Consider the following 57,671-nt stretch of genomic DNA (forward strand, 5'->3'; position numbering starts at 1 on the left):
ATTTAATACCTGTCATCATCTCTATAGCTTCTTCCGGAGTTTCGGCTATAGCTGGTATCGTCGCGTTCGATAGAAGAAAGGTTGTCTGAGGAGCCATAACCTCCATAATTACCAGGTGCGGAACCATAGTTCCGGTTTCGGAACGAATCGCCACGTTGTCTATCTGCATAGTCTGAGTCACTGCTATAGCTTCGGCTACCATAGTTGCTGCCCACAGAACCATAATCGTCTTCAAAGCTGCTGTTACTATAGTTCGGAATGCCACGGTCGGAATGTATGCCTGACTCTCCCATAGCTCCACTGAAACGGGAACCACGGTCTTGGTCGCGCGAACCAGAGTTATAAGAACGGTCGTTACTTCTGCCGCTGCTGTACTGGTTACTGTTCAGGGTATTGTATCGGTCAGATGTACCTTCGTAGTCAGATACACCATAGCCTTCCCGAATGTTGCCGCGCAGGTTCCGGTTGTCGTCCATGGTGTCGTTTCGGTCCATGCCGCGATAGTTGTTGTAGTTGCTACGGTAGTTGCTCAGCCTGTCGCGGTCGTTGTTCCAGTTCTGGTCGTTCTGGCGGTAATCTGAATTGCCTCTATAGTTGTTTTCTGACTGCTGACGTCTTTCATAGGCATCGCCCATGTTGCCTTCGTGGTACGAGTGCACCCTGTCGTACTGGCTGCGGTCATCGTATTGCTGGCCCATTTCATGGCGGTAGTGCCGCTCAAATTCATCTGTTAAATTTTGCGCGCTATGATAGTTTGCATCGTTGCGATAGTCATCATAGCTTCCGTAATCGTAGCGGTCTCTTTCTTGTCTGTTCATAGTTATTATATAGGTTTGTTTCCTTTTTTAAACGACTGAACAGGCTTGTGGTTATATTTCCGGTCTTTACAATAGTGTTATAGTTACCTGAAGATGCTTATCTTGTCACGTTCATTTTTACCTCAATACCTTGCGCTACTTCTTCCATATCGGTTACAACGGCACCAACTATAATGGCTGGCAACGACACCCGTATGGGCTGGGTGTGCAGCAAGTGGTGGAAGGCTGTCTTTCAACTATACTTAAAAGGCCTGTAGCTATAGTTGGCTGCGGCCGCACCGATGCCGGTGTGCATGCCAGCCAGTTCTTCTTTCATGTAGATGTGGATCAGCCGTGGGAGTTTGACATGCTGTTCCGGTTAAACAAGGTGTTGCCTGATGCTATTGCCGTATTTGATATCATACCGATGGATGGCCTGCAACACGCACGGTTCGATGCCACCCAAAGAAGCTATGATTACTTTATCCATACCTACAAAGACCCTTTTCTGAGTAACGGAAGTTCGCTTTACCTGCTGCCCGACCTGAACCTGGAAGCCATGAAAGCAGCTACCGCCCTGCTTCCGCATTTCAATGACTACCGGAAACTTTGCCTCACGCCTGCCGATCAGGACAATACTATTTGTTATGTAACCGAAGCCCGGTGGTTCATCAGCGAAAGTGGCGACAGGATGCGATTTCATATCTCGGCGAACAGGTACCTGAGCCGGATGATCCGCATTATAGTGGGCCAGTTGCTGAAAATAGGCACAGGTGCATTAGCTGTAGCTGAATTTGAGAGCTATCTCCGCTGCGAAACTGCCCCCAAACATTTAGCGCCTGCTTACCCGCAGGGCCTGTACCTTTCTAAAGTTACCTATCCTTTCCTGAACCTGCCTGCACGCAGTTCGTTCGCAACTATAGCGCAAGGCCAAAACCAGTGGCTGAACCTATAGGCAGGAACTTCTGTAGGTTTATAGTTTTTGAGACATCCCTTGTTGGTTGCATATTAAAACTCTTCAGGACTTCCAGGTCTGAAAGTACGCTGCCGGAGGCTTATCGACTCAAGATATAACTGTTTATCCCGATACTATAAAAATACAATTATCCGTAGCTTAAATCAAATTTAAAATGTAGTCTAAAATCAGTTGCTAAAATTTTAACACTGCACCTACAAACCAATAACACACTACAAATAAGCTAATTACAAAAATTACTTTTCTAATTCCACGCTTCCTCGAAATTTTCTATAGCTGTAACACACATTTTTCGGTAACCCGTTAAACTAAATTCCGTTATACCTATATCTGAATTAAAACAGTATGAACATTAACTGAACATGTACGCAATTTTGAAACCATAGCCGGGTCGAAGCGTAGCTTTAAGAGAATTGATACTTTACGCTATCACAGCTCTTTCAAATATCCTCTACGGTCAATTCGTGCATGAAATCAGTTAAACCTATCATCCTTATCAATTAAAAATATTATGAAAAAGCTATTGCTACTGCCTTTACTCGCACTTTTATCTTTAAGCTCTTGCAACGACGACGAAGGTGAGCCAACTCCTCCACCACCGGTATCAGAAGTTGATGCTGATATGAGAGGCGACTGGACCAACACTTTCCAGAAAAGAGTTTATTATAGCATAAATGATACGATCATGTATCAGGACTCTATGAATGTGGAGGCTTACTTCAAATTCGATGGAACAAAAATGACTGTTACCCTACCGGGCAGCAATGTGAAAGACGTCTGGAACTATACTTTCCCGGATAAAGATAACCCGAACTACATACAGCTTACACAGGGCAGCGTTACAACTGACTGGCTGGTAAAAGAGATGTCGGATTCGGTTATGATCTGGGAAGATGAAGAAGACTGGGCTGGTTTCCCGCACAATGTGCCTGACAGTGAAAAAACGACCTCTAAAAAAGGAGTATACACTTACAAATTCGTAAGGGACTAATAATAACCCCAAACGTAATTAAGGTTAAAACTTAGCAGGTGCGGACGTATAGTTCGCACCTGTTCTGTTATAAGGCGATTCCTATGTTAGTGCTCCTGCTGTAACCCTGACAATAGCTTTTTATAGTTCTGGATCTTTTCGCGAACTTGCTACTCAACTGCACGCAAACTACCTATTACCTATGAACCGTTTTCTGCCCAAAGATAAAGCAGCCGACTTACTCCGAACCATACAGCAATCAGGCATCAGAACGGAGTACGACCCTGAGAAGCACCGGCTTACTTTACTGGATGAGCATGGAGACGAACAGCTCTATTTCCGGTTGCCAATTACCTTACCAGCCCCAATAAAAGAACAAACTATAGCTAAGACACGGATAAACTATGTGATTTTGCTGATACAATCGGGTAACTGTGCGTTGGGGTATTTTGAGGATGGCGTAAACCGGAATCACAAGGTTTTCAGGTCGTATATGGTGCGGAAAAAGCAAGGAAAAAGCCAGATAAAATACCTGAAAACAAAAGGTAAATCAAGGGCCGGATCAAGGGTGCGGTTAGGCGAAACGTTAGAGTTTTTTGAGAATATAAACGGCAGGCTGCAGGAGTACTTTGAAGCTCACGATGTGAACCGCATTGCCATAAGTTGTTCTAAAACACTTATACCCTACCTGTTCAGCTCTAAAGTTGAGACACCCTTCGCTAAAAATGACCCGCGACTATACAAGATACCCAAACACATACATACCCCTATTTACGAAGTGCTGCTGGATGCCAACAGGTTCCTGCTACGCGGCGAACTGATATACGAACCAGCACAGCAAACTATAGTTGACAGCCTGTTGCAGAAGGCCGGAATAACCGGGGTTGAAGAAGCGGACGAAGAGGAGTTTACTTTTGAGAAGCCCGATGATTTTGAAGGGGAGGATTTCGAGGAAGAGGAAGATGAAGAGGACGAAATGGAATGGTGATTTACAGAGACGCTAAAATTAAAAAGGCAACTATAAAACTATAGTTGCCTTCTGGTTAGTTGTCAGTTTTGTAAAACTAATCGCGGTTGTTGCTACGTACCAGTAATACTACGGCAGCCGTAATTCCAGCTACAATAGCTACCCTTGCCAGCAGCCCGGATTTATTGTGGTTCCAGTCGGCTATGTAGCCTTTTTCTGCAAATATGTTCGGTATTTTACCGTGCTTAAAGTCATCAATAATACCTTCTACCATATCTACACGGTCGGCCAGGATGAGCGGTAACCAGTGGCTGTACTCGTTTTCGCTACGTTTAAAAGCCATTCTCCTGATCGCTCCACTTAGCCCTCTAAGCGGTGCGGCAGTACCAAAAACAGCTGTCACGTTCGGGCGCTCCGTAGAATGGAGTATCTCCATGCTAATAGGTTGCTGCGCTGGACGATCCCAGGTATAGCCTTTATGTTCCTCGTTGGTCCGCTTTTTCATCGGATAAGTAGGATCATTTTTCGGATCCGCATCTATGCCCCAGCCTTTAATATGTGAGTGGTCGGCAGGGCCTCTGTTATTTTCGAAAGGTATATTTTCTTCCAAAGGTCTGTTATCTTCCATAATAGTTTCTTTAAATTTTGGCTGATGGTGGAATAAGAACCGGCTTAATGCAGTTGTCCAGTTTATTAGCGAACATGCGGTATCCTTCGGCAACTTCTTCCAGTGGTAAACGATGAGTGATCAAAGCTTTCGGGTTGATTATGCCATTCTGCACATGCTCGATAAGCCGTGGCAGCAGGCGTTTTACCGAAGCCTGGTTTGCACGTATCGTAAGCCCTTTGTTCAGCACGTTTCCAATTGGCACCAGGTTATCAGTCGGGCCATACACCCCAACTATAGATACGATACCGCCTTTCTTAACACAATTTATAGCCCAGTGCAAGGCAGTAGCCGAGCCTGCCTGTAACAGCAATTTTCTACCGGTTATAGTCTGCATGGCGTTACCGGCAGCTTCGGCACCAACGGCATCTATACATACATCAGCCCCAAGCGAGTCTGTGGTTTTCTTGGCAAATACGGCCATGTCGCCTATCTCCTCAAAGTTGTAAGCTTCGCATTGAGCGTAGTTGCGTGCAAACTCCAGGCGGTATTCTTCTTTGTCGATAATGATCACGCGACCGGCACCAAACAACCACGAACATTTTGCTGCCATAATACCAATCGGACCGGCACCAAACACCATCACGGTATCTCCTTTTTGTATGCCGCCCATCTCGGCAGCCTGGTAACCGGTTGGCACCACGTCTGTCAGTAGCACGGCATCATCCAGGTCCATGCCCGGCGGAATGACAGTTGGGCCCACGTTGGCATAAGGCACGCGCACATATTCGGCCTGCCCGCCATGGTAACCACCAGCGGTGTGCGAGTAACCATAAATAGCACCTACGGCTGTTGCCTCAGGATTAGCCTCGTGGCAGTTACCATACAGTTCCTGTTTACAGAAAGCGCAGCGGCCGCAGGAAATGTTAAAAGGCACCAGCACATTATCGCCTACTTTTACCTTTGTAACTTCAGAGCCAACTTCTACTATTTCGCCTACAAATTCGTGCCCGAAGGTAGTACCTACGCGGGTATCAGGTACGTTGCCGTTATATAAGTGCAGGTCAGACCCACAGATGCAGGAGCGTAATACCCTAACTATAGCATCTTCGGGATGCAAAATTTCGGGCATTGGTTTTTGTTCAATTCGGACCCTTTTCGGGCCCCGGTAGTTCATTGCCAGCATAAGTTTGTTTTCAGTTTATATGGGACGTATACATTATTTTAAATGCCACAAAAGCCCAGCACCAGGTAAATGTTGGACAGGTAAGCATGCAAATTATGTTTAGGTAGATACTAATCTAAAGTATCAAAGTTGCATAAATTGTATTTTTATAATATAATCCTATATTTATATACTGGTATTTAAGCGTCAGACTATAGTTTAATTGCACTTAACTATGTAACCTAATCTATAACCATAAAGGCCTCTGCAGCATTATGCTACAGAGGCCTTGTTGTATTCTGATAATCTGAGCTGTTACTTCTCTGATTGCCTGATGTTGTTAAGCTCCTGCAAGTCCTCTTCAGAGAGTGTAATGGAGGCGGTTTTATAGTTCTCTTCGAGGTGTTTTACTTTTGAGGTGCCCGGTATCAGCAGGATGTTCGGGGAGTGGTGCAGCAGCCAGCTTAAGGCTATCTGGTGTGCCGAGGCATCGTACTTTTTCCCGATCTTCGTCAGCTTATCAATCGCTCCTACATTGCCTGCATTTATCGGGTTCCAGGGAATAAACGCCATATCCTGTGCCTCACAGTATTGCAGTTCTTCTTCCCATTTCGTCCGGAAATCGACGCTGTATTTGTTCTGTACCGACACTACTTTAAAGTACTCCTGCGCTTTTTTGATCTGGTCTATAGTAACCTCCGATAAACCGATGTGCTTTACCAGTCCTTCTTCCTGCACTCGCTGCAGAAACTCCAGGGTTTTCTCGTAAGGTACTTGCGGGTCTACGCGGTGCAGTTGGTACAGGTCTATGCGGTCTTGTTTCAATCGTTCCAGACTTCCTTCCAAAGCTCTCTGCAGATAATCGGGGTCTGCGTTAATAGGCCATACATTCGGGCCGGTGCGTGTAAGGCCGCCTTTTGTAGCGATGACCAGGTCCTTAGGGTAAGGATAAAGTGCTTCCGCGATTAGTTCTTCCGACACGTTGGGACCGTAACTATCGGCGGTATCTATAAAATTTATGCCTAATTCTACTGTTCGTTGCAGTACGCGAATAGCTTCGCCCTTGTCTTTTGGTGGTCCCCAGATGCCCTCGCCGGTAATGCGCATGGCACCAAAGCCCATCCGATTAACTGTGAGGTCGTTGCCTATTGTAAATGTTTTGTTGAATGATGTGTTAACTGCCATAAGTATAGTTTGCTGTGATTCCAAAAATGATAAAATAGATGTACGAACCGGGATAGCTGCCAATTAAAAGCAACTGTACTGGTTCGTACACAAACTATACTATACGCGAAAAGTTTTAAAGGTCTGTATCAGGCATGGTGCCGATGCACATCTGCATCCGTTACCGTGCTCCGGTGCCGGGCAGCATCTATGCTCCAGATTCCGGAGCCACGCGCGGCCATATACAAAAACAGGAAACAGTAAAGTACCGCCAGTTCGCCACCGTTCAGAATTGGCCAGGTGTTCTGAGCAGCGTGCATCATAAAGTAAGCAACAGCCATCTCGCCACTGGCTATAAAGGCAGCCCAACTGGTAAATAACCCGATAGCGATCATCAGGCCACCTACAAACTCAATGATACCGGCAAGTCCCATAAGCGAGGCAATCTCTGCGGTGTCGCCGCCACCTGGCCAGCCAAATAACTTTTGCGTGCCGTGCATGGCAAACAGGAGCCCTGCCACAATGCGAAGTACCGCATAAAGGTGCGGACTGTAGTTTCCTAAAATTCTGTCCATGAGTGTTTAGTTGTATAGGTTTAACATATAAGCCGATTTATAATACATTCATATACTGAAGTTTACATTAGACCATAAACGTATGACTATATATAAAGTTGACGTTGATACAGAACTGGATAAACAACCCGACAACTATAACCAGGAAATATAACTTCAAATAAAAAACCCGCCAGCTGTTTTGGCCGGCGGGTTTAAGCTTAAACTATAAGATACTGTTACTTGTAAGTGTACTGCTCTCTGAAAGGCTGGGCATACGGGAAAGCCTGCAGCGTAGTAGTGCGTTTCGCCGGCATTCCAGACTCGTGGTACTCATAACTATAGTACTCTTTGCCCAGACCGGCATCGCGGTAGCCCGGGTTGTTTGTAGACAGCTTTACATTTGGCAGGTAGTAATTACCGTAAGCCAAAGGCACCGGGTTTGGATTTGAGTCGTAGGCACCAAAGGTGATAACGGAAGGGTTGGTCAGATCTTCAGGCTTATTGCTTGTAGACCATCTTACCGATATTTCTGTCAGGTTGCCGTTTGCATCATACTTATAGTTGCTAATGCCCAGCTGCCCTACATCTGACCTGGCATAGCTCATGGTTGTTTCTTTCACCATTCTGTCTCCTTCATATTCAAAGTCGTAGTGGTAGTTAACCAGGTTTTCGCCGTAATATGATGTTGCCTCTACTACTTTGTCGCCTTCGTATCTGTAGATCACCCAGCCTCCGGTTTTATAGTTTAATCTTACAGGTTTGTTGCCCTCATATACTATCGTATAGCCCAGGTACATCTGGTCTGAGTAACCAACTTCAATTAACCTGCCCTGGGTATCATACTTTAATATGCGCGTTCCCATTTCTGTTAACAGGCTGCTGGTAGTAACAGGCGGTGGCGTGTTATTGGGTGGTGTGTTATTAGGCGGTGTTGTGGTTGGTGGTGGCGTTGTAGGCGCAGGGGTTGTTGGCTGCGACACAGGTGGCTGGTCAGGCCGGGTTACAGGCGCAATGTGTTCTTTTTCGCAGGATGTTAAAGTAGCGGTTAAGCTGAGGCCTGCCAGGATTAATAGATGGGTAATTTTCATAGTTTTATTTGGTTAGCTTTTGCAGGTAAGACAGGGGCTGAAAGCAAACCGTTGCCCGGCAGTTAAAATTTTCATCATTTTTTTTAAAAGAAAAACCCCGACCAAAGCCGGGGTTCACTTTACTCAATTTCATCACAACTGTTAGTTAGCAAATCGTCGTTTTAGCTGAACACTAACCCCGAGTGTATAAGGCTTTAACCCAAATGGCTCGCGCTTGCTAAAAGTTGACCCCAAAAAGTAGTTAAGGCTTGGCATAAGCGTCAGTTCGTATTTGTTCCGGATGGTCAGGTTATAGCCGGCTCCTATCAGCAGGTTATAGTTTGTCTGCTCCAGCACATTCTCTTCTGACGGGAACGAGCTCGTTTCTTTCAATTCGCCATTCAGGTACTCGCGGGTACGGCCTTTCAGCAGCAGGTTGGCGCCACCGGCAAACGTAAGATTATATCGGCTCCTGCTACTCTCCAGGAAATAATAGTTTAGCCCAACCCGAAGCCCTCCGTAAGTGAACGTGCTTTCCAGTTGCCTGCTGCCTTCAATATAAACCGGAATGGCCTGGTACGACCCGTCTTTTGTCCGGCTTTTCAGGAGCGTATCTACTTTGCCGTTTGTGAATGCGTACGAAACATTCTCCTGTAACTGCATCAACGAGAGGGCACTTTCCAGGTATAGTTTCGGGCTTATCTTTTTACCCACATTCAGTCCAAATTCATAGCCCATCCGTTTCGGGTCCAGCTTTTTATAGTTGTTCAGCTTTGTAATGTAAACGTCATCAGCGGCGGTGGGCGTAAAGCTTCTGAAAGCGTAACGCGGTGCAAATGTTACTCCTATATACCATTCCTTACTCTCCTGCACCTTGCCTGTATCAGCAACAGTCACTGCTTTTACTACAGAGTCAGGCAGCAAGGCTACATGCATGGAGTCGGGTAACATAAACCCATTGATTTGCAGTAACACAGGCATTCTTGCGTTTAAAAAGTCCTCGGTATTACTCTCATTGTCAGCAACTATAGTTTCGGGTTGATGTTCAGGATTAGCCGGAACTATAGTTATAGATGGCTCGGCTGCTGCTTTCCCACTTTCCTGGTTAACCGTTTTTCGGTTGTATTTATTTTTTGGTTTCTCAGCACCTACAACTATAGGAATGATTGGTTTTCTGGTTTGAACCGGGTTTGCCGGGCCAGTAACTTTTTCCCTGGATGAACCTCTCTCCTGTTCCGTTAACTTCTCATTATCAGCCTGATCAGAATTTTTGTAACTATAGTTCTCCGTTTCACTTTGCTTCGTTTCTGCATTTTTGGATGCCTCTGGCTTAGTCCCATGTTTTGTAGCAGAATTTGAATTCCCAGTTTCAAGGTCAGCAACTATAGGTTCGGGCTTGTTCTCTTCCTGCTTAGCTTCCAGGTTTTCAGAAGTAACTATAGCTGGCCGGTTGTTTTTGTCCAGTAGTTTATAGATACCCAATGAGCCCAGGAGCAAGAGCAGGGCAGCACCTGCCAGCCACCAAAATGGGCGGGGCTTACGTGGCGGTTTTATTTCTGCGGCTATTTTGTTCCAGCCATTTACAGGCGGCTCTTCTTCCAGGGCCAGCAACTTGCGCCGTATTTCTTCTTTTTCCTTATCAGTCAGCATTTTCTGAGATCGAATAGTTATGGAGCAATTTCTTTAGTTGATTTTTTGCTTTTGCCAGCTGCGATTTGGAGGTGCCTTCTGCAATGTTCAGCATCTCTCCTATTTCGCGGTGGTTGTAGCCCTCAACTACATACAGGTTAAAAACAAGCTTATAACCTTCCGGTAGTTGATTCACAATATTCATGAGTTCCTGCCCCGAAATAAGGCTTATAATGTCCTCGTCGGTTGGGGTCGTTTCTTCCACGGTACTATAGTCCAGTTGTTCGAGCAGCCGGCGGTTTTTGTGGTAGTGGTTAATGGCTGTGTTCACAAAAATACGCCTGACCCAACCTTCAAAAGATCCGCCGTTATAGGTGTCGATATGTTTAAATACTTTTACAAATGCCTCGTGAAAGATGTCTTCTGCCTCAAACCTTGACCCGGTGTAGCGCAGGCACACCGCCATCATCCGCCTGGAGTAAAGCGCGTACAGCTTCTCCTGGAAAGATGCTTTTCCCTTTTTGCAGCCTGCTATTATTTCCTCTTCTGTGCTCACTTACCTCGCAACTATAGCTCAACCTTTAAAACAGACCAGACAGGAGATTGAAACAGGAAAAGCCCCGGGCAATAACCCGCGGCTTTTGTAGCATATTGCGCATAAATCGTTAACCCGGTAATGCGCATTTTATCTGATGGTTACAGGTACCGTTATTTCCTGGTAAGTAGACCGGTCCAGGCTGGTGTATACCCTGTACCGGAAAGAATCTTCACCCCTGTAATCCTTCGGCGGAATGTATACATAAATGGTGTTCTTGTAGCTGCCGGAGTATTCTATAGTTTCGAAAGTTCCTTTTACCGGACTATAGATAGAAGTGCCACCGTAGGTATCGTTGTAGCAAACAATATCGTTGAGAAAGATTCGGAGTTGCTTGGTTGTGTTAACAGTTGTTTCCAGGGTTTCACCAACTAACTGTGTCTGGCACGTGGCCGGATCGATAACCTCTTCTACAATTACTTTTATAAGTTCTGTCTGGCATTTGCTGCTTATACACACAGTATAGTTCAGGCTATCGGTACCGTAAAAGTTTTCATCCGGTACATATCCCATTGTTCCCGGGCCATCAAAATCAGGCAACAACCTGCCGTGCAGCGGCTGACTATAAGATACATTTACTTCAGCTTTAATGCTGTCGTTAGCCAGCGGGTCGAGTCTGAGTATAAAGCCACTGGTGGTGTTAAAGGTGTAGATCTCATCGGGGTACAGTGCAAACTCTTTAAAAAAGCTGGGAACAACGTCCTCTGTAACTGTATCGCACGCTCCCAGCACCAGCAAAAATGCCAGCACCTGTAAAGCTTTAAATCTGGATAAAATTCTTTTCATAACCTGATTCGTGTGGTTTCTGCTGGTAAGACAAGGCGACTTCGCAAACGGTTGCCCGGCTGAAAATTAAATTAAAGATTATTACTCACCTACTTACAACTATGCGCTAAAACACCATCAAGTTATAGTAAAAACTTAATACTGAAAACAGGGCAAATACCTAAAATTAAAACCAGCCCAGTTACACTATAATCACCTGTAAATAAATTCATTACCAGAGCATATCAACCTTTGTGACAAGTTTGGCCGTACAAGTATATACCCCATTAGTTATGGGGACCGATCCGAACTAAAATTTTAAACTAAAAGAAAACAAACGATGAGTAGCAATAACAGAAACATTTCAGAAGATCCGAATTCGAGAAAAGGTGAAGGTGTAAGCGGACTGGGCAAAGGCTCACAAACCAAAGGGGTAGCCGGCGGCGCTGACAACACCCGTGGTGAGAATAAGGCGAGCCGTGACAGTAGCAGCGGTGGTGACAAAGCCGGAAAGGACAATGACAACATGAACCAGAACCGCGACAGAATTACACCACAGGACCCTAAGGCTAACCTGACTACTACCAGCCGTGGCGCTGACAGCACCGACAAAGAATTCAGGAACGACCAGCCCAATGCCAGCACCCTGAAAGCGCAGAAGAGCAGTAATAATTTAGGTAAAAAGAAATAAGTTACTTCTTAACTATAGATCAGAAAGCACGGTAATATCCGTGCTTTCTGCGTTTTAAACAGGTTGCCCATCAACTATAGCCGGAAGCTTATTTTATAGTTCTTATCTTTGTACATAAAGCATAGCATGGCATACATATAGTCGTGTATGTTTTAGCAAATCAACTCCGAAGAAAGCACATGAGATTAAAAGGCAACATACAGGATATTAAAGCCAAACGCGACAGCAACAACAAAGGTATAGAGATACATTTGGATAAGATTGAATACATTACCCAGAAGAAGGACGGCAAATATTACCAGCCTTTTGACCTGGTAGTAGATCTTGCTGAACCTGTAGTAATTACCGGCGATTGCCTGGCCCGCATCCCGAACAAGCATCTGGAAGAAGGTGAATACGAGTTTGAAGTGTACGACAAGGAAGGTGAAGAATATGTACTGAACCCGGATAAGGAACTGGCCCTGACGGTGACCTATGATTTTGATGCTGACCTGAACATCCTGACGGAAGTGTACTATACCGTAACGATATCGAATGAGGAATTTAAGCTACTGAAAGCAGAGCAGAACAAAGCCCGTAAAAGCAAGGGCAAAAAATAGAACTATAGTTAACCAAATAAAAAGCAAAAGGTACGAGCCTGACCCGTACCTTTTGTATTTATTGACTAGCTGTGTTGCCTGCCCAGGTAAATGGCATACCCGATAAGGCCTGCTGCAGCTGCAAATAAGATATACTGTTGCTCTCTTACAGTTAAGTTGTTATAAAAATCCAGTCCTTGTTTGCCCGGATCTTTCATGATGTCTGCCAATTGAGACGGATTATGTAGCAGACTTTTGAGTGATGTATTTGACAGGTTATTTTCCATTTTTATAGCTTTTAATTCATTTCACTTTAGATACGGTTTGCAGCCCACATAAGATATAACTATAGTTACATTTACGTTTTTAACAGCATATTACATTTTACTATACTTTGTATAAACCTTTAGTATTCAGTTAAAAACAAACTTGCCCTTACCAATAAAATTTAACTGTTGCCATCCTCAAAAACTCAACTAATACTGCCTTCTACTTGTTATGATGGGAAGCCTGAAAACTACATAAGCATTAACTATAGATAGTAAGGATGATCAACTTTAAAACCCAGAACTATGGAGAGCCTTCGCTCAAAGAACTATAAAAAAGATTTTGTAAGCACCTTCCCCGGCGACGACAGCGGAGACAGGACACCCCGCCAGACACCCGGCGTTTTATACAGCAAAGCCATTCCTACACCCGTAGAAAAAGTAAGTCTGCTGGCCTGGTCTGAGGAATTGGCTAACGAACTTGGTATTGCAAAACCTGCTTCGCAGGACGAACTTGATATTTTAGGTGGCAACGCGGTTACCGAGACCATGTATCCGTATGCGGCCTGTTACGCTGGCCATCAGTTTGGTAGCTGGGCCGGTCAATTGGGCGATGGCCGGGCTATTACGCTTGGCGAATGGGAAACTATAGCTGGTAAAACCTTTGAGCTGCAGTTAAAAGGCGCTGGCCCGACTGCTTACTCGCGCCGTGCTGATGGCCGTGCTGTGTTGCGTTCGTCGGTAAGGGAATACCTCATGAGCGAGGCGATGCATTATTTGGGTGTGCCAACTACGCGTGCGTTAAGCCTGGTAACTACCGGCGACCCTGTGCTGCGCGATATGTTTTACAATGGCAATGCAGCTTACGAACCTGGCGCAATCGTGATGCGAGTAGCACCCAGCTTTCTGCGTTTCGGTAATTTCGAGATCCTTAATTCACGCAAAGAAACCGATCACCTGCAGAAGCTTGTAAACTGGACCATAGACCGTTATTACCCGCACATTACCGGCGACAATAAAGTACTTACCTGGTTTAAGGAAATAGTGGAGCGCACTGCGACCTTAATGGTAGAATGGCAACGCGTCGGTTTTGTGCATGGCGTGATGAACACTGATAACATGTCGGTACTTGGGCTAACGATTGACTATGGCCCCTACTCTTTTGTAGATGATTATGACCCCGACTTCACCCCTAATACCACTGACCTTCCTGGCCGACGTTACGCGTTTGGTAAACAGCCATCCGTAGCGTATTGGAACCTGGGTTGCCTGGCTGCTGCGCTGCTGCCTTTACTCGAAAAAGATGCCCTGTTAGCTGCCCTCGAAAACTACAAGGAACTCTACTGGAAGAAGTATTACCAGATGATGGGCAAAAAGCTGGGCCTCGATAAAGTGACCAACTCGGATACAGAACTGGTAACACAATTCGAGAAAACGCTTGCTGCCATTAAACCCGACATGACGATCTTCTACCAGTTACTGATAGATTTGCCTTTGTTTATGGGAAGCGCTGAAGATGTAGCCAGCTATTTCAAAGACAGCTTATACGATGACCTTACGCCGGAGCAAAGCGAGCAATTGTATAGTCTGATCTCGAATTACCTGGAGCGCCTGAACAAGAATACCATTACACGGAAAGCATCGCAGGAGATGATGCGGAAAACTAATCCACGTTTTATACTCCGGAATTACCTGCTGCACCAGGCCATAGAAGAACTGGAAAAAGGCGAAAACACGCTATTTCTGAAACTGCAGGAAGCCATGAAAGAACCTTATTCTGACAAGTTTGATGAATTCTTCCAGACACGACCGGAATGGGCAAGCCAGAAAGCAGGCTGCTCTATGCTCTCGTGTAGTTCTTAAACCAAATTATAGTTTGAACTATAAAAGCCACACTGGTACTTCCCGGTGTGGCTTTATTTTTTGCTAGAATTTTGAGGCACTATAGTTTAACCTTCATCTTTTCAGATTAATCTCCTCCCTCCTTTCAAATATTTTTATAGTCCATGCAACCTCAGCATTTATAGTTTGTCTTTCATGTACGAAACACATCGTATGTAAATCACTTTATCTAACTACAGAATGATCGATCATAAATACCACTGTCCATTTTCAGACGAATTGCTGTCCGAAATCAGACAGCAGCAGGGTGAAACTATAGTTCTTAAAATCACGCAAATCCATACAACAAACTAACTATCAATAATTTACACAAATGGCACACGAATTGGTATTGGCGTTTCCTGAAATGCTATGAAAAACGACAAACCGCACATCACAAATAAAACAATATCTAAAACTATGAAGAAATTACTACTACCACTTTTGCTGCTCCTGTTCACGAACCTGAGCGCGCAGCAGGCAACTATTAAAGGCACCTTACTCGATGGCAACAAAAAGCCGGTCGGATATGCCAATGTGCTGTTGTTACAAGCCAGGGATTCGTCGCTGGTAAAGGGCATGTTATCCGAAGAATCCGGTGCGTTCCTGTTTGAGGGAGTTGCAACCGGGAACTATAGAATTGCCGCCAGCATGGTGGGTTACGCCAAAGTTATGAGCAACGAGATCGTGCTGACTGAAACTTCCAGTACAGTGGAGCTGGGAACTATGGTGTTGCAGGAAAACAGCACAAGCCTGAAAGAGGTTGTAGTAGAAGGACAACGACCGCTGATAGAACAGCACATGGATAAAACCGTGCTGAATGTGGAGAACAGCATTGCGGCGGCAGGCAATACGGCGCTTGAGGTGTTGGAAAAAGCGCCCGGCGTAACGATAGATCAGAACGACAACATCAGCATGCGCGGACGAAGTGGTGTTATAGTAATGATTGACGGAAAGCAGGTGCCTATGTCGGGTGCCGAGCTTGCCAATGTGCTTCGCAGCATGTCGGCCAACTCCGTTGATAAGATCGAGCTCATTACCAACCCATCTTCCAAATACGATGCAGCAGGAAACTCCGGCATTATCGACATCAAGCTGAAGCGTGATAAAAGCCTTGGCACGAACGGCAGCATTACTTCATCTTTCGGGTATGGTGAGAAGTTTAAATCAAACCAGAGTTTCCAATTAAACCATCGCGCTAAAAAACTGAATGTATTTGGCAGCTATAACTATGTGTACCGCGACGATTTCACGCAGCTGAACATCGACCGCACGTTCTTTGACGAAGACAAGAACTTTGCCGGCAACTATGACCAACGAAACAGGTTCAACTTCCAGTTTAAAACGCATAATGCACGCGTTGGCGCCGATTATTTCCTGACTCCAAAAACTACGATCGGTATAGTGGCCAGTGGTTACCTGACCGATATTGACAGGGATAATCTTAACCGCGCTGCCGGACGGGATGCTTCAGGCGTTATAGATTCAACCTTTGTTACCAATGCCATTGCCGGCCACGACCGTAAAAACCACGGCATCAACCTGAACCTGAAACATACTATAGACAGCACTGGCCGCGAACTTACCGCCGACGTGGACTATATACTTTATGATAACACCGACGAACAGGATTTCACGACCAGAACGTACACCCCGGAAGGAACTCTGAAAGGTGCTCCCGAATTACTTTATGGCACCCTGGATGGTAACCTGAGCATTCGATCGGCCAAAGTGGACTATACACAGCCGCTTACCAGCATAAACGCTAAACTTGATGCCGGTTTTAAGAGCAGCCTTGTAAGTGCCGATAACAACCTCGAATTTTATGACAGAAGCAACGGCGGAAATGTATTTGATGCACGCAAAAGCAACCACTTTCTGTATGACGAAAACATAAACGCTGCTTACCTGAACACCTCAAAAAAATGGGAGAAAATGAGCCTGCAACTTGGCCTACGCCTGGAGAACACCAATGCCAAAGGCGAGCAACTGGCTGAGATTGTAGACGAAGACGAGCGTGAGTTTGACCGCAACTATACACAGCTATTCCCGAGTGCTTTTGTGGGCTACACGCTAAGCCCAAAACACGATCTTGGCCTGTCGCTGAGCCGCCGCATCAACAGGCCATCGTATAACCAGCTTAACCCGTTCAAAAACTACTTAGACCCAAGCACTTACTCATCCGGCAACCCATACCTTGATCCTGAGACTTCTTACTCGTTTGAATTTACGCATACTTTCGATCAGCGCATCGTTACTAAATTAAGCTATAGTTACACTTCCGATGTTATTATACAAGTACTGCAGCAGGATGAAACCGTAGAAGTAGAAGGTGCTGAGCCAGCGAAAATTGTAAAGCAATCGTTCGAGAACCTGGATCGGTTTGACTATTATGCAGCGGCGGTTACAGTACCTTTTTCGGTGGGCAACTGGTTTAACAGCGTCAACAATCTTACCTCGTTTTATGGCGTGTACCGCGGCAACCTGGCCAACACCGATCTCAACAACCGGCAGTTATCCTTCAACATTAACTCTAACAATACCTTTAATTTATCCAGAGGCTGGTCGGCTGAGGCAACCGGAGTTTACAGAAGTGCCGAGGCGTATGGCTTCCTGGATGTGGATCCTATCTGGTTTGCATCGGCGGGAGTTCAGAAACAGCTTTGGGAGAAGAAGGCCAGCATTAAATTGAGCGTGAGCGACATCTTCTATACAAACAAAGTGAATGGCGCTACAACTATAAACCGTTATGCCGAAAACTTTTACCAGGTGCGCGACTCTAGGGTGGCAACGCTGACTTTTAACTATAGATTCGGAAATGCACAGGCTTCGGCACCACGGCGCAAAACCGGCGGTGCCGAAGAGGAGAAGAACAGAGCTGGTGGCAACTAACTTACTTTAGAACTATAGTTTGATTGCTGGTAAAATAAAAGACCGCCCCGTTTATAGTTGGGCGGTCTTTTTTTATGTTAAGCTATAGTTCGGTTACAGTACTAACTGGTTAAAGAGTTTGGTAAGAGTTGCGTTGGCATCTGAGGTGAGGCCCGGGTGCACCGGCGATGTTTGCACGATAGTGCTGCGCGCAGCTGTAAGCCACCTGAACCGTTCGGCTATGCCAAGTTGCCCTATCCTGCCACCTTCCTTTCGGCCACAGCAGATGCGCTCAAAAGCCTGTAATCTTTCCTGTAATTCCTGCAGGTCTAAATCTCCGGCAAAGGAACACAACCGGTGTTCGTTTATCGTGTAAAGTGTGTGCAGAAATCCCTGGTCGCGGCAGTAAAGTATCACGCCCACATTCAGGAACTCCTCGCGTTCTACCCGGGGTACCACCCGGATCACAGCATACTCAAATAAGTGCTTTTCTTGCATGTTGCGCTTCTTTGATAAAAGTTTCTGAATGAGCTATTCTGGTATTGATGAAATGAGCGTAGGCCTGCCGATGCTCCTGTGCAGTTCCGAACGGTGATTCTATAGTTGTCAACCACTCATCCGGTATCAGCTCAACTATAGCGTTTATTCGTTCCGGAGTAAGTATCGCTTTAAATTCGGCATCTGTAGTTTCGAGCTCGGTAGCCTGCGGTAACAACACGTGGTCCTTTATCTGCGCAAACGGGCGCTTTGCCTGCTCCTCCCAGTTCTGCCAGGCATGATGAAAGTACAACGATGCACCATGATCGATGAGCCATAGTTGCTTGTTCCACATCAGCATGTTGGTGTTGCGCGGCGTGCGGTCTACGTTGGTTATAAGGCTGTCGAGCCACACTACTTTGGATGCCAGTGGAGCATCTATAGTTGTAACCAGCGCATCAAATGTAATGGCCCCGGAAAGATAATGCAGTCCCAGGTTCAGGCCTTCGCTGGCGCGAAGCAGGTCTTGTATCTCTTCATCGGGTTCTGTTCTGCCAAAGGCTTCGTCCAGCTCTACAAACACAATCTCGGGCACCCGGAAACCAAGCAAACGGGCGACCTCGCCTGAAATCAGTTCGGCAATCAGCGCTTTAATCCCCTGCCCTGCTCCCCTGAATTTCAGCACGTACATAAACTCGTCGTCGGCCTCCACAATGGCAGGCAGCGAGCCTCCTTCGCGTAGTGGCGTAACGTAACGGGTTACCTGCACGGTTCTTATCTCTTGTTCTTTGATCATAGACTTTTCCAGGCTTCTGCTTTGTCCGCAAAACTATACGTACGATTAGCAGCGTTGCCAGCCCGAATTTAAGTTGAATTTCTGAAAAGTAGTTTTATAGTTTAATCAGGGGTAGCTTCTTACCTGATGTCAATGACAGCATTGTTTACCGCTTCCAAGGCTTTAATGCGCCATGGGCTGCCCACTATCCAGATGATATCGTTTACCTGGAACCTGAATTCAGACTCTGGATTAAGAATACGCTGGCCTTTACGTTCAATGCCCACTATAAGTCCTTTGGTACGCTCTCTCACGCCCGATTCTCTTATAGTTACACCCAGTAACGGCGAGGTTTCAGAAATTACCAACTGCTGTAGTTTCACATCTTCTGCCCTGTCGCGTTCTACCTGCAAATCTGCTTCCGACTGCACAAATTTCCTGAACTTCTCAATCTGCTCATCCGAACCAAAAACATAGATCCTGTCGCCCGGGAAGATCAGTTCCTGCCGGGTTGGTGCCATAATGGTGCGGTCGCCGCGCTCAATAACGGCAATGTTTACACCATACTTTTCACGTACCTGCAACTCCAGTAAGCTACGCCCCACCACCACCGACTCATGAGACACATCGAAGCTGGTAAGGTGTACATCCCAGGGTGTCAGGGTATGATGCATTTTGCTTGCTGCTTTTATTTCGCGGGCATTCAGGTTCATCATAAAACGTTGCTCAATCCGGATGTAAAACTTCTGAATCTTTTTAGAGAAAACGGCCAGCACACCAACTATAGCCAGGCCTACAACTATAGACACCTGCACCGGGAAGAACTGGTTGAGCAGGAAACCGATGAACAGGATAGAAAGACCAATCCGGATAAACTCGATAACGATAAGCAAACTACGGTAATTCCGGTTAGCCCAAAGCCTGCCCAGTGCTTCTTTCTGCGGATGATACACGGCAAAAGCCCACAGGAAAGGCGCCATGAATACCAGCGTTATAGTTGTGGTAACGATGTCGCCATATTGTCCATTTATAAAATTATCGGTGATGAACGGATTAAGGTAACGGGCCGCCAGCAATACGATCGCGATAATGATAACAGAATAAAGCACCAGGTTAACCACATACGAGCGCAGCACAATTTTCCAGTCGGAGGTAGTATTAATGGCCTGCGCGCCCGAACTATACTCGTTCAGAGATCGCTTCCACTTCTCAGGCAATATTCCCTCCAGGAATTTATACAGAGGCGTAGAAAGTTTGATCATGTACGGCGTTGTAAACGTAGTGATAGCCGAAACCGCAACCGCAACCGGGTACAAAAAGTCACTCGTCACATTCAGGGTAAGGCCAAGCGTAGCGATGATAAATGAGAACTCCCCTATCTGCGAAACACTCATACCAGACTGCACCGACGTTTTCAGTCCCTGGCCAGCCATTAAACCGCCCGCTGTAATACTCACTGATTTACCCACCAGCGTAACTATAGTTATGATCGCGATCGGGCCGGCATAAGTTAGTATAGTTTCAGGGTTGATAAGGATACCCACTGATACAAAGAAGATAGCACCGAACAGGTCTTTTACAGATGAGATCAGGTGCTCAATTTTTTCAGCCTTTGTAGTTTCAGCAAGGATAGAACCCATAATAAAAGCACCCAATGCAGGTGAGAACCCAACCTGCGCTGCCAGGATCACCATCAGCAGGCAAAGCGCCAGCGACACGATCAGCAGGGTTTCGTCGTTCATCAGTTTGCTGGCCTTCCGCAGGAAAGTAGGGATCAGGAAAATACCGGCCAGGAACCATACGACCAGGAAAAAGCCAAGCTTTAGCACAGCATTCAGCATTTCAGTCCCGGCAAATTGCTGGCTCACTGCTAACGTCGAAAGCAATACCATCAGGAGTATCGCCACCAGATCTTCCACTATCAGCACACCAAAAACCAGCCCGGCAAACCGCTGCGACTTCACGCCCAGTTCTTCGAAGGCCCTGATAATAATGGTTGTGGATGAAATAGAAAGAATACCGCCCAGGAAGATACTATCCATCGTGGACCAGCCAAGCAGCTTACCGGATAAGTAACCCAGCAACAGCATCACGACGACCTCTACGAGCGCCATAATAGAAGAAGCTCCGCCGACTTTAACCAGCTTCTTAAAACTGAACTCCAGCCCCAGGCTGAACAACAGGAAAATTACGCCTATTTCTGCCCAGATCTGAATGTTCTCTATCTCGTGTATAGTTGGGAAAATGGCAATGTGCGGCCCGACAAGTAAACCGGCAATAATGTAGCCCAGTACCAGGGGCTGCTTTAGTTTTTTAAAAATAATTGTGGTTATACCTGCAGCGCCAAGTATAAGCCCAAGGTCTAATATAAGGTTTGGAAGGTGTGTCATATAATTAAACAGGTAGCCTTTGGGCCACAGTTAATGTAGTACGCTTTAAAAGGAAAATTGCTTTAAGAAAACCAATGGCAGGAAGCTTGATCTATAGTTTGAAACTATAAAAACCAGAATCTATAGTTGTAACAGGATCACAAACTATAGGTATTTGCTGCCAATCATAAACCTTCTATGGAGCGTTAGGTAGCAATGCGATCAGCAGCTGTTCCTGCACAGCTGCAGCCCTGTAGCTATAGCCTGAAAAAGAGAAAAAAGGAACAGGCTGACCTGGAGAAAACAGGAAACTATCTGATATTGCCCCCGGCAACTGTAGTTTTAATTTACCGGCAACAGACGCAGCAGGAGTAGCTTCCTGGTACGCGAAATTGGGTTGCTTTTCAGACCGGCTGATTTCTTCCCGGGCCTGCGTAAGTTCTGCCACAGGCTCACCAACCAGCGCTTTAAACAGAAAATTATAGACTCGAACCTCGTGGCCGGGCATTGTAAAAGCCCATAGCAACATCACCCACATCAACGGGTATTTCAGGTAGCCGTCTATTCTCTTCTTTAGTTTCAGCATAGAGTGCTGCAAAAATATAAACTTTTCACGTGTATCTGCAAGCTTAAGTAGCCAGTTAAAGCATAAAATCCAGATTTCTGAACTATAGTTTTTTGCAGCAGGTATAGTTTCCTTCCTTCGTAATTTCTGTTACCACAGGATGATACAACTATAGTTTGCCTCTCTTTATTCTGTCCTTAATTGGACAATACTAATCAGCCCAACAAATGTAAATCTCCCGTTTTTAAACCTTTTATTGTATTTAATTCGTACTAAAACAAAGTATAGTATCCTGCTTTTAAACTCCGGATATTGTACTGTATATGTAGAACCAAACTCTAAAACGATGAAAAAGATATTAGTTGCAGGTGTGTTTGTATTGGGCTCGCTCAGTATGATGGCCTGTGAAAACAGAAAAGATAACGAAACAAGCCTTGAAGACGACAACACCGTGGTTGTAGACCGCGACTCCGTTGCTACTGAATATGAAGTAACTGAAACTGTTGTAGATTACGATACAACTACGCGTACCAAAACGGTAGATGCGGAAACAGAAGAAGATCGCGACCGTGATAATAACTAATTAGGTTGTATTAACCTGACTTAAACCAAAAGAGCTGCTTTTACGAGGCAGCTCTTTTGGTTTAGGGTTGAGTCTATAGTTTCAGATCAACTATAACAACTATAGTTTACTTCGCTACAGTTCGTTCTATTTCACGCAGGTTCTCCATTTTCTTATTTCTCAGGAAACCGTTAATGTCTTCGAAGTGCTCGCGGATGCGCTTGTTACCAAACTCAAATACTTTATTAGCCAGCCCATCCAGGAAATCACGGTCGTGAGACACAAGAATCAACGTGCCATCAAACGCCTTAAGCGCATCTTTGAGGATATCCTTTGTTTTGATGTCGAGGTGGTTGGTCGGCTCATCCAGTATCAGCAGGTTTACCGGTTGCAGCAACAGCCTGATCATAGCCAGTCGCGTTTTCTCTCCTCCCGATAGTACTTTAACTTTCTTCTCAATGGTATCGCCACTGAACATGAAAGCACCCAGCAGATCCTTCACACGCGTACGCACATCGCCAATGGCAATCTCATCAATCGTCTGGAAAACGGTCAGGTCTTCATCTAGCAACGAGGCCTGGTTCTGCGCAAAATAACCGATCATGCAGTTGTGTCCCAGTTGCAGCTTCCCGTCAAAATCGATCTCACCCATAATGGCTTTCACCAGCGTAGATTTACCTTCCCCGTTCTTACCAACAAAAGCAATTTTCTCACCACGTTCTATAGTTAAAGATGCATCGCTGAAAACGGTATGGTCGCCGTATTTCTTGGTTAAGCCTTCAGCAATCACAGGGTAGTTACCCGAACGTGGTGCCGGAGGAAATTTAAGGTTCAGCGCAGAAGTATCTACTTCATCTACCTCGATGATCTCCATCTTCTCCAGCATCTTCACCCTCGACTGCACCTGCAAAGTTTTAGAGTAAGTACCTTTAAAGCGATCTATAAATCCCTGGATATCGGCAATCTCTTTCTGCTGGTCGTCGTACTGTTTCTGCTGCTGCTCACGGCGCTCTTTTCGCAACTGCAGATATTGGCTATAGTTTACCTTATAGTCGTAAATACGGCCCATCGTAACCTCTATCGTTCGGTTGGTGATATTGTCTACAAAGGTCTTGTCGTGTGAAATCACAATAACCGCCTTCGCATTATTCACCAGGAAATCCTCAAGCCACTGAATCGATTCAATATCCATGTGGTTGGTCGGCTCATCCAGCAATATAAGGTCTGGTTTCTGAAGCAGGATCTTGGCCAGCTCAATGCGCATGCGCCAGCCACCACTAAACTCGCTGGTTGGCCTTGTAAAGTCTGATCTCAGGAAGCCCAAGCCAAGTAATGTTTTCTCAACCTCAGCATCAAAGTTTATTTCTTCAATCGAGTAATACTTCTCCCCCAGTTCCGATACCTGTTCGATCAGTTTATAGTAGTCATCAGAATCATAATCGGTACGTGTCTCGAGCTGCGCATTCAATTCATCCATCTGCGTTTTCATATCAAGCACCTTGGCAAATGCCTTCGATGCTTCTTCAAACACAGTGCAGTTATCTTCGGTAAGTAAATGCTGTGGCAAATAGGCTATTACGGCTTCCTTTGGGGCTGAGATTTTACCGCGCGTAGGTTTACTAGCACCTGCAATTATTTTGAGCAGGGTAGATTTACCCGCACCGTTTTTACCCATCAGGGCAATACGGTCATTTTCATTGATATTAAAAGAAACGTTGCTAAACAACGTAGAGCCATTAAACTCCACTGCAACCGCGTCAACTGAGATCATAGATTAAAAAATTAAAGCTGCAAAGATAAGGGTTAATGCTAAATGTCGGGTTTATCTTTTACAACTTAGAAAGGCGAAGAGAACTAAAAAGATTCCAAACTATAGTTTAACAAGTTGAAAAGAAACGGGCCAGAACAAATGCTATGTCCTGGCCCGTTTTATATAGTTGATGCTAGTTACTTAAATCAAGCTCTTCGTATTTTGAATTCTTACTGAGGAATTCCGGAACCATCGACTTCATCTTCCTTACCGCTTTCAGCTCGTCACTGTTTTTACTCAGATTCAATAACTCACTTACATCACTCACCACATTGCTGTACTCGTATTCCCTTACCTTCGAAATCTTTATTTTATGATGATGTGTAGGGATCGTAGTTTCATCTTCATTTAAAAGTTCTTCAAATAGCTTCTCGCCTGGTCTTAAACCAGAATAAACTATATCAATATCAATTCCAGGAACAAGCCCAGCAAGCTTGATCATCTTCTTGGCTAGGTTTACGATTTTAACCGGTTCCCCCATATCAAAGATAAAGATCTCTCCACCTTTGCCCATTGTTCCAGCCTCCAGTACCAACTGTACCGCTTCCGGTATGGTCATAAAGTAGCGGGTAATATCCGGGTGCGTAACCGTAATCGGGCCGCCCTTCTGTATCTGCGCCCTGAAACGTGGAATAACTGACCCATTGGAGCCTAATACATTACCAAAACGGGTAGTTATAAAACGGGTCTGTTTAGCTTTGCCTTCTCCGTTGGAGCTGTCTCTCCCTACCTGGTTAAGCGACTGGATATATATCTCAGCTATACGCTTGGAAGCCCCCATAATGTTGGTTGGGTTCACAGCCTTGTCTGTAGAGATCATCACAAATTTCTCTACATCAAAGGTCATCGACAGATCTGCCAGATTTTTAGTCCCCATTACGTTCGTAAGTATTGCCTCTGCCGGGTTGTTTTCCATCATAGGCACATGCTTGTAGGCAGCGGCATGGTATACAAAGTGCGGGTTATACTCTTTAAAGATCGCGTACATCCTGTTGAAGTTCTGAATATCAGCAATACAGAGTTTCAATTCCGCACCAGGATAAGCTTCTTCTATCTCCAATTGCAACTCATGGAGCGGTGACTCTGCCTGATCACATATAATGACCATTGCAGGGTTATAACCCAAAACTTGGCGTACTATCTCAGACCCTATTGAGCCCGCACCACCGGTTATCAAAACACGCTTACCGGAAAGGTCACGCGATAACTTTTTGTTCTCTATTACAATAGGCGGACGTTGCAGCAGGTCTTCAATTTTAAGATCCTGAATCTGATTTAATCGAAGATGACCTGACATCCACTCAGCCGTAGGTGGCACTGTCAGGACCTTAATTCCTAATTCAACACACTTCTCGATTACTTTCTTTTTATCATCCGTTTTAAGATCCTCACTTAAAACAAATAACTTATCGATATGAATTGTTTTGTGCAGTCTTTTGATATCCTTACCACGATATACTCTAACCTGTTGGATTGTTTTATCTACCTTATTCGGATTATCATCTATAAAGCCGGCAATAATATATTTACCCATTCCGCTCGTTTCCAGAGCCTGCTTTACCAGCAAAGAATACCCATTTGAGCCATAGATCATCACCGTTTCTCTTTCACCGGATGTACTACGCTTAATGTAGTAGAACACTCCCTTTGCTCCTATGCGAAGCATGATCAACAGCGAAGAAGAAATGAAGAAGTTAACTAACAGAACAACAAAAATATTTACATTCTGCAAGTGAAACATTGGTCCTACAACTATAGCAACCGCAGCCCCATAAACTAAGCTCGATGTAAGTACTGCTGTGAATATGCGGAAAATATCCTGGGTTCCTGAATAACGAATAAGACCTGTATGTATGCGCATCAGGTACGAAGTACATAGGTACACAAGGCAGTAAAGACCTACGTAAATTGTAAAGTGGCCTCTTAAAAGATCGGTAAACTCAAACTGGCGGATTAATAGAAAAGAAAAGACAAAAGCCCAACTGGCAATCACCTGATCGATCAGCAGAATGATCCATTTAGGTAATGATTTATTAAGTAAGTATAGTTTCATAACTGGGTGAATGTTCTATAGTAGCATGTAAACAGAACGGCAATTTACGAAAATTTGTATTATCAGTTTATAATACTTTCACAAACACTAGACACCCAGCACTTTATATATAAATTATATTATAGAATTAAATACCAGGTCTGTACTTTAAATTTAACGTACTATTTATGATCTATTTATTTAAGATTGCTTCATAGTAATTACAGAGTAATCAGGAATATTGCTAGTAACTACGGCACCAGCATTTATTTTACACCACTTGCCTATAGCTACTCCTGGTGTAACAACTGTACCCGCACCTAAATGTGTGCCCTCCCCTATTGTTACATGACCGCAGAGAACAGCCCCAGGCGAAATGTGTACATAGTCTTCAATTACGCAGTCATGATCAATGCTGGCATTTGTATTTACAATTACATGGCAGCCAATATTAGCATTTGCTTGTATAATGGCACCTTGTACAATAACAGTTCCTTTATTTATTATAGTTGACGGAGAAACAACAGCACTCTTGTGGATTGCAATACCAAATTCTATATTTAGCTGCTGCGCTATTTTAGCACGTACAGAATTATTTCCTATACTTATAATGAGTGGGGCATCAAGTAATTGCCCCTTATAGTTGCCTAAGACTCTACAACTATTAACTTCAGTCAAGAGTGAATTATCATCAAATATGCCACCAATGGAAATGCCTGAATTACTTAGTATATCTATAATCACTTTTGCATGGCCGCCAGCACCGTATAAATACATATTATATATTTGATTAAATTTAAATAGAAACTTAAGAATCCTTTTGAAAATTTGAGCCTTTAAATTTTACTACTTGCGTTTGCTCTTTCTTTAGATTTCTATTTTTTATCAATGTTTCGGTAGTTTTGAAAAGGATCTTAATATCTAAGCCAAACGAAATATTTTCTACATACCAGACATCAAAGTCAAACTTTTGTTCCCAGCTAATATTATCCCGGCCATTTACCTGAGCCCAACCGGTAATACCTGGCTTAACTAAATGTCTTCTTTTCTGATAGTTGTTATAAAATGGTAAGTATTCAATTAACAGCGGACGTGGCCCTACTAAGCTCATTTCACCTTTTAATACATTAATTAATTGAGGTAATTCATCCAGAGAGGTTGATCTAAGAAATAAACCAAATGTAGTAATCCTTTTCTGATCTGTTAGTAGACTTCCGAATTCATTTTTTGTATCAAGCATAGTTCTGAACTTGATCAAAGTAAAAAGTTTCTCATTTCTACCAGGGCGCCTTTGTAAGAAAAGTGGAGAACCTTTATAAAGGAACATCTGAATCAAAGTGATCAGGAATAAAACCGGCAATAATATAACGAGAGCGATCGATGCAAAAATAACATCTACCAAAGGCTTAATATATTGTCGGTAATTGCTCATTTATTGATATAAGAGCTTAAGCTAAAAGCTGTTGCTACTAGCTATACTTATTTTGCAACCATACTAGGCTTAATTGCTTTTGCCATTAGTCTTGGCTTTACAACGATATAAATTATTGAAAGAGGAACTATAACAAACAGCGCGTAAGCAAATAAGCCAAACTCAGTTGATAAGATAAATATATTAATCAGCAATTGAACAAAACCATAAATAGATGAAACTATTAAATGGTTTACTTTACGCTCATTAGCTAGTATTTGATAGAAATGAAGCCTATGCGCCTCGAAGATATTCTGCTTTAAGATTAATCTATGTATTATGGTAAGTACTGCATCCACACCATACACTGCCAGGAATAGGATATACTTCAAGTTTTCAGTTTCTAAAATGGCAAGCAATAACAGCGCAATTATCCAGAAGCCAATGCTCACACTCCCCACATCACCGGCAAAACACTTAGCTTTCTTACGAAAATTAAAAAAAAGAAATACTACACATGCTATAATCGGTGTAAGAATAAAAGCCTGATCTGCTATACGCGTAATAGTTTCACTTAAAAAATATAGAGAGCTTAAAATAACCAAGCTATATAAACCAGTAATACCATTAATACCATCCATAAAATTATAGGCATTTATGGTGCCTATGATAACTATGTAGGCGATTGGTAACAGCCAAAAAGGCCAGGTTTGAAATGCCCCAATTGAAAACAATAAAAGAGACACAGACATCAAGTGCACCAGTAATCGCACTTTGTTTGGAAGATTGGAAACATCATCACAAAAACTGATAATACTGATAAGTAAGATAGCCGCTACTATACCCCAGTAAACTTCTTGGAAGAAAATTGAATACAGGATTATAACGAAAGGAAAAACTATACCTCCACCCCGAGTGGTTATAGCAGTATGTGAGCTTCTAGTATTAGGCTTATCAATTATGTTAAAATGATCTGCAACTTTAAAATAAATAAGTATACAAACTATAAGCGCAAGTGTAATAAGTAAATACTTAATCATTATTCGAAACTAGTTATAGTTGTTAATAGTCCATTCCTGGAAGAAACAGGAAGTGAATCAACACCTATTGCCGCTTTTATCTTATTATTATCAACAACATAGCTTTCAGTTAATTTCTTCAGCCGCTCTGAATTTAAAGGTAGGCGCAACTTATCTCCTATAGATGCAGCGAACTTTATAAGTGCTGGCGACAAAGAGCAAAGCTTGGGCGCTGTATTATTGGCTTGACCCATTATCATTATCACTTCTCTGGTAGACAATGGCTCATCATCAGCCACATTATAAATACCACCTGGAATTCCAGGATTTTTTAACAACTGCTCAATAATAAAAGTCAGATTATCTATTGACAGAAAAGATCTTTTATTTTCAAATGCAGCTAAAGGGTATGGTATGCCCCTCTTCACAACCTGGTACAAAAGATTAAGATTCCCCTTATTCCCGGGACCGTGAATCATACAAGGCCTTAAGATAAAAAGTCTCTTCCCTTCTGGTAAACTCTTGCTCATAAGATATTCTTCAGCTTTGAGCTTAGATTGGCCATATGGTGTTTTTGGCTCAGGTTTTACAGTTTCAGTTAGGATCACTTCAACTGTGTCGGCTACTGCTTTTACACTACTAAAATAGATAAAGTCTTTTGTCTTACTTTCTAAGAACAAATCAAATAATTTAATAGTCAGATCTGTATTTACATGAAAATATTCTTCAGGATTAGTGGTATTCTTTAGGTCATGGGCCTTTCCTGCAAGGTGAATTATAGCGTCAATATCTTTTAAATGGTGCAGCGATAATTCTCTCCAGGTAACTGCTGATCTGAAAGTATTTGTAGTACTATTCCTGTTTCTGGATAGCACATGCACTTGATTATTTCCAAGTGATTCAATCAAGTTCTTTCCTACGAACCCATTATATCCTGAAACTAAAACTTCCATTCTACAAGTATGATATAATTGATTCTGATAACTTTTTATTGATTGTCTCTCTTTTGAAAGCTTCAATAAATTCATCCCGTTGCTCTGTCTTATACTGGTAGGAATTTAATTGGCTAACAAAACTCTCAACATCACAAGGGTCAAATAAGATATTATTTGATACAAATTTATCAATAAATTGGTTGGCATAACCTGCTACACCTGCTATTACAGGTTTATCATAAGCTGCTAGTTCAAATATTTTAGAAGGCAATACCTTTTTAAAGGCATCATAATCATTCAGATGTAAGAAAAGGAAATCAGCCTCGCTATACTCTTTTAGCAATTCAGCACGTGACATGGGATTTCGAAGTTCAACATTTTGAGCTTTTTCAGCAGCTATAGCATCAACGAGTTTTTGTTTGGCACCACCATCCCCAATTACAATGAACTTATAGCTATTGCCTAGTTTAGCAGCAGCCTGTGGAATGATCTTATGTAAACCTTGCCCTTCACCTATATTACCCGCATATACTATCGTTTTGGTTTCTTTAAGAGTATTGACAGAGGGCGCGAGTTTTAAAAACTCCGGATCAATACCATTAGGGTAAGAAGAGTAGTTAGGTGTATTATATTTAGAAAAGTAGCCTTTAAAGCCTTCTGAGATGAGGTTGATATGTTTTGCGCTAGAAAACACTTTCTTTTCAATGTTCCGCAGTACAGGGAGAGATAGTCCTCGTACAGCATTGTTCTGCAACACGTCTTCTAGGGTATCAGTAAAAATATCCCGTATGTCTAAATACAATGGGATATCCTGCTTTTTGGCAATCGTATAACCTAAGTAAGCTGTAAACAACCTGGACGAAGAAGCAAACACCAGATCGTATTTTTTACCTTTTACAAGTTTCTTAGATTCTGAGAAAAAAGCCTTAAAGGACTTGATCTGGTCTACAAACCCACTTTTATGAGCAGGTATTTTAACTCTGTGTACTTTTAAATTACCTAATTCTTCATACTCAGGAGCTGCCGCCTGAAAGGAGCTATACCTGTTGGGCAAAGTGGTTATCAGGTCTATCGTAGCTTTACCATTTAACTGGTGAGCCAACTCTTTTGCCAAAGGGGTATTTCTGAAAGAACCCGCACACAGGTCCGGTTCAAAATAAAAGGATAAATAAAGAATATTTTTCAAAAGAACTTTCTTAAAAACTAATAATTGTTTCTAAAGTATTCAAAAACTTAACGCAAATCACTTGTCCTTCTCTCCTTTTATTAAAGCCTTCAGAGAATTCGTACTTATCAATTGAAAGGTCAGTAGCGCCGGAAAACTTCATCTCAGTACCATTTGCATAATAGGTAGTATCATCTTCCTTAACAAAATTAACCTCAGGATGAAGGTGAAAATATGCAAACAATGAATCAGCGGCACCAAGTTTCCCTCTAAATGAATCTTTAATCGTAAGCTTATTTTTTTCAAAGATAAAACTTCTTTTACAGATAACTCCAAACTTCATATAACCATCGTGTTCCGCTTCGAGTCTTGAATCCTCATCTGTTAAAACATTGACTACTGCACGATCTCCTACCCTGAACCCACCCCAAACTTCTGATTGATTATGGTTATTCAGTGTTACAGTGTTATGAGCAGCAGTTGATCTTTCAAAAGCTCTTTGCTTATCTGGCTGATAAGTTGAGGTGCCCCGCTCTACCAACAAAGGCGTATCATGTACATATAAAATAAAAGCCAGAGCATCAGAATGTGCATGGCCGGGCTGGTAAGTCGGTCCTACAGCTGCTACATCAACAACACATTCGTATTTGTCTGTACTAAATTTTCTATAACCGGATTCATCAAGCGATAAATGCTGCTCTGGTTTTATGTTCAAATGCCCCGCATAGGCAGAAAGCTCACTTGAAGTATAGGTTATACCATTTGCGCTATCATTAAAATGGGGAATATCACCATTCCGGAATGTCATTTGATCAAGCCAGCTCAACATATTGGATGCTGTAGCTCTATAAAAGTTCAATTGGTTTCTATTTCCCCCTGTCCAGTTACTATACCAGTCAATTAGTTCTAATACTCTGTAGAGAATAATTTGATGGTACATGGGGCTTAACTCAAAATGAGCCCCATCAGAAAGGATTTGCTCTTTTAACTCCTTCTTTAAAATTTCATGACCACGCTCTATCCAGTTTTCTTTCTGAAAGAATGCTCCGCCCATCAACAAAGCAAAACCATTTTCTAAAACGTGATTCCCTAGTAAGTGATACTCAACCCTACCAGATAAGAAATTCACTTCAGCAGCAAGTGCATCAAGTATATCTGTAACATTCAGTTTATGTCTGGAAATTAAGCGAATTGTATTCATAATTCGCAAAGAAACTGGATAGGGCTCTAAGCCTTTATTACTACTATATAAAGCGTTATGGAGATCGCTCAGCCATGTGAGCTTTGTAGCTAAAGGTATACCTTCCTGTAAAAGGTAATTAGCGTAATGTAAGTTATAGTTCCATAACTTACCATTACCCATATAATCCCAATCAATTTTTTCCTTAAAGGACACTTTCTGATTTAAGAAGAGAAACTCACCGTTCTCAGTTGCATAAGTAGCATCAGGAAGGAAATCTGAAAAGCTTAAAAATTGAGGTTGCTTAATTGGCAACGAAGACTTATAAGCGGCTAAGGGTTTAATCTTGAAAACCCTGTAGGCCACCTGATAGATAATTTGCTTTACTTTTAAATGCTTAACCGTATTAAAAAGCAGGGACACTTTTCCCATCCCTAAACTTCAAAAATTTCACATAAATTATCCACTATTCTTCCTGCAGTCTGTCCATCCCATAATGGCGGAATACCTCCTTTTTTCCATTCATTAGATAACAACTTTTCAAGTGCTTTTGATAGCGCTGCAGGATCAGTACCTAACAATTCATTCGTACCAATATCACAAGTTTCTGGTCTCTCAGTTGATGTACGTAAAGTCATGCAAGGTACACCCATAACGGTGGTTTCTTCTGTTATCCCACCTGAGTCTGTTATTACTCCTTTTGCATGCTTCACAAGATAATTAAATTCCAGGTAGCCTAATGGGTCAACAGTCTTTACGTTTTTCAGCTGAATTCCAAATTTCTCCAGGTTATTCTTTGTCCTAGGGTGTACAGGAAAAATGACAGGTAAATCATGGCTCCCTCCTTCCAGTACATTTAATAAATCACTAAGCTGTGCTCCATCATCCACGTTAGACGGACGATGCAATGTCATGATCAGATACTGTTTTTCTGCCAGATTATACTCATCCCAAAAAGAAGGCTTGCTAAAGTTTGGCATCTGCTTCAGCAAAGTATCAATCATGGTATTCCCAACAAAGAAGATACGATCATCTGAAATACCAGAATCACTCAGGTTCTTATTAGCAACCTCTGATGTTGTAAAGAAATAATTTGTTATACTGTCGGTTACCAAACGGTTAATTTCTTCCGGCATTGTCCAGTCGCCTGACCTAATTCCAGCTTCAACATGAGCAACTGGAATATGTAGCTTCTGGGCTGTAATCGCACAAGCCATGGTAGAGGTAACATCACCAACAACAAGTACCAGGTCAGGTCTGTTCTCCTGCAACTCATTCTCAAAGCGTACCATTATAGCAGCAGTTTGCTCTGCCTGTGTTCCACCGCCAGCTTCCAAGTTTGCATCAGGTTCCGGGATACCAAGTTGTTCAAAAAAGTCTCCAGACATTTTTTTATCATAATGCTGCCCGGTGTGTATTAGTCTGTAGGAAATGTCACGGCCACCGTCTTTAGCTCTCTTAATAGCATCCACAATCGGTGCTATTTTCATAAAGTTTGGACGGGCACCCGCAATAATTGATATAAGCATACGTAAATAATTCAGGTTCAGAATAAAATAATAGCAAGCAAAGGGGTTATGCTAAAACAGCCCCATGAGAAGATTTCTTTAGATACTCTGACATGTTAACATCAACCCAGTTTCCTGTTTTTAAACTATTGATTGCAGCAAAGCTTGCTAAGGTAATATTTACCAATTCATACATTGGAATCAGAGGTTCGCCTCCAAGCTTTAAAGATTCGATCAGCTTTTTAAACTGGGCAGCATGTCCTTTATCCTGACCAGTTTTTAATTTAGAAAATCCTTTAAAACCGAAGCCTTCCGTTTTTCTGAAGTTGTCCATGATTAGCGTTCGGCCTTGAGAATACAGTTCTACTCTTTCTTTTGAATAACTCTTATGCCCATTTGCAAAATAATTCACTACTCCATTTGAGCCATTTTCGAACTTAACAAGTATGCTCACATTATCTGTATTCTCTTCTGGATTTGTACCAAGGGCATTCATACAGATAGATTTAATCGGGCTGCCAGTCAGATATACCATCAGATCTAGGTAATGGCATGCTTCTCCAATAATACGGCCTCCACCTATCTGCAAATCATGCACCCATACATTGTCGGGAATAAAACCGGCATTCATGGTTGCAACAATGTTGATAGGGGCTGGTGATGTGCCTATCAGTTCTTTCATCTTTTGGATGTGTGGAGAGAACCTCCTGTTAAATCCTACAGATAGGGTAAGACCATAAGGGAATGCATATGCTTGATAAGCATCAACTACTTCAGCCAACTGAACTATGTTGAGAGCCAAGGGCTTCTCTACAAAAACATGCTTTTTTGCCTCAAGGCTTTCCTGCACCATTCCAGCATGCAGGTCATGACGTGTTGTAATCATTACAAGGTCCACATCCTGGTCTTGTAGTATCTCTTTGTAGTTAGTAGTGCTATGGGTAAACCCGTATTTCTTAGCTAAGGCTGTGCCTGTAACGCCACCAGCACTGGCCATGTATTTGTAACCTGCACCAGTGCCTTTTAGAGCCGGTAACATGGTCATTTTAGTGAAATTACCTGCGCCAATTATACCAATAACTCCTTTTGAGCCTTTAAAGCTTCCTTCAGTTAATGTTACTGTCGCGCTTTTATCTACAGCCCCACCTTCAGGATAAACAAGTATGGATGCAATAGACTTACTGGCACCTATATTACCGTAGATCTTGTTATAATCTTCCAAAGACACTCTTTCTGTAATAAGAGACTTTACATCCAGGATACCTGAGGAGATAGCCTGCAGCACCGTTTCGAAATTTCGTTTCTCGGTCCAGCGTACAAATGGCAATGGGTAGTCCTGCCCTCTTTGCTCGTAAAACTCATCGTATCTGCCAGGGCCGTATGAGCAGGAAACCTGGAACGTCAATTCTTTTTCATAGAACTCGGCGCGGCTAAGGTTAAGACCAATCACACCAACCAACACAATTCTACCGCGCTTACGACTCATTTGAGCAGCCTGCGAAATAATGTCATTTGTTTTGGCCGAAGCTGTTATGATCACGCCATCAGCACCAATACCATTGGTCTCTTCTTCTACAAATTTTACAACGTCAGTCGTAAAAGGGTTAATAGGAATAATGCCTTTGCTTTTCGCTATTGTTAGCTTCTGCTCATCCAAATCGACCCCTATCACTTTACACCCATTGGCCTTTAATAGCTCTGCAGTAATTAAACCAATTAGGCCTAGGCCGATGACTACGACAGTCTCACCTAATGTAGGGTTAAGCAAGCGGATTCCCTGTAAACCGATAGATCCAATTACTGTAAATGCAGCTTCCTCATCCGAAATATTATCAGGTATAGCAGCCACGAGGTTTTTAGGTACGCTTACTATTTCTGCGTGTGGGCCATTAGAAGCAACTCTATCGCCTACTTTGAACTCGCTTACACCTTCACCAACAGCTAATACCTTACCTACATTACAGTAGCCTAGTGGTAGTGGCTGCTCCAGTTTGCTAAATACAGCCTCAACCGTAGGCATTAATCCGTCAGACTTCACCTTATCAATCACTTGCTTTACCTTGTCCGGCTGCTGACGGGCTTTATCCAGTAAATTAGCTTTACCAAATTCCACCAGCATTCTCTCGGTACCAAGTGATACTAAAGTGCGTGTTGTTTGTATTAAAACCTGACCTCTTTTAACCTGAGGGGCAGGAATATTTTCAAGTATCGTTTCGCCAGTTTTAAATGACTGGATGAGTTGTTTCATTAAACTTTTATTTAACAAGTAAATTTATTTTTCCTGAACTGGTTCTATAAGGCTCTATCCTTTTCACAAATTTGACCTCAAAGTTTAAGTTTCTTGTATCAAATAATCTCTCTGCTTCCTCCTCTCTAAGAGTTTCAGAAACGAAATTTATTTCGATTTTACCTTTTTCAATTTGCTTAACCTGAATAAACTTTGAAAAGTTAAACAAGTCATGATGTCTTCCAAAAATAAGGCCTGTCAAGTTTATCTTTTTCCCACTTTTGTCGATTACAAATTCACCTTCTCTTCCCTTGGTTATTTTAAAACTGTTTAATATCTCACCTTCATAGGTTAAATCAGAAATAATATCTTCTGTATTATATCTGATCAAAGGTGAAGCGTAGTTGTAATAATTTGTAGAGACAAGATTGTGATCTTCATCACTCTCAACTGCTTCTGTAAAACCATATGTTTGAAAAGGCGCATAAACAAATGGAGCATTCTTTTCATAGGCTAAAACACATCTCTCTGTATGTCCATACCAAGAAATTGATTTTACTCCAAATGTATCTTCAATAACTTTCCTATAATGAGGTTGAGGGTACTCTGACCCTAGGAAGGCTCCTACTAGCATGTTAGACAGCTTTTCCTTTAATTCAGTATCATAATCCCTACAATATACAGCAAAGTCGTATATTGAGCTAGGATAGCCATGGAGGTATTTGATCTCATATTTAGTAAGAACTTTTTTTAATTTCTTGGAAACATCACTGTAACTAGCATAAATATCTACAGCAAAATGGTTTCTGATAACATCGTATTCTACTAATTCTTTCAAATCACTTCTGCCACCAAAAACTAACTTTAAGTCTGATGGCTTATAATTAAGTTTCCCCCATATATGATGCATATGCGCCCATTCATGACCCATGGATTCAGGCTCGATATAGAGGCTAAATGGGGTGCCGGAAGAACCTCCTGTATTTACAATATACCTGCTTTTCCGTAAGGCACTTCGTTGCTCAACATTATAGTTTCTAAGAATCCCTTTATTAACAATTGGAATTTTTTGCAAATCCCCAAAACATCTTAAAGAAGCAGGAATAAAATTATGCGTATCATAATACTCTTTATAAAAAGGAATATTATGATACGCATAATTCGTAATTTCATACATTCTGGTAAATATAAACTCCTTAAGTTTGAGCACATCTTTAGAAGTGTCAAATGTCTCTATTTCAGCCTTCCTTTTCTCGTATATTTTTCCTAATCCAGGTCTATAAGAGTAAGGGACTTTATTAATTAAAGTCCCAATATGTGGAGGGATGTTTTTAAGATTATTCTTAAAGAAAACAGCTAAGCTCATAATCTAGTTTTTAGTATCAATATCGGATTCGAATATCAACTAATGCTTTATTCTTACTAACACTTTAACAGGCGAATCTCTGAATCTACTTACATTAAAAGACAATTTTTCCAAAAAAGAAATTGTCTGATACATTTAACATTTATTTAATAAGGCTCTTATAAAAACTAATCAAAGATAAAGAACCATCCTGTAAATCAACGTATTTAAATAGATTAGTACCTGTTATTGCTATTGCCATTTTATTCTTTAAAGATTCTACATTTCCAGTGTTAAACAGTAGAACTCCATCAACTCTATCAACACAATCAGAAGCAATTATAAGCTTTTTATAGTATAAAGCTTCTTTAATGGTTAATGAATCACCATCTGTTGTAGTTGCCCTGATTACACAATTTGATTTCTGTATTATCTCGATAAATGAGTGAGGATAAGATATAAAGAAAACATTAGGTAAAGAGTTTGAATAAATCTTATGTAGTTTACCAGAGGGATCGGAAATTATTAAACCTGCCTCTTTGAAGTCTTTGATAGCTGTAATTATGGTATCTATACCATAGATGTCTCTTCCAAATTTGTCAACTACATAACTATGAGAATTTGTACAGAATATATAATTGTATTGTCTGCAAAAATTAGTAAACTCTATATCAAGTCTTAAGTTAACATCTACCTTTATATTATTGGGTGGTATAAATGCAGAAATAAGAGTAACCTTTCTATCATTTTGAACCTTGACCGCATGACTATATGAGTAATTATTTAGCACAAAAGACTTAAATGATAGTTTTAATGAGTACTTATCTAAAAAATTAGTAAAATCATACTTGCCATGGTATGTTATGATCACCTTTTTGCCAAAAAGATAGCCTATTAAAGCTGCAATAAATCGTAGTACTTTGTTACTAAAGTTTGTATGAACACATCTTTCTATAAAAAAATAGTAAAATGCTTTTAAAGGCATTTTTCTATAATCAATAAATTTATAGCTAATGCCATTCTCTTTTAAACTAAATATTAATCTCTCTAAATGAATAGATACACCTCCAATTGGAGGTGGCACTGTGCCAATAATTAACATACTAATGTAATTCAATTAAGGATTTATTTAAATCAAATAACAAATGTAATTGTTTAAATAATCTGAATTTGTTTTCATATCTTTTGAAGATAAAATCCTAGACCAGTTGATTTCACTTTTTTTGTTCATAAAATGTTAAATAGTTTTCAACTGTAGAACTTATTTCAAATTGCTTATTGAAAATCTTTATGACATTTTTTTTGATCTCTGATTTATTTGTACTATTTAAAAAATGTTTTAGAGCTATATAATACTCATCTTCCGTTATGTCTTTTGCAATAAACCCTGACTCCTTATCTATAATGATATCTGGAATACCGCCTACTGGAGTACATACAGGTATACAGCCTTGTGACATTGCTTCTAATAAACTAATTGGCAAACCTTCGAATAAAGAACTTAAACAAAATGCATCAGCAACATTAAGATAATCAATAACGTTTTTTCTAGTTCCTAGAATATGGATATCCTTACACCCAATCTGACTTATTTGTAATTTTATATTTTCACTTTCTACTCCATAATCCCCACCTATTATCAGCAATATAATGTCGTAACCTTCAAATCTTAGTTTTGCGACAACTTTAGAAAGCATGACTTGGTTCTTAGCACCTACTAAACGTCCAACACTAACTAATACTAAAGTATTACATGATCGCTTAAGTTTTTCTACTTCATCAAAAACTATATTGTAATTTTCAGTCTTTTCAGGTGATTGTCTTCCGTTATATATCCTTGCTGAGCTTTGAAATCCATAAGCTTCATAAAAACTTCTAGCACTTGTATTTGATATTGTTATAGTATGTATTAAACTATTTTTATAGAAGAGTTTCCGTGTTAAAAGCTCACTCCAATGTTTTACTTCCCTGAATGCGTCATTATGTACAGTATGAACATACAAAGGAACCTTATAAATCAAAGCAGACAATAAAGTATAATTTATTGAAGCCATATGTGTATGTACAATGTCTGGTTTTATATCCTTTATAATCTCATAGAGTCTCAAAAATATTTTAATATCTAAACCAATCTTTTTACCTAAAGAATGAAGTTTAATTCTGGTATTTACCTCATTTAGAAAAAAATCATTTTTATCTTTATTCAAGTCATACAATGTGCATAAATGTACTTCATGTTTAATAGACATAGTGTTAACTAAATCGACCACAAATCTTTCGGCTCCACCACTCCCTAAATTTGGTATAATGTGTAATATTCTCATTGCTCGCCTTTTAAAAATTCTTTTATAACTAACAACCTTAAGATTAAATAAGTACCAGCCTCCCCTGCTACCAAGATAAAAGTAAATGCAATTGAAAAACTTAAAGCAGTTTGGGGTATAAATTGAATGGCTATTAACATTAGAAGTAGTTTTAAAAGATTAGCAACCGCTTCTATATTTGGCCTTCCTAATCTATGGATTAGTACATTAAAGTATCCGATGTACATTGCTGTTGCTAAGCCAAAGCTTTGAATCACAAAAATCAAAATTGAGTCCTTGTATTCCTGTCCCATAAATAGTAATTGGAACCCAGTTACTGATCCAATAAAGAACATGATGATTCCTGCAAAAATCAGCCATTTGCTTGCCAATACTTTCTTATAATTTACTAATTCCTGAACAGTTTTAAGCCCCATTAATTCAGGTAGCAGAATGGACCTGACAGAATCATTAACAAGCGACATTATTCCTAGAAAGGTAACTGATGCTCCATATAATGCCAATTGATGTTCTTGGTTTGCACCTGCTAACTGATATTGGGGCAAGCGCGAAATAAGAATGTAAGCAATTGAAGACAGAACTACCCACTTGCCATAGTTTATAAGTCTCAAAAAATTAGTTCTAAAATAGCTTATGCTAAGAAACTGAAATTGATGGACGTACTTAGTAATCAAATTATAAGTGATAAGTACAGCTAGCGGAATTACATATAAAGATGATATGAATAAGTTAGTTGAAGAGTCAAAAAACCAATACCCAATACCAAGCGTTATAATTCTTAATCCGGAGTATATAAAAGTATTTACAGCATATGATTTATAATCTCCAATAGCCTGATCGCAGGATCGTATAGTAGACCAAATGTTCAATAACGCTGTAGCAATTACTATATTAGTAACCTCTGTTTGTCTACCTTCTAGTAACGGAAAAGCTAAGTATAAAAGCTTATATACGTAGCCTGATAAAAGAATTAATATTATTCCTTGTGTTATATTCCATAGTAATGAAATAGACAAGAGTTTAATATCTTTGACTTGCTTATAGAGCCCTATTGTTGAGATATTTAAACCAAAATTCAAAATTAAACTTCCAACTGTTACGATAGCTATATATAAACCAAAAACTCCAAATTCAGAAGTTGGTAAGGCTTTGGTTGCCAATAAAGTAATTGCAAAAGCTGATATATTATTGGCAAGAGTAGAAGCAAATACTTTACTAAAGCTGTTGAAATATTTCCTCTTCGATAAGTTTACTATCTTCTCTTTAAGCAACATTTATTAATTTTCTTGATTTAAACTACTTAAGAGAAGCCACACTTTTATTCTGTATAGCAAAAAGAAGCCAAAAGTATTTGTCATAGGTCATAGACAGGGTCATACCCATAAGTGTTAGCCCCAGGAAAGAAAGGAAAATGTAAAAGTAGGTAGGGTTACCTGAAGAGAAAACGTCATTCTTATTTATTGATTTATACAGCAAATAAATAAATAGTAACCCAGCTATAGCGCCCCCTTCTCCTATCATTAAAAGAAACATATTATGTGCAGTCTCACCACCTTCTTCTAATCTAGTATGAGAATACTCAGATGCACGTTTCACAAAATTACCTACCCCAGTACCTAATATAGGATTATGTTCAAACATACCAACAGCTGCATTCCAAGCTTTAAATCTTGCATCAGCATTACCTTCGTTAGAGCTTGCCCGATCAACTACATTCTGAACATCCTCAATAGTAAGGATGTAATTATAGCTAAAGCCAATTGTGATGATACTTACAAAAACTAGAAAAATTGATTTAGGATTTTTCTTTATAGTAACTCCAGTTATAATAGCTATGATTATTGAACTAACAATCAATGAAGAAACAGATCCTGCATTTAATATACCAATCACAAAGAAAGGAATAGTTATCACTAAAACAGACTTATACTTCCTTAAGCTGTATAGACCTAAGCCAATTAATAAAAAAACGATAACATGAGAAGCAAATTCATTTGGATCACCTGTACCTCCTCCTCTCCTGAAGGTATATTCGGAAAGCGGATCTTTAAATATTGAATAAATGATGGAAATCAGAACCGAAAACCAAATAAAAGTCAGAGTTTTTACAGAAGAAATTTTATAGAATACTAATGTGATTGATATTATCGCAACAATTAACGATAAGCTGCCAAATATGCTTCCTATTGTATAATCATTTATATTATAAATTATTGTAAGGCAAAGAATAGCTACAAAAAGAAGTATTCTTTTACCATAATTACTTCTTGCAGCTATAAATAACTCTTTCCAAAAAGTTATAATAAAAAGCCCGATAGCTCCCTTCAATAAAAAAGAACTTTTGAAGACATCAACAATAAGGTTATCATTAAAAAAGCTGAAAACTACTAGTAACTCTACAGCACTTCGGATATAATCACCGTTATTTACTAAGCTTCTTTTAATCATAAGCTTTATGAGTACAATTACAATCTTCCATCAACCAAGCTCCGATCAAGACAGGCTTTTGTATCAAAAATTACAGCATTATTACGTTTAAACTTTTGAAAATCAAACTTTAAAAACTCATTATGAGCAACGGCAACAATTATAGCATCATATGAAATAGAGGTATCAAGGGTATTTAGAATATTTAAGTCATATTCGTGTTTAACCTCAACTGCATCCGCCCATGGATCAAAGATATCTACGGTTAAACCAAACTGATTTAATTCATGATAAATATCAATTACCCTAGTGTTTCTAACATCCGGGCAATTCTCTTTAAAGGTAAAACCCATAATAAGGGCCTTAGCACCTTTTATTTTGTGGTCTTTCTCAATCATTAATTTGATCACTTTATTTGCCACAAACTGCCCCATGTTATCATTTACTCTACGACCTGAAAGTATTACCTGTGGGTGGTATCCTAGGGCCTCTGCCTTATGTGCCAGGTAATAAGGATCAACGCCAATACAGTGACCACCAACAAGGCCTGGTTTATACTTTAGGAAATTCCATTTAGTTCCAGCGGCCTCGATTACATCGTTGGTATCAATACCAATTCTATCGAATATCAAGGCTAGCTCATTTACAAAAGAAATGTTCACATCACGCTGTGCATTCTCTATAGCTTTGGACGCTTCAGCGACTTTTATGCTCGTAGCTTTGTGTGTACCTGCTGTTATGATAGAGCGATACAGATCATCTACTCTTGAGGCTATTTCTGGTGTTGAGCCACTTGTTACCTTCTTGATTTTAGTAAGGGTATTAATTTTATCACCAGGGTTGATGCGCTCAGGTGAGTAACCTGCAAAGAAATCTTTATTAAATTTTAACCCAGATACTTTTTCTAACACAGGTACACAGTCTTCTTCAGTACATCCTGGGTATACAGTTGATTCGTATATTACCAGGTCACCAGTTTTGAGGACAGAACCCAACATTTCGGATGCTTTAATAAGTGGGCGTAGATCAGGAGCTTTGAACTGATCTATAGGAGTCGGAACCGTGACTATGAAAGTATTATAATTCCTGAGATCTTTCTTATTTGAGGAAAAATTGAGACCAACACCATTCTCACCAATAGAGTAGGAGGCCATCGCAGCTTCCATCTCTTCGAGATTTGCTTCCTGGGTGCGATCTTCACCTCTATTAAGTTCCGCTACACGCTCTTCATTTATATCAAAGCCCAATACATCATACTTTTTACCAAATTCAATTGCTAAAGGCAAGCCTACATATCCTAAGCCTATAATAGCGATTTTTGAATTCTCAACAATAGTTGGATTATTGTTCATTAGAGTCTGTTTGTAATTTTTAATCTTACAGCAATTATAAATGGAGGTTATGCTTCAATGCGCATTCCTTTTTTTAATACTTTTTTCAAAGAAGTCTTATCGGATTCGTTGTATCCATACCCATAGCCATACCCATAGGCCTCCTTCATATCCGCATCATTCAACACGATCATCGGGTTATTCAGCTTTTTATTCTGGTAGATATCATCTACAATGGCTATCTGTGATTTGAAGGTGTAGTTATAGCGCACTATGTATACGCTGGCATCGATGAGGGGAGCCAGTGTAAAGGCATCTGCCACTTGCCCGGCCGGAGAAGTATCTAATATTACATAATCAAACTGCTCTCGTAATTCCGCTAACAGATGACTTATTTTCGGGCTCATTATAAGTTCGGCAGGGTTAGGCGGTATAGGCCCTGAGCCAATCGCAAATAAACCAGTCACTTCAGTAGATGGTATCAGGATGTCCTGAATACTTAGTTGCTCGTCTATGATATAATTTGTAATACCTGTTTCATTAGCAAGGCCCATATCCTGGAGCAGACGCGGTTTGCGCAGGTCGAAATTAACCAATACTACCCGCTTACCAGTTAAAGCAAGGCTGGCTCCCAGGTTGATGGTAAAGAAGGTCTTGCCTTCACCACTCATGCTAGAGGTAATCATGATCACCTTGCTATTTTTACCCAACGTAGCAAATTGGAGGTTAGTACGGATCAAACGGAAAAGTTCAGCTACCGTGCTGCGGCTGTTTTCAGTCACTACAAGTTTCTCGAAGGTATCGTTATGAGCGATCTCCCCTAACACAGGTGTAGCTGTAGCTTTTTTAACATCCTGCTGGCTTTGTACCCGGTCATTCAGTAGCTCTTTGATATAGATACCCGCAAATGGTATCCCCAGCCCTACTAAGAAGGCCAATAAATAGATCAGCTGCTTTTTTGGCTCTACAGGATAATCACCTGCAACAGCAGGGTCGATGATGCGGGAATTAGCCACCGTAGCCGCTAACGACAAAGCCGATTCTTCACGCTTCTGCAACAAGTATAAGTACAAGCCTTCTTTAATACTCTGCTGACGCTTGATCTCGATGAGGTCTTTCTCTATACTTGGTACCTCTTTAATTCGGGACTCAAACTGCGCAGAACTAGCCTGCAGGTTACTGCGGGTAATGATAAGTCCGCTTTTAATATTGCGCAGGTTCTCCAAGATATTACCACGAAGGTTCCCTAACTGCTCGTTGATGTTCTGTACCAGGGGGTTCCCAGGCTGTGACACACGCAACAGGCGCTTTCGCTCTAATTGCAGCTCATTAAATTTAGAGATCAGGCCAAGCAAGGTGGCATCCTGTATTGTAAGAGAGCTGGGAACAAGTTCATCCTGTGTTTCTTGCTTCATCAGGTATCGTTCAATGGACTCCAGCACGTCTATCTGAATCGCCCACTCTGACAGTTGCCTGTTATACTCACTTGCCTTCTCCAAGTATAATTTAGCTTCAGAGCTAACATCTGTAACCCTGTTTTCTTTTTTGTAGCTTTCTACGTCTTGCTCTACTACAGTCAGTTCTGAGGTCAGGTATTTTAACCTGTCATCAATGAACTGTATGGTGCTGCCAGCAATCAGGTTCTTATCTTCTACTGCCTCCTTGTTATATACTTCAACCAATTTATTTAAAATAGCTACTCCTTTCGCTGGAACCGGGTCTACAAGGCTCAGGCTAAGCACACTGGCATTTTTGTTTATAGGAGCAACAGTCAATTTTTGGTTATAGTATTCGGCTACTTTGCGGATATCATGAAATTTAATAGTTGCTTTCTTTACATCAGCAAGCGCTCCATTTCCAGCAACTACTGTAAAGGCAGCGTAGGGCTTCTTTATTTCCTGCCCAAACTTATGTTGACTTACCTTACCATCATCTTCAATCTGAAAATTGATATTATCTTTAGTCTGTATAACTATAGTTTTATCAAATGCAGCAGAATCCAGCCTGCTCACGATCAACTTCACTGGTAAAGAGTTACCAAACACTTCAGTACTTTTCACTCTGCCATCGACATAATAGGTAGAGTGTAGCGACAATTCCTTCAGCACCCGGTTCATCAGGCTTTTGGATTTCAGTATTTCAATCTCATTGTCTATGTTTTTGCCAGACTGAAAGAGGTCAAGATCATTTAAGATAGCATTTTCTGCCAGTGAAGGCCCTTTCTTGTCATCTTTAATAAGTAAGGTACTGCTAATACGGTACTGAGGAGTTGTATAGCGTAGGTATAAATAGGCTACTACACCAGCAATAGTAACACCTATTATAAATACATACCAATACCGAAGATACTTTTGCAGCACTTCTTTTAAATTGATCTCTTCAGACTCGAACTGAAATAATTCTTTTTCCGACATAAAGCGGCGACTTAATTAGGATTCTGTAGCTCTACCTTAACAGGTAAGAAACTATAACAATAGCCAACGTAGTAAGAGAAGTTACAATAGATAATGTTCTCGTATTAGTACTTGCCTGCACTTGCTTCATTTTATCAGGTTCAACATACACCACATCATTCTGCTGCAGGTAAAAATAAGGAGAACTTAACACATCCTTTTGATTAAGGTTCAGGCGAACCATAGTTCGGGTTCCGGATTCCTCCCGCATCACGATAACATTTTCACGCTTACCAAAGGGAGTCATATCGCCGGCCATGCCCAGCGCCTCTAGAACCGAAATCTTCTCAGCAGGAACAGTAAAAGTAGAAGGACGGTTCACTTCTCCGATCACTGTCACTTTAAAGTTCATATTTCGGATACTTACGACTGGCTCTTTGAGGTACTGCTGAAGCGCTGATGATAAGGCATCTTTAGCTTCCTGTTTGGTTAGCCCCCCAACCTTAACACTGCCTATAACCGGAAAGTCTATTAATCCATTCTCATCTACCAGGTAACCTTCTAATTTATTTTCAGTAGCACCAAGCATACCACGATTAAACTGCATATCCGACTCCGGGCTTTCGCTGCTAACCGTTATACTTAACAGATCGTTAGGCTGAATTTTAGATACAGATAGATTAGTTATTTCTTCAGTGTAGGATGTTTGTTCCTTTAAATCGCTGAAATATGCCAGATTGCGTGTGGGGCTACAGGAGGTTATCAAAAAGAAGACAACCAGGTATAAGAAATTAAATTTCATTCAGATACAAGGGTATAATAAACTGTAATTCCTTAAGAAGCAGAAATCATAGTTTACATTAATTTACAATTGCAAACATTAATGCGCTTGCAAATGTAAAGGTTTGCCCTCTAAAAGCATATTTTATTCTTAATTATCTTGTACCACTATTGGCTGATTGCAATAATGTAAGATTACGTAAATCTATTACAAAGCTTTCATTTAAAACCTTATAATATCAAAAGGGCCTGTTCACTAGTGAACAGGCCCTTTTGATATTTTTGTTAATCCTTGAGTATCTCTCAGAATCATCTTCTTCTAATTCTAAAAGGACTGCGTCTGTGGTGAGTAATATTATACATTACTTTAACAGTTGCACTAAGATAAGCATCATTTGAACCTGTTAAAGGACTTACGTAACCATAGCTTACATTATCAAGATAATCTGATGTTGTGAAGTATACATTTAGCTCAGGAGCTATAGTTAACTGTTTTGAATACTGAAACTTCAAGCCACCTCCTACTGGAGCTACCAAAGTTAAACTTGGATAATCTTTTGCATCTTCAAACTTTGTTCCATCTCTTTTGATTTCGGATGATGATTGGTAAGCCAATATTCCTATACCAGCTTTTACATAAGGAACAATCAAGCGAAGATTTCTAGAGTTTCTATAGCGGGGACCAACAAAAGTATTCGTTAAATTATAAACTAAAGAAGTTGAAGCTTCAACAGCATTGGTCTTGAATGTTACATCATTGATATTTATGTTCTCTCTATCTCTAGCGTCTTCTTTACCATTGAAATTCAAATATCCAACACGACCTTCCACGCCGAAACTATGAGAAAACTGGTATAAAGCACCAACATTTAAAGTGGGCCCCATTCCATTATTTTTTAAGATTCCTACTTTGTCAATATTATCTGGATCGCCCTCATTTTCACTGTTCATTACCACAATACCTGGCGACGCAATCACAGACCAAGATGGTTTGAACTTACGTTTAAAGGCTCCTCTGAATTTTGGACTGCTGCTACCGCGCTGTGCTTCTGCTGTAAAAGCTGTAGCGATACAAATTAAAAAGACAGCTGCAAAGTAAATAAGTCTGAACTTCATCGATCTAAAAAATATATTGACTGGTTAATGAGATACAATTTTTCACAATTATACATATAAAAATTAATATGTCTTAATTAATTGTGTTAAAAATCATAGTTTTTGGCTCTGTGTAGTTTAAATGCTTAGTAAATTAAGATCAATAAATGATCTCTCTATGAAGCAACTATTCACAGAAGCCATTATAACGTTGTTTTACAAGAACTAATATTAAGGTTTAATATCATCTTTTCATTTACACTACAAAATCAGGTAAAATGCTTATTAGTCCTGCTAAATTATCCTTGTTATTATGGTTTGCTTTTCTGCAGGATTAAGGGCGTAGTATAGTTAGCAAGTACATATCTCTGCAAAATTCTGTCAAAGATCCTCCCTTCTTATCCTACTCATACAAATGTTTACCAATACATTTTGTACTTCATTTAAACTATACGATCAAAATCCTGTCCAAGAGAAAATCCCGAGTCAACCAACTATAAACGTGGCATATTAAATCTTAAATGCTATTTTTAAGAAGAAATAGTAAAGATGTATCAATCGCTGCTTATTTAAAACTTAATTACTATTTATTCAAAAATTAAGATAATCTAACTGATAACTATGCAATCTCAAAATTCTGGCAAACACCAGGTTAAACTGAAAAGCCAGTTTAAATACCTTGTGCTCGGAGCGGCTTTTATGTTCGCATTCGACGTTTCTGCACAGTATGGCTCAAAACCTCCTGCCAAAAAAGCCTTTATAGATAAGGCAAACATGGATCTGAAAGTAAAACCAGGCGACGATTTTTATACTTACGCTAATGGAGTATGGCTACGTAATAACCCGGTTCCGGCTAAGGAAACCCGTTGGGGTAGCTTTAACGAGCTGCGCGACTTTAATATTAAGGCTGTAAGAACAATACTTTCAGAATCGGCAGCTAAGACTGATGCAAAAGCTGGAACTGTAGAGAAGCGCGTGGGCGATTTTTATGCAGCAGGCATGGACAGCACAACTATAGACAAGCTGGGTTATACGCCTATAAAAGCTGACCTAGAGCGCATCAAAACGATAAAAGATGTGAATGGTGTGCTGAACGAAGTAGCTTACATGCGTACTTCAGGTGCGGGTTCGCCTATGTTCGGGTTCTACATTGGACAGGACCGCAAGAATGTAGAGAATATGGTGCCGCAATTAAGCCAGGGCGGTACTACCCTACCAGACCGTGATTATTACCTGAAAGATGATGCCCGTAGCACCAAAATACAGGAAGCTTACAAAAACTACATAACCAAGCTGTTTACACTAACTGGCGTAGACAAAGCGACTGCTGAGAAAAACTCTGAGATCATCTTTAATTTAGAGAAGAAACTGGCAGAGGCACAAATGGCGCGTGTAGAAATGCGCGACCCATATAAAACCTATAACAAATTCGCTGTAGCTGATCTGAGCAAAACCACGCCAAACATGGACTGGAAAGTGCTGATGTCGAAAATGAAAGTAACTGGTCAGGACACAGTGCTGGTTAACAACCCTAAGTTTTTTACCAGCCTGAATAGCCTGCTTACCGCTACCCCTGTTGCTGACTGGCAGACTTACCTACAGTGGAACGTGATGAAATCGGCAGCGCCATACCTGAGCACTGATTTTGTGGATGCTAACTTTGCTTATACACAGGCTTTGACCGGCCAGAAAATGCAAACACCGCGTTGGCAGCGTATGTCGTCGTTAACAGACGGCACGATTGGCGAATTGCTGGGCCAACTATATGTAGCGAAGCATTTTAAGCCGGAAGCGAAAGCGCGTATGGATGAGATGATCGCCAACCTGATAAAGGCTTATGAGATCCGTATTAAAGGCCTTGATTGGATGAGTGCTGAAACAAAAGAAAAAGCACTGGCTAAACTTCACGCCTTCAGACCGAAAGTGGGTTATCCTAACAAATGGGAAACGTATGAAGGACTTGAGATCAGCCGTAATAACTTCTTTGCAAACGTGCGCAACTCCGGCGAGTGGGGCTACTACAAAATGGTGAACCAGTTGGGTAGACCAGTTGATCGTGAGCGTTGGGGTATGACGCCTCCAACTGTAAACGCCTACTATAGCCCGGTTATGAACGAGATCGTGTTCCCGGCCGGTATCCTACAGTTCCCATTCTTCGACCCGAATGCAGATGATGCCGTGAACTATGGTGGTATTGGTGCTGTGATAGGCCACGAGATATCGCATGGTTTTGATGACTCAGGTAGCCAATACGATAAAGATGGGACGTTACGTAACTGGTGGACGGCTGAAGACTTAGCTAAGTTCAAAGAAAAGGCCACAGAACTCCAGAAGCAGTATGATGCTTACACGGTCCTGGATACGATCCATGTAAATGGTAAACTGACACTTGGTGAAAACATTGGTGACTTAGGTGGATTAAGTGCCGCTTACGAAGCCTTTAAAATGACCAAGCAAGGGAAATCTAAGAAGAAGATCGATGGATTTACACCTGATCAGCGTTTCTTCCTGGCGTGGGCACAGGTTTGGAGAGCCAATACGCTTCCTGAAACTTCTGCACAACTTATCCTGACTGATTCTCACTCACCGGGCCAGTACCGTACCATTGGTGCACCTGTAAATATGGATGCCTGGTACAAAGCCTTTAAAGTGAAGCCAGGTGACAAACTATACAAGAAGCCTGAAGACAGAATCAGGATCTGGTAACTATAGCTATACAAGATTTATAGTTTCAAAAGCCGCTCGAACTATAGTTTGAGCGGCATTTTGTTTTTATAATTGTCATTTCGAATGCAATGAGGAATCTGATACTTTTATATGGAGTGCCCAGATTTCTCATTGCATTCGAAATGACAAAATTAAGGTTCTTCTAAACTTTAACCCCTGTTTATAGTTGATATCAATTGTAATCTTCAAATCAATACACTACTTCGATGTCGAATTTATTCTCTCCCCTAACTATAAAAGGTATAACGCTTAAAAACAGGATTGCCGTATCGCCGATGTGCCAGTACTCCAGCGAAGATGGTTTTGCGAACGATTGGCATTTGGTACATTTAGGAAGCCGTGCTGTTGGTGGTGCCGGATTGGTAATTGCAGAAGCAACTGCTGTATCGCCGGAAGGCAGGATTACCCCGGATGACATTGGCCTTTGGAAAGATGACCATATCCCGATTTGGCAGCGCATCAACGCATTTATTGAATCTCAGGGATCAGTGCCGGGTGTACAACTGGCGCATGCCGGAAGAAAAGCCAGCCATAAAAGCCCCTGGAAAGGTGGGACTGCCCTATCTCCTGAGGAAGTTGCCTGGCAAACAGTGGCTCCGAGCGCTGTGCCGTTTAAAGATGCGGAACCTACACCGATTGCATTGGATAAAGAAGGGATACTGAAAGTAATTTTAGATTTCAGGTTGGCGGCAGAGAGATCGTTGGAAGCAGGTTTTAAAGTGATCGAGATACATGCAGCGCATGGCTATTTACTCCACGAATTTTACTCACCGCTCAGCAACTATAGAACAGACGAATATGGCGGCTCTTTTGAAAACCGCATTCGATTGCTTCTGGAAGTAACTGAATCTATTAAAGAAGTTTGGCCTGCTGATTACCCACTGTTTGTGCGCATCTCCGCATCCGACTGGACCGAAGGCGGCTGGACGGGTGAAGATTCTGTAAAATTAGCTCAAATCCTAAAAGACAAAGGTATTGACCTGATAGACTGTTCCACAGGTGGAAATGTGCCGGCTGCTAATATTCCGGTAGGTCCGTTGTATCAGGTGAAGTTTGCAGAAACTATAAAACGTGAAGCCGGAATTATGACAGGAGCAGTTGGCATGATCACCACCGCCCAGGAAGCAGAAACTATAGTTACCACCGGCCAGGCCGACATCGTATTGTTAGCCCGCGAACTTCTCCGTGATCCGTATTTCCCGATGCATGCAGCACACGAACTGGGTTATGAGCATACATGGCCTTCGCAGTACGAACGTGCAAAGCCAAACTAGGATTTTTAAGATTAAATAAATTTAAGGATCTGGATTGTTCTCAATGGCGTTGAATCTCCTCCGCTAGTGCGAGTTTGCAGCTCGTACTTTAAATTGATGTGTGATATTTATTTACGAACTACAAGCTCGCACTAGCGGAAATCCTTCAGTTTATACTTAACCTAACTTCTCCAGGCATTTCTCCATATCTATCCCTTTACCTAATACACCTTTAAACAGATCGCCTTTTTGTTTGATGCGGTCTGGTACATTTTTTATCGTGAAAGCTTCGGGAGTTAGGCCTGGTTTTACTTCCTCCCAGCTTAAAGGCGTAGAAACTGTGGCTCCCGGTTTTGGGCGGACGGAGTAAGCCGAAGCTATAGTTTGGCCAATGGAATTCTGCAGAAAATCTAAGTATACCTGCTTGCGGCGCTCTTTGGGGCTGCGCTCCAGGCTGGTAAGTTTTGGGAGTTTTTTATGCACCAACTTTACTACCAGATGTGCAAAATCACGAGCCTCGTCAAAACTATAGTTTGCGCCGAGAGGCACAAAAATATGCATACCGGTTGCCCCTGATGTTTTACAAAAAGCCTCTGCTCCTGCCCTGTCCAGCACTTCTTTGGTTGCCAAAGCTACTTCCACCACGTCATCATAGGTGTTCTTTCCGGGGTCTAGATCTATCACCATGTAGTCTGGCTTCTCCAGGTTGGCGATGCGGGAGTTCCAGGGATTTAGCTGAATGCAGCCAAGGTTGTTCATGTAAGCCAGCGTTGCTTTGTTGTCGCACACCAGGTATTCTACATCTTCGCCCGTGCTTTCTGCCCTCAGTTTTATAGTTCGCACCCAATCTGGTGCATTAGTAACGTCTTTCTGGAAGAAACCAGACTTTGCTATACCATCCGGATTTCTGAAAAGCGATTGTGGTCTGTCTACGAGGTAAGGTAAAATCACGTCAGCTATAGTTTGGTAATAATCGATCAGATCGCCTTTGGTTATGTGTTCATCCGGCCAGTATAGTTTATCCAGGCTGCTGAACGATACTTCCTGCCCGGCTATAGTTTGCGTAACGCGTTTTTTGTCTTTTGAAGCTGGTGTTGCTTTCATAGGTTTAGTTTTAGGCTGGTACGGATCAAAATCAGAAGTTACCGGTTCATCATTTATCTTCTTCTCTAACTAATGATCATATGTTTATCACGTATTTATAGTTCAGCTACGTTTGTCCAGGTCTTTGCCCATATCCGGTACCTGTCTCATGAAGGCTTCCACGGCTGCATCAGAATAGGTGCCATACGCATCCGTAATGGTGCCTTTTTCACCGGTATTTGTCTCCAGCACATACAGTATAGCCATATCGTCAGGGTTACTTTCTCCTTCAAAACGATAGAAATTAACGATCTTTAATTGTTCCGGGGAGAATTTTAGCTGGCTATCCATCGTGTGGAGCAGGCCATCATCTCCCAATGTAAAATCTACGTTGTAACCATCCTTGCGCACAAGGGCCAATACATTTACCAGTGAGGTCAGTTGTTCATTATTCTGCATAGTTATAAGTAGTTCTAAAGTGTATTGACTTAAACGCTGGAAGTCCTCATAAGTATAGCATTATGTTATTTTAAGCTTTGTAATCCGGCTTTTTCAATACTTTTGCGCCTTTCACGTAATGCGTATATAGTTGCCAAACCTACGCCTCATGCAAACCTACTTCGAATTCAAAAAAAACAATACTTCGTTAAAGACCGAGATCGTGGCTGGTATCTCTTCGTTTCTGGCTACTTCTTACATTATAGTTGTCAACCCAAGCATTCTGAGCCAGGCAGGGTTGCCTTTCTCAGGAGTTCTTACTGCCACAGTGCTGGTCTGCTTCTTTAGTAGTGTTATGATGGGCATGTATGCAAGAAACCCAATTCTAGTAGCGCCTGGCATGGGCCTGAATGCTTTCTTTACCTACTCGGCAGTGATGGGCATGCAGGTGCCCTGGCAGGTGGCATTGGGTGCTGTTTTCTGGTCGGGCATCGTGTTTTTGCTACTCTCTGTCTTCAACATCCGAACTTATATTGTTAAGGCCATTCCTAAGCCCCTGCGCTATGCCATTGCTGCCGGCATTGGCCTGTTTATTACGCTGATAGGCTTGGCTAATGCGAAGTTTATCATACAGGCTCCTGCAACTATAGTAGGTCCAAACGAACTGAGCCCGGCAATACTTACTTTTCTGGTGGGTTTACTACTCACGGCTGTGCTGCTGGTAAAAAATGTTAAAGGCGGAATTCTGATCGGGATTGTGTTTACTACACTGCTGGCATACCCGCTCGGACGTTGGTGGGGTCCTGAAACAATGGTTAACTGGCAGGGCGTCTTCTCAGCACCGGACTTTAGTTTATTGTTTGAGCTCGATCTTGTAAACTCCCTGCAATTTGCTGTGTGGCCTGTTATTTTTGCTTTTGTTTTTACTGACCTCTTCGATAGCCTTTCAACTATAGTTGGACTGGCCGAGGCGGCTAATATGGTTGATGAGCATGGGGAGCCACTAAATATTAAAAAGTCGCTGTTGGTGGATGCGGTTGCTACCACTATTTCGGGTTTGTTAGGTTCCAGTCCGGCTACGGCGTATGTTGAGTCGGCGGTGGGAATAGAAGCGGGCGGAAGAACTGGCGTAACAGCTATAGTTGCCGGGTTGTTGTTTTTACCTTTCCTGTTTCTCGCACCGCTGCTTTCTGTGGTTCCGGCTATTGCCACTGCCCCGGCACTGGTATTGGTAGGGGCATTCATGGTCCGTCCGATTATCCGTGTCAACTGGCTGCACCTGAGTGATGCTATTCCCGCTTTCCTGGCTATGGTGCTCATTCCTTTCACCTACTCTATCACGCAGGGTATTATATGGGGTTTCCTGAGTTACACGTTACTGAAGGTAGTAGGTGGCGAGTACCGTAAAGTACCGGTTGCCCTCTGGATCATCGACATATTCTGCATACTTGCGCTGTTTGTGCACTAAAGCTGCCGGATAAATGCCTGCATGCGTTCATAATGTGAGCCTTTCCAGTACACGCGAAGGCAATGGTTGCATTGGTAAAACTGCTGAAAGTAAAGCCTGGTTTTGGGTGGAAGCTGGTCCTGTACTTTTTCCTTGTCCACTTCCCTAATCTCACCGTTACACACCATGCAGCGCGAAAACAACTTAAACTCCGGGGCCAGTTTATAATATCGAATCACTTCCAGAAGCTGTTCGTCAGGTTGCTGCGAGCGGAGCCAGTAGCCATAGTTTATCATTTTCAGTTTCAGTATCCCAACGCCCCTCGACAGCAGAATCCGGTTTTCCCGGGCAGCTATAGTTGCAACTTCTTTCTCCGTGAGTTCTGGATCATAGGTTGTGTCGAAACCCAGCATCCGCAGCAGGCGCCCCAGTTTACCCAGGTGCACATCCAGCATAAAACGGTGTGGTGTTTCAGGCTCCGGGATAAGGTTTGCATTCAAATCTATAGTTGATTTTTCATGTATGGGATATACTTCTATCTCATCTCCGGGCAGTAGTTTGTATGCAAAATCTACTGTTTTCCCGTTAACTATGATCTGGTTCACTTCCGGGTGTGGCACGCCAAGTGCTTCAATAGCATCTTTTACAGTAGGATGATCGCGAAAACTATAGTTGATTATGCAATTCCGGCTTGTTGAATCAAGGAAATCGTTGAGCGTGGATTGAAACCTGAAAAAAGCAGTGCCAGCCATCGTTACTTTATAGTTGCACTATAGATACGTAACCTAACTACAGAATTTAAACTATAATTGCACAAAATTACCAGCATTTACGTTACAAACCGGGTCCGGATATGGCGCAATATTTGTGTGATGCCCGCCAACTGCCAGGCTTTAAACCAACAGTGCTGGCAGTGAACTTAACTTTTTAGATGAAGCGAGCGCTTTTAAAAATAATCAGATTTATAGTTATAGGCATACTGGAGCCACTCACCAGATTTATGAAGGTAGAGTGGACTGCTTTTTTCAGGAGCCAGAAACCGAAACTTACCCTACCTTACTGGAAACAGAAATGGGCACGACTCCGGACATTTAACTGGAAGCGCGACCGTAAATCGGTTATGCGTATAGGGTACCGTTCCGGGCTGTACCTGGTGCTGCTGTTCACTATATTCTACCTGTTGGTTTACATGGGTGCTATGGGTAACATGCCCTCCCGCAGCGAACTGAAAGCTGTTCAGAACAACACAGCCTCGGAGGTTTATGCTGCCGGTGGCGAGTTGCTGGGCCGTTATTACATACAGGATCGTACCAATGTAAAATACTCTGATATCGCTCCTCCTGCCATAAATGCACTGGTTGCCACCGAAGACGCCCGTTTTTACGAGCATGCCGGTGTGGATGTACGCAGCCTTGGCAGGGTTATAGTTAAATCGATACTGATGCAGGACCAAAGTGCAGGCGGTGGTAGTACACTAAGTCAGCAGTTGGCAAAAAACCTGTATCCGCGCAAAAATTATTGGTTCTGGGATATGCCGGTTAATAAGCTCCGCGAGATCATCATTGCCCGCAAACTGGAAGGAATCTACTCTAAAGAAGAGTTACTCGAACTATACCTCAACACGGTACCTATGGGCGGGAACCTGTATGGCATTGAGCGTGCGTCCAGTCGTTTCTTCAACAAATCGGCTTCAGAACTTAAAACTGAAGAAGCTGCCGTACTGATCGGAATGCTGAAAGCGACCACTTCGTACAATCCTCGCTTAAACCCTGAACGCTCTAAACAACGCCGCAATGTGGTGCTCAGCCAGATGGTAAAGTATGGTTACTTGTCTGAAGAAAAAGCTACATCTCTTAAAAAGCTACCACTTAGATTAGATTACACGGTTACAAATCATAACGATGGCATGGCGCCCTACTTTCGGGAGCAACTGCGCCTGGAACTGGTAGAATGGGCAGCATCAAAAAAGAACAAGAACGGCGACCCTTACAACCTGTATACTGATGGGTTGAAGATCTATACAACTATAGATGCAGGCATGCAGGCTCACGCCGAAAAAGCTGTCAGGAACAAGATGGCTGCTTTACAGCGTAAGTTTGATGCGCATTGGAGTGGCCGTAACCCATGGGGCCGCGATGGCAGCGTGCTGCAGGAAGCCATGAAACGCTCCGACAGGTATAAGAAGGCTAAAGCCAATGGCAAGACTGAAACCGAGATCATGGAAGAATTCCGGAAGTCCCGGACGATGAATGTTTTCAGCTGGCAGGGAAGCAAACAACGCACCATGACACCAATGGACTCGCTGGCTTACTACCAGAAATTCCTGAATGCCGGTTTGCTTTCCCTAGACCCCTACACTGGTGAGATAAAGGCTTGGGTTGGCGGCATCAACCATCATGTGTTTAAATATGATCATGTTAGGTCTAAACGCCAGGTGGGTTCTACCTTTAAACCTATAGTTTATGCAGCTGCCTTAGAGCGTGGCGTTGAGCCCTGTACCTGGTTTGCAAACGAGCGCATCACCTACCCGGAATATGACGACTGGTCTCCGAGAAATGCAACTGACCAATACGGTGGCGAATATACCATGCGTGGCGGCCTGGCACATTCTGTAAACACTGTTTCGGCGCAGGTTATGATGAAAGCTGGTGTAAAGAAAGTGGTAGATGTGGCGGAACGTTTAGGTATAGAAAGTGATATACCGGAAGTGCCATCTCTTGCACTCGGTGTGGCCGATCTGTCGCTTTACGAAATGGTGAATGCCTACGCAACTATAGCTAACCAGGGATATAAAATCGAACCTATCTATATCAGTAAGATAGAGGACCGTAGTGGCAAACTGCTCTTGAAGAATGATCTTGACAGGCCTGTACACAGGGCCATTTCAGAATCGAATGCGGCTATTATGCTGTACCTGATGCAGGGTGTAGTAGAAGAAGGAAGTGCCTCTAAGTTACGTTCAGAATTTGGACTGCAGATGGACATTGCCGGTAAAACAGGAACAACCCAGGATAATGCCGATGGCTGGTTTATAGGCATTACTCCTAACCTGGTAACTGGCGTTTGGGTTGGTGCCGAAAGCCCGAAAGTGCGTTTCAGAAGTTTAGCATTAGGCCAAGGTTCTGCTACGGCTCTGCCCATCTGGGGAGATTTCAACAAGCGCGTTGCCCTGGATCCGGCTTATATCGGCTACTATAAAAGTCAGTTCACCCAACTCGAGCCGTATCTGCAGGAACTTGTTAACTGTGCATCGTTCAGAGCAGAGCCACCGCATAAAACCTTCTTCGACAGGCTACTGGACAATGTAGGCGGAAAAGTAAAGGACTCTTTTGAAAACTGGAAAGAAGAACGCAAAAGACGCCGCGAGGAGCGTAAAAGAGAACGCAAAGAAAAGCGGGGTTGGTGATAAGGTAGGCTTGCTTTAATTGCTCATTCCGGATTTTGTCT

General features: G+C 41.9%; 48 protein-coding genes. 12 read left to right on the forward strand and 36 right to left on the reverse strand.

Annotation, left to right across the window (positions count from 1 at the left end; all coding sequences use genetic code 11):
• Positions 1-2 precede the first annotated feature (2 nt).
• A complete protein-coding gene (locus ABS362_RS12995; protein WP_350412926.1) occupies positions 3-818 on the reverse strand; it encodes a hypothetical protein in 816 nt (271 codons plus the stop codon).
• Positions 819-948: 130 nt separating this feature from the next.
• On the opposite strand from ABS362_RS12995, the gene ABS362_RS13000 reads away from it, so the two are divergent.
• The 3 genes from ABS362_RS13000 (at position 949) to ABS362_RS13010 (ending at position 3,731) form a co-directional block, all read left to right on the forward strand.
• A complete protein-coding gene (locus tag ABS362_RS13000) occupies positions 949-1,752 on the forward strand; it encodes a tRNA pseudouridine synthase A (RefSeq protein ID WP_350412927.1) in 804 nt (267 codons plus the stop codon).
• Positions 1,753-2,284: 532 nt separating this feature from the next.
• Positions 2,285-2,764 carry a hypothetical protein gene (locus tag ABS362_RS13005; RefSeq protein ID WP_350412928.1) on the forward strand — a complete coding sequence of 160 codons (480 nt, stop codon included), beginning with the start codon at positions 2,285-2,287 and terminating at the stop codon, positions 2,762-2,764.
• A gap of 181 nt (positions 2,765-2,945) precedes the next feature.
• Positions 2,946-3,731, forward strand: coding sequence for a hypothetical protein (locus tag ABS362_RS13010; RefSeq protein WP_350412929.1), 786 nt, complete (start codon positions 2,946-2,948; stop codon positions 3,729-3,731).
• A 76-nt stretch (positions 3,732-3,807) separates the two neighbouring features.
• On the opposite strand, the gene ABS362_RS13015 is transcribed toward ABS362_RS13010, so the two are convergent.
• The 8 genes from ABS362_RS13015 to ABS362_RS13050 all read right to left on the reverse strand — a co-directional run bounded on the left by ABS362_RS13015 (position 3,808) and on the right by ABS362_RS13050 (position 11,280).
• The gene (locus ABS362_RS13015) at positions 3,808-4,338 is read right to left on the reverse strand and encodes a hypothetical protein (protein WP_350412931.1); all 531 of its coding nucleotides are present in this window, start codon (positions 4,336-4,338) and stop codon (positions 3,808-3,810) included.
• 10 nt (positions 4,339-4,348) lie between these two features.
• Entirely contained in the window at positions 4,349-5,503 is a 1,155-nt protein-coding gene (locus ABS362_RS13020) for a zinc-dependent alcohol dehydrogenase (protein ID WP_350412932.1), read from the reverse strand.
• A gap of 294 nt (positions 5,504-5,797) precedes the next feature.
• On the reverse strand, positions 5,798-6,667 hold the full coding sequence (locus tag ABS362_RS13025; protein ID WP_350412934.1) for an aldo/keto reductase: 870 nt from the start codon (positions 6,665-6,667) through the stop codon (positions 5,798-5,800).
• Positions 6,668-6,795: 128 nt separating this feature from the next.
• Entirely contained in the window at positions 6,796-7,221 is a 426-nt protein-coding gene (locus tag ABS362_RS13030) for a DoxX family protein (protein WP_350412936.1), read from the reverse strand.
• A gap of 218 nt (positions 7,222-7,439) precedes the next feature.
• Positions 7,440-8,291, reverse strand: coding sequence for a hypothetical protein (locus ABS362_RS13035; RefSeq protein WP_350412937.1), 852 nt, complete (start codon positions 8,289-8,291; stop codon positions 7,440-7,442).
• Between the two features lie 141 nt (positions 8,292-8,432).
• Entirely contained in the window at positions 8,433-9,920 is a 1,488-nt protein-coding gene (locus tag ABS362_RS13040) for a hypothetical protein (RefSeq protein ID WP_350412938.1), read from the reverse strand.
• Positions 9,910-10,455, reverse strand: coding sequence for an RNA polymerase sigma factor (locus tag ABS362_RS13045; RefSeq protein ID WP_350412939.1), 546 nt, complete (start codon positions 10,453-10,455; stop codon positions 9,910-9,912). The genes ABS362_RS13040 and ABS362_RS13045 overlap by 11 nt, the downstream gene beginning before the upstream one ends.
• Positions 10,456-10,584: 129 nt before the next feature.
• Complete coding sequence (locus ABS362_RS13050) at positions 10,585-11,280, reverse strand: Ig-like domain-containing protein (RefSeq protein ID WP_350412941.1); 696 nt, start codon at positions 11,278-11,280, stop codon at positions 10,585-10,587.
• A gap of 319 nt (positions 11,281-11,599) precedes the next feature.
• On the opposite strand from ABS362_RS13050, the gene ABS362_RS13055 reads away from it, so the two are divergent.
• Positions 11,600-11,950, forward strand: coding sequence for a hypothetical protein (locus tag ABS362_RS13055; RefSeq protein WP_350412942.1), 351 nt, complete (start codon positions 11,600-11,602; stop codon positions 11,948-11,950).
• A gap of 179 nt (positions 11,951-12,129) precedes the next feature.
• Positions 12,130-12,549 carry a hypothetical protein gene (locus ABS362_RS13060; protein WP_350412943.1) on the forward strand — a complete coding sequence of 140 codons (420 nt, stop codon included), beginning with the start codon at positions 12,130-12,132 and terminating at the stop codon, positions 12,547-12,549.
• 65 nt (positions 12,550-12,614) lie between these two features.
• Here the strand turns inward: ABS362_RS13060 and ABS362_RS13065 are convergent, their stop codons facing one another.
• Positions 12,615-12,815: a hypothetical protein gene (locus ABS362_RS13065; protein WP_350412944.1), complete on the reverse strand. Its 201-nt coding sequence runs from the start codon at positions 12,813-12,815 to the stop codon at positions 12,615-12,617.
• 285 nt (positions 12,816-13,100) lie between these two features.
• Between ABS362_RS13065 and ABS362_RS13070 the strand changes: the two genes are divergently transcribed.
• Both ABS362_RS13070 and ABS362_RS13075 read left to right on the forward strand, forming a co-directional pair.
• Positions 13,101-14,657, forward strand: a complete 1,557-nt coding sequence (locus ABS362_RS13070) for a protein adenylyltransferase SelO (RefSeq protein WP_350412946.1) — start codon at positions 13,101-13,103, stop codon at positions 14,655-14,657.
• Positions 14,658-15,095: 438 nt separating this feature from the next.
• The gene (locus ABS362_RS13075) at positions 15,096-17,567 is read left to right on the forward strand and encodes a TonB-dependent receptor domain-containing protein (protein ID WP_350412948.1); all 2,472 of its coding nucleotides are present in this window, start codon (positions 15,096-15,098) and stop codon (positions 17,565-17,567) included.
• A 93-nt stretch (positions 17,568-17,660) separates the two neighbouring features.
• Here ABS362_RS13075 and ABS362_RS13080 read toward each other — a convergent pair whose 3' ends face one another.
• From ABS362_RS13080 to ABS362_RS13095, 4 genes are all read right to left on the reverse strand, one after another.
• Entirely contained in the window at positions 17,661-18,044 is a 384-nt protein-coding gene (locus ABS362_RS13080; RefSeq protein WP_350412949.1) for a DUF3037 domain-containing protein, read from the reverse strand.
• Entirely contained in the window at positions 18,022-18,819 is a 798-nt protein-coding gene (locus tag ABS362_RS13085) for a HipA family kinase (RefSeq protein ID WP_350412950.1), read from the reverse strand. Before ABS362_RS13085 ends, ABS362_RS13080 begins: the two co-directional genes overlap by 23 nt.
• A 119-nt stretch (positions 18,820-18,938) precedes the next feature.
• Positions 18,939-21,188, reverse strand: coding sequence for a monovalent cation:proton antiporter family protein (locus tag ABS362_RS13090; RefSeq protein WP_350412951.1), 2,250 nt, complete (start codon positions 21,186-21,188; stop codon positions 18,939-18,941).
• Positions 21,189-21,363: 175 nt separating this feature from the next.
• On the reverse strand, positions 21,364-21,753 hold the full coding sequence (locus ABS362_RS13095) for a hypothetical protein (RefSeq protein WP_350412952.1): 390 nt from the start codon (positions 21,751-21,753) through the stop codon (positions 21,364-21,366).
• A gap of 325 nt (positions 21,754-22,078) precedes the next feature.
• On the opposite strand from ABS362_RS13095, the gene ABS362_RS13100 reads away from it, so the two are divergent.
• Positions 22,079-22,315: a hypothetical protein gene (locus ABS362_RS13100; RefSeq protein ID WP_350412953.1), complete on the forward strand. Its 237-nt coding sequence runs from the start codon at positions 22,079-22,081 to the stop codon at positions 22,313-22,315.
• A 106-nt stretch (positions 22,316-22,421) separates the two neighbouring features.
• On the opposite strand, the gene ABS362_RS13105 is transcribed toward ABS362_RS13100, so the two are convergent.
• The 19 genes from ABS362_RS13105 to ABS362_RS13195 form a co-directional block, all read right to left on the reverse strand.
• Positions 22,422-24,065, reverse strand: coding sequence for an ABC-F family ATP-binding cassette domain-containing protein (locus ABS362_RS13105; RefSeq protein WP_350412954.1), 1,644 nt, complete (start codon positions 24,063-24,065; stop codon positions 22,422-22,424).
• A gap of 172 nt (positions 24,066-24,237) precedes the next feature.
• Entirely contained in the window at positions 24,238-26,157 is a 1,920-nt protein-coding gene (locus tag ABS362_RS13110; protein ID WP_350412955.1) for a polysaccharide biosynthesis protein, read from the reverse strand.
• 180 nt (positions 26,158-26,337) lie between these two features.
• The gene (locus ABS362_RS13115) at positions 26,338-26,913 is read right to left on the reverse strand and encodes an acetyltransferase (protein WP_350412956.1); all 576 of its coding nucleotides are present in this window, start codon (positions 26,911-26,913) and stop codon (positions 26,338-26,340) included.
• Between the two features lie 31 nt (positions 26,914-26,944).
• A complete protein-coding gene (locus ABS362_RS13120; protein ID WP_350412957.1) occupies positions 26,945-27,568 on the reverse strand; it encodes a sugar transferase in 624 nt (207 codons plus the stop codon).
• Between the two features lie 47 nt (positions 27,569-27,615).
• On the reverse strand, positions 27,616-28,587 hold the full coding sequence (locus tag ABS362_RS13125; protein ID WP_350412958.1) for an MraY family glycosyltransferase: 972 nt from the start codon (positions 28,585-28,587) through the stop codon (positions 27,616-27,618).
• Positions 28,587-29,519: an NAD-dependent epimerase/dehydratase family protein gene (locus ABS362_RS13130; protein WP_350412959.1), complete on the reverse strand. Its 933-nt coding sequence runs from the start codon at positions 29,517-29,519 to the stop codon at positions 28,587-28,589. Before ABS362_RS13130 ends, ABS362_RS13125 begins: the two co-directional genes overlap by 1 nt.
• Before the next feature lies 1 nt (position 29,520).
• The gene (locus tag ABS362_RS13135) at positions 29,521-30,687 is read right to left on the reverse strand and encodes a glycosyltransferase family 4 protein (RefSeq protein WP_350412960.1); all 1,167 of its coding nucleotides are present in this window, start codon (positions 30,685-30,687) and stop codon (positions 29,521-29,523) included.
• 10 nt (positions 30,688-30,697) lie between these two features.
• The gene (locus tag ABS362_RS13140) at positions 30,698-32,278 is read right to left on the reverse strand and encodes a heparinase II/III domain-containing protein (protein WP_350412961.1); all 1,581 of its coding nucleotides are present in this window, start codon (positions 32,276-32,278) and stop codon (positions 30,698-30,700) included.
• 2 nt (positions 32,279-32,280) lie between these two features.
• Positions 32,281-33,375 (reverse strand): non-hydrolyzing UDP-N-acetylglucosamine 2-epimerase, encoded by a 1,095-nt coding sequence (wecB, locus tag ABS362_RS13145; protein ID WP_350412962.1) that lies wholly within the window; start codon positions 33,373-33,375, stop codon positions 32,281-32,283.
• Positions 33,376-33,421: 46 nt separating this feature from the next.
• The gene (locus ABS362_RS13150) at positions 33,422-35,602 is read right to left on the reverse strand and encodes a bi-domain-containing oxidoreductase (RefSeq protein WP_350412964.1); all 2,181 of its coding nucleotides are present in this window, start codon (positions 35,600-35,602) and stop codon (positions 33,422-33,424) included.
• A 7-nt stretch (positions 35,603-35,609) separates the two neighbouring features.
• On the reverse strand, positions 35,610-36,947 hold the full coding sequence (locus ABS362_RS13155; RefSeq protein WP_350412965.1) for a phenylacetate--CoA ligase family protein: 1,338 nt from the start codon (positions 36,945-36,947) through the stop codon (positions 35,610-35,612).
• Between the two features lie 142 nt (positions 36,948-37,089).
• Positions 37,090-38,028 (reverse strand): glycosyltransferase family protein, encoded by a 939-nt coding sequence (locus ABS362_RS13160; RefSeq protein ID WP_350412966.1) that lies wholly within the window; start codon positions 38,026-38,028, stop codon positions 37,090-37,092.
• A 112-nt stretch (positions 38,029-38,140) separates the two neighbouring features.
• The gene (locus ABS362_RS13165; RefSeq protein ID WP_350412967.1) at positions 38,141-39,250 is read right to left on the reverse strand and encodes a glycosyltransferase; all 1,110 of its coding nucleotides are present in this window, start codon (positions 39,248-39,250) and stop codon (positions 38,141-38,143) included.
• A complete protein-coding gene (locus ABS362_RS13170; protein WP_350412968.1) occupies positions 39,247-40,524 on the reverse strand; it encodes an MATE family efflux transporter in 1,278 nt (425 codons plus the stop codon). The genes ABS362_RS13165 and ABS362_RS13170 overlap by 4 nt, the downstream gene beginning before the upstream one ends.
• A gap of 22 nt (positions 40,525-40,546) precedes the next feature.
• Positions 40,547-41,698 carry an O-antigen ligase family protein gene (locus ABS362_RS13175; RefSeq protein ID WP_350412969.1) on the reverse strand — a complete coding sequence of 384 codons (1,152 nt, stop codon included), beginning with the start codon at positions 41,696-41,698 and terminating at the stop codon, positions 40,547-40,549.
• 17 nt (positions 41,699-41,715) lie between these two features.
• On the reverse strand, positions 41,716-43,029 hold the full coding sequence (locus tag ABS362_RS13180; RefSeq protein WP_350412970.1) for a nucleotide sugar dehydrogenase: 1,314 nt from the start codon (positions 43,027-43,029) through the stop codon (positions 41,716-41,718).
• A 47-nt stretch (positions 43,030-43,076) separates the two neighbouring features.
• Positions 43,077-45,422, reverse strand: a complete 2,346-nt coding sequence (locus ABS362_RS13185; RefSeq protein ID WP_350412971.1) for a GumC family protein — start codon at positions 45,420-45,422, stop codon at positions 43,077-43,079.
• A 31-nt stretch (positions 45,423-45,453) separates the two neighbouring features.
• Positions 45,454-46,203: a polysaccharide biosynthesis/export family protein gene (locus tag ABS362_RS13190; RefSeq protein WP_350412972.1), complete on the reverse strand. Its 750-nt coding sequence runs from the start codon at positions 46,201-46,203 to the stop codon at positions 45,454-45,456.
• A gap of 287 nt (positions 46,204-46,490) precedes the next feature.
• A complete protein-coding gene (locus ABS362_RS13195; protein WP_350412973.1) occupies positions 46,491-47,297 on the reverse strand; it encodes a DUF6089 family protein in 807 nt (268 codons plus the stop codon).
• Between the two features lie 753 nt (positions 47,298-48,050).
• Between ABS362_RS13195 and ABS362_RS13200 the strand changes: the two genes are divergently transcribed.
• Positions 48,051-49,982 (forward strand): M13 family metallopeptidase, encoded by a 1,932-nt coding sequence (locus ABS362_RS13200; RefSeq protein ID WP_350412980.1) that lies wholly within the window; start codon positions 48,051-48,053, stop codon positions 49,980-49,982.
• Between the two features lie 227 nt (positions 49,983-50,209).
• Entirely contained in the window at positions 50,210-51,277 is a 1,068-nt protein-coding gene (gene namA, locus ABS362_RS13205; protein ID WP_350412974.1) for an NADPH dehydrogenase NamA, read from the forward strand.
• A gap of 156 nt (positions 51,278-51,433) precedes the next feature.
• Here namA and ligD read toward each other — a convergent pair whose 3' ends face one another.
• Both ligD and ABS362_RS13215 read right to left on the reverse strand, forming a co-directional pair.
• Positions 51,434-52,360, reverse strand: a complete 927-nt coding sequence (gene ligD, locus ABS362_RS13210; RefSeq protein WP_350412975.1) for a non-homologous end-joining DNA ligase — start codon at positions 52,358-52,360, stop codon at positions 51,434-51,436.
• A gap of 102 nt (positions 52,361-52,462) precedes the next feature.
• A complete protein-coding gene (locus tag ABS362_RS13215; protein WP_350412976.1) occupies positions 52,463-52,798 on the reverse strand; it encodes a hypothetical protein in 336 nt (111 codons plus the stop codon).
• Between the two features lie 148 nt (positions 52,799-52,946).
• Here ABS362_RS13215 and ABS362_RS13220 point away from each other — a divergent pair, with 148 nt between their 5' ends.
• Entirely contained in the window at positions 52,947-54,245 is a 1,299-nt protein-coding gene (locus tag ABS362_RS13220; protein ID WP_350412977.1) for an NCS2 family permease, read from the forward strand.
• Here the strand turns inward: ABS362_RS13220 and ABS362_RS13225 are convergent.
• Positions 54,242-54,976 carry a Mut7-C RNAse domain-containing protein gene (locus ABS362_RS13225; protein WP_350412978.1) on the reverse strand — a complete coding sequence of 245 codons (735 nt, stop codon included), beginning with the start codon at positions 54,974-54,976 and terminating at the stop codon, positions 54,242-54,244. The two genes, ABS362_RS13220 and ABS362_RS13225, sit on opposite strands and share 4 nt — an antisense overlap.
• 179 nt (positions 54,977-55,155) lie before the next feature.
• Between ABS362_RS13225 and ABS362_RS13230 the strand changes: the two genes are divergently transcribed.
• Entirely contained in the window at positions 55,156-57,630 is a 2,475-nt protein-coding gene (locus ABS362_RS13230) for a penicillin-binding protein 1A (protein ID WP_350412979.1), read from the forward strand.
• The last annotated feature ends 41 nt before the right edge of the window (positions 57,631-57,671 follow it).

Origin of the sequence: Pontibacter populi (genome assembly GCF_040278685.1) — a bacterium.
In the GTDB taxonomy this organism is placed as follows: Bacteria; Bacteroidota; Bacteroidia; order Cytophagales; family Hymenobacteraceae; genus Pontibacter; species Pontibacter populi.

What these genes read in the sequence shown, in the direction of transcription:
- ABS362_RS12995 (WP_350412926.1), bottom strand. Translation starts at nt 818, where the DNA reads ATGAACAGACAAGAAAGAGACCGCTACGATTACGGAAGCTATGATGAC.
- ABS362_RS13005 (WP_350412928.1), top strand. Translation starts at nt 2,285, where the DNA reads ATGAAAAAGCTATTGCTACTGCCTTTACTCGCACTTTTATCTTTAAGC.
- ABS362_RS13010 (WP_350412929.1), top strand. Translation starts at nt 2,946, where the DNA reads ATGAACCGTTTTCTGCCCAAAGATAAAGCAGCCGACTTACTCCGAACC.
- ABS362_RS13015 (WP_350412931.1), bottom strand. Translation starts at nt 4,338, where the DNA reads ATGGAAGATAACAGACCTTTGGAAGAAAATATACCTTTCGAAAATAAC.
- ABS362_RS13020 (WP_350412932.1), bottom strand. Translation starts at nt 5,503, where the DNA reads ATGCTGGCAATGAACTACCGGGGCCCGAAAAGGGTCCGAATTGAACAA.
- ABS362_RS13025 (WP_350412934.1), bottom strand. Translation starts at nt 6,667, where the DNA reads ATGGCAGTTAACACATCATTCAACAAAACATTTACAATAGGCAACGAC.
- ABS362_RS13030 (WP_350412936.1), bottom strand. Translation starts at nt 7,221, where the DNA reads ATGGACAGAATTTTAGGAAACTACAGTCCGCACCTTTATGCGGTACTT.
- ABS362_RS13035 (WP_350412937.1), bottom strand. Translation starts at nt 8,291, where the DNA reads ATGAAAATTACCCATCTATTAATCCTGGCAGGCCTCAGCTTAACCGCT.
- ABS362_RS13040 (WP_350412938.1), bottom strand. Translation starts at nt 9,920, where the DNA reads ATGCTGACTGATAAGGAAAAAGAAGAAATACGGCGCAAGTTGCTGGCC.
- ABS362_RS13050 (WP_350412941.1), bottom strand. Translation starts at nt 11,280, where the DNA reads ATGAAAAGAATTTTATCCAGATTTAAAGCTTTACAGGTGCTGGCATTT.
- ABS362_RS13055 (WP_350412942.1), top strand. Translation starts at nt 11,600, where the DNA reads ATGAGTAGCAATAACAGAAACATTTCAGAAGATCCGAATTCGAGAAAA.
- ABS362_RS13060 (WP_350412943.1), top strand. Translation starts at nt 12,130, where the DNA reads ATGAGATTAAAAGGCAACATACAGGATATTAAAGCCAAACGCGACAGC.
- ABS362_RS13065 (WP_350412944.1), bottom strand. Translation starts at nt 12,815, where the DNA reads ATGGAAAATAACCTGTCAAATACATCACTCAAAAGTCTGCTACATAAT.
- ABS362_RS13070 (WP_350412946.1), top strand. Translation starts at nt 13,101, where the DNA reads ATGGAGAGCCTTCGCTCAAAGAACTATAAAAAAGATTTTGTAAGCACC.
- ABS362_RS13075 (WP_350412948.1), top strand. Translation starts at nt 15,096, where the DNA reads ATGAAGAAATTACTACTACCACTTTTGCTGCTCCTGTTCACGAACCTG.
- ABS362_RS13080 (WP_350412949.1), bottom strand. Translation starts at nt 18,044, where the DNA reads ATGCAAGAAAAGCACTTATTTGAGTATGCTGTGATCCGGGTGGTACCC.
- ABS362_RS13085 (WP_350412950.1), bottom strand. Translation starts at nt 18,819, where the DNA reads ATGATCAAAGAACAAGAGATAAGAACCGTGCAGGTAACCCGTTACGTT.
- ABS362_RS13090 (WP_350412951.1), bottom strand. Translation starts at nt 21,188, where the DNA reads ATGACACACCTTCCAAACCTTATATTAGACCTTGGGCTTATACTTGGC.
- ABS362_RS13095 (WP_350412952.1), bottom strand. Translation starts at nt 21,753, where the DNA reads ATGCTGAAACTAAAGAAGAGAATAGACGGCTACCTGAAATACCCGTTG.
- ABS362_RS13100 (WP_350412953.1), top strand. Translation starts at nt 22,079, where the DNA reads ATGAAAAAGATATTAGTTGCAGGTGTGTTTGTATTGGGCTCGCTCAGT.
- ABS362_RS13105 (WP_350412954.1), bottom strand. Translation starts at nt 24,065, where the DNA reads ATGATCTCAGTTGACGCGGTTGCAGTGGAGTTTAATGGCTCTACGTTG.
- ABS362_RS13110 (WP_350412955.1), bottom strand. Translation starts at nt 26,157, where the DNA reads ATGAAACTATACTTACTTAATAAATCATTACCTAAATGGATCATTCTG.
- ABS362_RS13115 (WP_350412956.1), bottom strand. Translation starts at nt 26,913, where the DNA reads ATGTATTTATACGGTGCTGGCGGCCATGCAAAAGTGATTATAGATATA.
- ABS362_RS13120 (WP_350412957.1), bottom strand. Translation starts at nt 27,568, where the DNA reads ATGAGCAATTACCGACAATATATTAAGCCTTTGGTAGATGTTATTTTT.
- ABS362_RS13125 (WP_350412958.1), bottom strand. Translation starts at nt 28,587, where the DNA reads ATGATTAAGTATTTACTTATTACACTTGCGCTTATAGTTTGTATACTT.
- ABS362_RS13130 (WP_350412959.1), bottom strand. Translation starts at nt 29,519, where the DNA reads ATGGAAGTTTTAGTTTCAGGATATAATGGGTTCGTAGGAAAGAACTTG.
- ABS362_RS13140 (WP_350412961.1), bottom strand. Translation starts at nt 32,278, where the DNA reads ATGGGAAAAGTGTCCCTGCTTTTTAATACGGTTAAGCATTTAAAAGTA.
- wecB (WP_350412962.1), bottom strand. Translation starts at nt 33,375, where the DNA reads ATGCTTATATCAATTATTGCGGGTGCCCGTCCAAACTTTATGAAAATA.
- ABS362_RS13150 (WP_350412964.1), bottom strand. Translation starts at nt 35,602, where the DNA reads ATGAAACAACTCATCCAGTCATTTAAAACTGGCGAAACGATACTTGAA.
- ABS362_RS13155 (WP_350412965.1), bottom strand. Translation starts at nt 36,947, where the DNA reads ATGAGCTTAGCTGTTTTCTTTAAGAATAATCTTAAAAACATCCCTCCA.
- ABS362_RS13160 (WP_350412966.1), bottom strand. Translation starts at nt 38,028, where the DNA reads ATGTTAATTATTGGCACAGTGCCACCTCCAATTGGAGGTGTATCTATT.
- ABS362_RS13165 (WP_350412967.1), bottom strand. Translation starts at nt 39,250, where the DNA reads ATGAGAATATTACACATTATACCAAATTTAGGGAGTGGTGGAGCCGAA.
- ABS362_RS13170 (WP_350412968.1), bottom strand. Translation starts at nt 40,524, where the DNA reads ATGTTGCTTAAAGAGAAGATAGTAAACTTATCGAAGAGGAAATATTTC.
- ABS362_RS13175 (WP_350412969.1), bottom strand. Translation starts at nt 41,698, where the DNA reads ATGATTAAAAGAAGCTTAGTAAATAACGGTGATTATATCCGAAGTGCT.
- ABS362_RS13180 (WP_350412970.1), bottom strand. Translation starts at nt 43,029, where the DNA reads ATGAACAATAATCCAACTATTGTTGAGAATTCAAAAATCGCTATTATA.
- ABS362_RS13185 (WP_350412971.1), bottom strand. Translation starts at nt 45,422, where the DNA reads ATGTCGGAAAAAGAATTATTTCAGTTCGAGTCTGAAGAGATCAATTTA.
- ABS362_RS13190 (WP_350412972.1), bottom strand. Translation starts at nt 46,203, where the DNA reads ATGAAATTTAATTTCTTATACCTGGTTGTCTTCTTTTTGATAACCTCC.
- ABS362_RS13195 (WP_350412973.1), bottom strand. Translation starts at nt 47,297, where the DNA reads ATGAAGTTCAGACTTATTTACTTTGCAGCTGTCTTTTTAATTTGTATC.
- ABS362_RS13200 (WP_350412980.1), top strand. Translation starts at nt 48,051, where the DNA reads ATGGATCTGAAAGTAAAACCAGGCGACGATTTTTATACTTACGCTAAT.
- namA (WP_350412974.1), top strand. Translation starts at nt 50,210, where the DNA reads ATGTCGAATTTATTCTCTCCCCTAACTATAAAAGGTATAACGCTTAAA.
- ligD (WP_350412975.1), bottom strand. Translation starts at nt 52,360, where the DNA reads ATGAAAGCAACACCAGCTTCAAAAGACAAAAAACGCGTTACGCAAACT.
- ABS362_RS13215 (WP_350412976.1), bottom strand. Translation starts at nt 52,798, where the DNA reads ATGCAGAATAATGAACAACTGACCTCACTGGTAAATGTATTGGCCCTT.
- ABS362_RS13220 (WP_350412977.1), top strand. Translation starts at nt 52,947, where the DNA reads ATGCAAACCTACTTCGAATTCAAAAAAAACAATACTTCGTTAAAGACC.
- ABS362_RS13225 (WP_350412978.1), bottom strand. Translation starts at nt 54,976, where the DNA reads ATGGCTGGCACTGCTTTTTTCAGGTTTCAATCCACGCTCAACGATTTC.
- ABS362_RS13230 (WP_350412979.1), top strand. Translation starts at nt 55,156, where the DNA reads ATGAAGCGAGCGCTTTTAAAAATAATCAGATTTATAGTTATAGGCATA.